Source organism: Cupriavidus laharis (assembly GCF_914271435.1).
GTDB lineage: Bacteria > Pseudomonadota > Gammaproteobacteria > Burkholderiales > Burkholderiaceae > Cupriavidus > Cupriavidus laharis.
This window is the reverse complement of sequence record NZ_CAJZAI010000014.1, coordinates 56,857-107,734: the sequence shown is the minus strand read 5'-3', so window position 1 is coordinate 107,734 and position 50,878 is coordinate 56,857. Positions and strand designations below refer to the sequence as shown.

Here is a 50,878-nt window from a genome sequence, read left to right as displayed (position 1 = left end):
GGCCCGACCGGCGCTTTGCCGTCAAACACCCAAGGTAGGAGCCCGGTGCCCGAATCGGGCACGCCGGGATCTGTGCGGGGGGTGCCCAGCAATGGGCATTCCTACCGCGATCCGGATCGCCACGGCAAGGCCAAGACAAGACAAAAGGCCGCGTCCCCGGGGACGCGGCCTTTTGCTTCGCGGCGAGCAACAGCCTCAGTTCGCGCGTTCCACCGGCGGCGGCATCCAGGTGCCGTCGAGCAGTGCCTGCTCCGGCCAGTACGCACGCAAGGTCATGTTAAGCGCATCGGGCGGGGCCGGCAGCCAGTTGGCCACCTTGCCGCGCGCCGGGCGCTCATGCTGGATGTAGATATCGAGCGAGCCGTCGCGGTTGTAGCGCAGGTGGTCGCGGCTGCCAATGGAATAGCGGCCGATCGGATTCTCGACAAAAGCCTGGCGCTGGTTGTACAGCGACAGCGACCAGAACGCCTTGGCAGGCGGGAGCTGGTCCTTGGCGAAATGCAGGACGTAGCTGGAATTGCCTTGCAGCGCCTTGCCGGAGGCATCGGTCCCGGTCGAGGCATAGATCGCGTCTTCCGGCAGGTTGGCGCCGAGTCCCACCATGGCCGTGACCGCGCGGCGCGCGTAGTTGGTACCGTAGTTGCCGAGGTCGCGGTGCATGACCCAGCCATTGCCGGCATCGGCGTTACCCTTGCGGGCCATCTCCGCGATCGCCTGCAAGGCAGCCGTGGCGCCTTCCTGCACGGCGCGCGCGGTGGACGGCTCGAGCACCGTGGTCTTGAACGGCACGCCCGGCTCCAGTCCCATGCGGCGCATCTTCTCCACCATGGCGGCATCGGCAGCGGCGGGCGGGTTGGCCGGCAGCAGGCTCGCAAAGCGGCTGAAGAAAGCCTGCGCATCCATGGCCGCCACCTGCTCGACCGGGGGTGACTGCGTGTCCAGCGTCGGCGAACGCGGCGCGGGCTTCTCCGGCGCCGCGCGTATGCCCATCTTCCAGGCGGACAGCGGCGTCAGGCGGTACTGGTCCTGCAGGCGGTGCACGGCCGGGAAATCCTTCTTGCCGTTGGCCTGGGTCCGCCCCAACAGCCAGACCATGGCCGTGGGTGATTTGATCTGCGTCATGCCCTTGGGCAGCGGCCCTTCCCAGCCCGGACCGGTGATGACGAAGTTGCCGCGCTGCGTGCCGGTGGTGCGCTTGCCCGGCGAGGCAAAGACGTTGGTCCACGCATCCATCATCGGCATCAGGTAATAGCGGCCCCGGGTATCCGGCACGGACAGCACCACGGGTTCCTTAGACAGGTCCAGCCAGGCCGACGAATAGAGCGTGTCGGCATTGGGGGTGACCACTTCGGTGAAGCTCGCATCCGGGAAGGTGCGCTTGTGGCTGAAGGTGTTGGGCGGCGTGCGCAGGCTCATCAGCTCGCGCGTCACGTCCATCAGCACCAGCGGGTAGGCGTAGGTGAAGACTTCGGCGGACAGCGCCTTCATGGCCTGGTTCGACGGCGGCTGCACGGCGGCAACCGGCGCCGTGACCGGTTCAGGCGTGGTGGAGCAGGCGCTGAGCACGATAGCGAGCGCCGCAACGCCCGCCAGTTGACGGATGGAAGGTTTCATGACCCCGTTTCCCAGATTTGTTCTTGCAGCCTTCTTGCGGGGTCGGTACGTGGCATGGCGCCAAGTTGCCCCGGAGGCGCATCTATTCCGTCCGAATCATGTCCGCCCGTCCTGTGAGTGTCAATTCCTCTGGCGCAGGGATGCGAGGGGAAGCGAACCAAGCGGCGCCCGGGAAGGCCCCTGCGCCGGCCAACTGTCTGCCTGCTGCAACAGCTGGCAGACGGCTACGCCGTGGCGCCGAAAGCCGCTTGGTAGCTGACGTGGCCGGCGCGCCGCAGCGCGGCGACGATGAATGCCTCCGTGTGCTGTGAATGCGGCGCGTCCAGGAACGCGGCTTCGGTCAGCCGTGCGATCGCGTCGGCATCCTGGGGCGTTTCCGGGCGGATGGTCAGTGGCACGGCGTGCGGCGCCTCAGTAGCGCAACTGCACATCGTCCACCCGGGCGGTGCGCCCGTTATAGAGACAGGTGTAGCGGAATCCGATCGAGGCCTGGCTGTTGTCAGGCTCGAATGTGCCCTCGCCCGTGACCGCGGCAATGCCGCCGGGCCGTGGACTGACCTGCTCGCGGTCCTCCAGCAGGAAGATGCTTCCGGGTTCGGGGTGCCCCTTCCTGACATTGGCGGTAACCGCCTGTTCGCAGGCGTCGGCTGCCACTCTTGGCACGATCCTGGGCTCTGCCGCCGGGCGCGAGGCGGGCCTGCTCGTCTGCTGCGGCGGCGTCTCGCACGCTGTCAGCAGCAACACGAAGGACAGGCAAAGGTACGAGGCTCGGGACAAAACGGGCATCCTCCCTTCGTAAAGTGCAGTACAGCAATCAGAGTAGGTCGTTCAGCGGGAAATGCCAAAGGCACAGTTCCGCACCAGCGCGGAGCATGCGGAAATCCCCGGAGCAGAGCGAACCGGCCATCGCCGCTACACTATGGCCCTGCATGCGAAAAAACGTCGCACGAACGAAGCACCGGCGCCAGACCGGTCCAGCCACATACAGCCGCGCGGCCCGGTCCGCGCGCCGACACAATGACAACGACAGAGACAACCCAGACCCGAGCTGCCAATCCGTCCACCTTGTTGCGCGCCGCAGCCAGCCTGCTGGTGGTACGCGACGGCCCGCAGGGCATGGAGGTCCTGCTGGTACGCCGCGTGGAGCGCGCCAACGACCGCAGCAGCGGTGCCTTCGTGTTCCCCGGCGGCACGCTCGATCCGCAGGACAAGGCTCTGCACGTTCACGCTGCCGGCCTGGACGATGCCGCGGCCAGCGAGCGCCTGAACCTGCCGGCCAACGGCCTGGACTTCTACCTGGCTGCCGTGCGCGAATGCTTCGAAGAAGCCGGATTGCTGCTGGCCTATCATCGCGACGGCGACCTGCTGGTCCCGGGCCACCTCGATGCCGCGAAGCACGATTTCCTGCGCCAGGCGGTGCAGCGCGGCGGCCCCGGGCTGGCGCACGCGTGCGTGGAGCTGGGCCTGCGCCTGGCGCCGGACCGCCTGGCCTACCACAGCTACTGGCTCACGCCGCCGGGGCTGCCCAAGCGCTTCGACACGCGCTTTTTCGTGGCGATCGCGCCCGCAGGCCAGATTGCCGCCCATGACGGCATGGAGGTTGTCGAGCACCGCTGGATCCGCCCCGGCGACGCCGCCGACCCGGCCAGCGGCCTGCCAATGATGCATGTCACGCGCCGTACGCTGCAGTCCATCGCCCACTTCGAGACAGCGCAGGACTGCTTTGCCAGCACCTCGCAGCTGCGCAACATTGCCTGCATCATGCCCAGGCTGGCCAAAGGCGCGGCGGGCGTGCGCCCGGTCATGCCCAACGAGTCGAGCTATGCCGAGATCGGCCGCATCGACCCGGACGGCAAGGCCCACGCACGCTACGAGCTCGCTCCGGGGGAGCCCGTGCAGCTTTCAGAGCGGCTCCGGCGCGTCACCGCCAATAACGGCAATGTCATGACCGGCCCGGGCACCAACACCTACCTGGTTGGCGGCGGGGCGCGCAATGAGTGGGCCGTGATCGATCCCGGCCCCGATGATGCCGCCCACGTGCAGGCCGTGCTCGCTGCCGCACCGGGCCCGATCCGCTGGATCCTCGTCACGCACACCCACATGGACCATTCGCCCGCGGCGCCCGCGCTGCAGGTCGCCACGGGCGCCACGGTGCTCGGCCGCGCCGCGCCGGCCACGCAATGGCAGGACACCGGCTTTGCCCCCGCGCGCGATCTGCAGCACGGCGAGCGCATCGCCATTGGCGACGACTGCACGCTGCGCGTGATCCATACGCCGGGCCATGCCTCCAACCACCTTTGCTACCTGCTGGAAGAAGAGAAGACGCTCTTCACCGGCGACCACGTCATGCAGGGTTCCACGGTCGTCATCGCTCCGCCCGACGGCGATATGCGCGCCTACCTGGAGTCGCTAGCAGCGTTGCAGGACGAAGACCTGGAATGGCTGGCACCCGGCCACGGCTTCCTGATCGCCCGCCCGCAGGAGGCCATCCGCCTGCTCGTGCGCCACCGCCTGCACCGCGAAGCCAAGGTGCTCAACGCGCTGCGCGATCTCGGGCCGGCCCCGATCGAGGCGTTGCTGCCGCGTGTCTACGACGATGTGCCGGAGCGCATGCACCCGGTGGCCCAGCGCTCGCTGCTGGCACACCTGCTCAAGCTGGTCGCGGACGGCAGGGCCGTCGAAGCGGAAGGCCGCTGGCAGACCGCGTAACGCCAACAGCCTGCCCGCGCGCCGCTATCGCTGCGTGGCAGGAGCACTCGCCTGCCAGGCCCGGCGCAGCGCATGCAGGTCATCGGCGGAGGCATCGGTGATGGCCAGGAACCGCATGCCGTCGGCGTCCCAGCTCTCGAGCTGGTAGCCCTGCCGCGATCCCGACACCTTCGGCGGCAGTTCGCCCGTACCTTCGGGGAAGACGAACACGTCGACGGGATGCCGGTTGCGGCGGTAGACCACCACGGCCACCGGGCGGCCGTCGACGTAATCCAGCCTGCCGCCGGCCAGCACGAAACCCTGCTCTGCCAGGTCGCGCACGACCGGCGCATAGTCCAGCCGCCCGTTGAACCAGGGCTTGACCGTATGCTGGTCCAGCGACGCCACGTCGAGCGGCCGGCCCGAGAGCAGTGCCCGCACGTGGCTGGCCACCATCTCGCGGGCCACGGCGTCCGCATCGTACCGGTACCTGGCCAGTTGCCCGATGCCGAGCGCCACGGCGGCTACCACGGCCAGCGCAAGGCCCGCGCGTGCGGGGTGGCTCCAGGCGAGCCACTTGCCCAGGCTGCCCCATTTGCCCCATCTCGGACTGGACCCTTCCTGCAACGGCGCCGGCAGGCTTGCCATCAGGCGGGCACGCAGCTCGCCGTCAGCGCGGTGGTAGGTGGCGCCTTCACGCACTGCGTCGCGCAGCGCGCGGATACGGGCAATCTCCGCGGCACAGGCCGGACAGGACGCCAGATGCGGATCCAGCCGCGCCAGGTCGGCCGGGCCGAGTTCCCCGTCCGCGCCGGCATGCAGCAGCCGCCGAGCCTCATTGCAGTCCATTGCCCACCTCCCCGGCCGGCCCCGCCAGGCCATCCAGCCGCGCCGGCCCCTCCGCCGGCAGTCCGGCCCGTTCCACGCGCAGTGCCGCCACTGCGACGGCCAGCGCATGCCGCGCACGGGCGAGCCGCGACATGACCGTGCCAAGCGGGATGGCGGCAACCTGCGCGATATCGCGGTAGCACAAGTCCTCCAGTTCGCGTAGGACGATCACCTCCCGCAGCGTGGCGGGCAAGCGCGCCAGTGCCTCGTGCACCAGGCGAACGTCCTCGGCGCGCAGCAGGCAGCACAGCGGCTCGCGCTCGCTGGCGTCCTGCCAGCCGGGCCAGGCCTGCGCAACGTCGACGCCGTCTTCGTATGGCGCGGCGTCGCGGGCTGGCCGGTCACGGTCCCACGTGGAAAACCAGGTATTGCGCACGATGGCCAGCAGCCATGGCCGCGGCCGGTCGCCGTGGTAGCTGCCGAAGTAGGTGTAGGCACGCAGCAGCGCCTCCTGCACCACGTCCTCCGCCTCGGCTGCGCCACCGCTCAGCCACCGTGCAAGGTTGTAGGCCGCATTAAGATGCGGCAGGACCAGCTCGGCAAACCGGCGGCGTTCGTCAGTGGCGTTCACGGCGCTCCTTTGGCCTGACCTTGCGGAGCCCGCGCTATAGCCTCCGCCCGCCGTGTTTACCGGCGTCGATACCAGTTTATTCCGCTGCCGGGCCCCGCCTGCGCGCCGTCAGCGGCCTGGGAATAGAAGCGCGCCTTGCGCGGTATGACAGGCATCCGGCCTCATGCCGGGCTCCACAGGAGAACACCATGCCCGACAATCCCGCTCCTGACCGGCGCGATTTCCTGCGCCTTGCCGCCGCTGCAGGCGGCGCCGTCCTGGCATCCGCGCTGCCCGGCTGGGCCGCTGCGCCGGGCAAGGACTTCTACTTCGTGCAGCTTTCCGACCTGCACTGGGGCTTCCAGGGCCCGCCGAATCCGGATGCGCGCGGAACGCTGCCCAAGGCCATCGCGGCGGTCAATGCCTTGCCGGCCCCACCGGATTTCATCGTCTTCACGGGTGACCTGACCCACACGACCGACGATCCCGACGAGCGGCGCAAGCGCATGCGCGAAGTGAAAGCGCAGATCGACGCACTCCAGGTCAAAACCCGCTACCTGATGCCCGGCGAGCACGATGCCAGCCTGGATCGCGGCGAAGCCTTCCAGGAATTCTTTGGCCCCACGCACTACACCTTCGATCACCAGGGCGTTCACTTCATCGTCCTCGACAATGTGTCCGACCCAGCCGGGCGCGTCGGCGCGGCCCAGCTCGACTGGCTGGCCTCGGACCTGGCCCGCCTGCCGCGCGAAGCGCCGATCGTCGTGTTCACCCACAGGCCGCTGTTCGACCTTTATCCGCAGTGGGACTGGGCCACGCGCGACGGCGCCGAGGTACTGCAGCGCCTGGATCCGTACAGCCACGTCACCGTCTTCTACGGCCACATCCACCAGGAACACCACCACCGGACCGGCCACATCGCCCACCATGCCGCGCGGTCGCTGATGTTCCCGCTGCCGCCCCCCGCGTCGCAACCGCTGCGCCAGCCAGTGGCGTGGGATGCCGGACACCCCTATCGCGGGTTGGGGTGGCGCCAGGTCATGACCCGGCAGGCGCCGCTGCGCCTGGCACTCGAAGAACGACCGGTAGCCGCCTGACCGCTGCCCCCATGGAGAATGACGATGATCGAGCAAACGCCCTTCCGTCCGTCGCGCAGGCGCAGCCTGGCCTGGCTGGCGGCGCTGGCTGCCTCGGTACCGTTCTGGACGGCGTCGGCCGCCATGCCGCGGCGCATCGCCGTCACCGCGCGGCGCTTTGTCTTCACACCGGACCGCATTGCCCTGCACAAGAACGAATCCGTGATTCTCGAACTGACGGCGCTCGACGTGGTGATGGGCTTCAGTGTGCCGGACCTTGGCATCCGCACGGACCTGCCGCCCGGCAAGAAGATGGAGGTTCCCATCCACGCCGCCGCAGCCGGGTCGCACCTGTTCCTCTGCGATATCTTCTGCGGGTCAGGGCATGAGTCGATGAATGGTCTGATCGAGGTCAGTTGAACCCGAGCGCCGCGGCCTGGACACCCCGGAGCCATCGCTGTTGCCGCGAACCGCCTAGCATGGAAGCAATCAGGCGGGCCTTCACCGCCTGGCCGGCACCGGGGGACAATCATGCAATTGCCCGACAGCGACAAGGCCTTCACGGGTGCGATTCCCGAACTGTACGAGCAGTATCTCGTGCCAATGATCTTTGCCCCGTATGCAGCGGACCTCGCCCGCCGGGCGGCCGCGCTGCGGCCGGCCAGGGTGCTGGAACTGGCGGCCGGCACGGGCGCCCTGACGCGCGAACTGGCCCGATCGCTGCCGCCGCAGGCAGCCATTGTTGCGACCGACCTGAATCCGCCGATGCTGGAACGGGCGCAGGTTGTCGGCACCAGCCGCCCGATAGCCTGGCAGGTGGCAGATGCCATGCGGTTGCCGTTCGATGATGGCAGTTTCGATCTCGTTGCCTGCCAGTTCGGTGTCATGTTCTTCCCCGACAAGGCCGCCGCGTTCGCCGAGGCACGACGCGTGCTGGCCCCGGGTGGCACCCTGCTGTTCAACGTGTGGGACCGCATCGAGGACAACCACTTCACGCATACCGTCTGCCAGGCGCTGGCACAACTGTTCCCGGACGCCCCGCCGGATTTCATGATGCGTACGCCACATGGCTATTACCGGCAGGCCGAGATCGCCGCGCATCTGCGACAGGGCGGCTTCCTGGCGGCGCCTGCTGTGGAAACGTTGCCCTCGACCAGCGTTGCCGCGTCGCCGCGTATTGCGGCAATGGCCTTATGCCAGGGCACGCCGCTGCGAGCGGACCTGGAAGCCCGGGGGACCGATGCCTTGCAGCACGCCACGGATTGCTGCGAGCAGGCACTGGCGCAGGCATTCGGCACGGGTTCCATCAAGGGTCGGATGCAGGCGCACGTGGTCACCGTCCCCGCCTGACCGGCATCCTCCCTCGCAGCCACCGCCGCCGGCTGGCGGCTTGCCCCTACCCTCGTGGGGATAGCCCCCAAACAGGTGATGTGGGGTAGGCACTGTTTTTCCTACTCTTCTCCCCACCGGTCACAGAGCCGGGATTCAGAAGGGGTCAGACATGGAATACGTCACTTCGCTGGGCGCCTATATGGTCGCCCTCCTTGTCGCATTGCTGGTCGCCGCGCGCTGGTTGCTCAAGCACGACCCGGCCCTGCGGATCGAGCCCGCGCCGGACGTGGACCATACCGCGCCACCCGGCGCCGGAGACTGAAGTGCCGGCATCCGCCAAGGCCTCCTGACGCCTTCGGCGTGCCGTTTCCGGTGGGGTATCGACGTACGCGGTAGTGCGTCAGGGCAACGTCCGGCCAGGTTCGGCCCGGACACCGTATCATTACGGTTTTGTCCAACTGGCGGCCACCCGCCCCCAGGATTTTCCACCGATGTCCCTCCCAACCGCGCTGCTGGTCATCACGGCGGCGCTGAGCGCCATGATGCTGGCCATTGTCTGGTCGCTGCGCCGCTGCGGGCTGCCGGGCGTGCGGGACTGGTGCAACGCCAACCTCATGGTCACCGTCGCGCTGGTGCTGTTCGCACTGCGTGGCAACATCAGCGACATCCTCTCCGTAGTGGCGGCCAATACCGCCCTGGGCTGGGCAGTGGCGCTGTTCTATGCGGGCTGCGTCCGCTTCTGCGGTGGCCAGCCGCGCTGGGGACGGCTCGCCGCCGGCACGCTGGCGACCATGGCCGTGGTGACGATTTGGCGCTACGTCTACGATGTTTACACCACGCGCGTGGTGGCCGTCTCCGTCCTCCACGCGGTGCTGTGTGCGCTGACCGGCATCACGCTGATCCGCCGGCGGCCGCGCGGGCGTGCCGGCAACCACCACCTGACCACGGCCGGCTTTGCGCTCTTCTTCGCCACCGGGCACGCCGTGCGTGGCCTGCTGTCGGCGTTTTCGCTGTTGGGCAACCCCTACGTCCTGCAGTCGATGGGCCTGAACAGCCTGTTCCTGACGCTGGGCGCGCTGGTGATGCCGGCCCTGAGCATGGGCGCCGTGCTGATGATCCACGACACCATGGTGCGCAGGCTGCAGGCCATCGCCAACACCGACGGCCTGACCGGTGTCCTGTCGCGCAAGGCCTGGGAAGACGTGGCGCAGCGCGAGATCGCCCAGGCCGCGCGCGGCAAGCCTGCGCCCGCGCTGCTCATCATCGACATCGACCGCTTCAAGACCGTCAATGACACCTACGGCCACGCCGCCGGCGATGCCGTGCTGCAGGCCTTCGCCGGCCTTGCCGGCACACTGGTGCGCGCCACCGACGGCGTGGGGCGCCTGGGCGGAGAAGAGTTCGCGGTGCTGCTGCCGGCCACCACCGCGGCCGAGGCGCAGCAGCTGGCCGAGCGCATCCGCGCCGGCGCCGAGCAGCATCCGGTTCCGCTGGCACACAGCGGCGCCACGGTGCGCTACACCATCAGCGGCGGCGTTGCCTGCCTGCGCCCCGGCGAGTCGCTGGCCCAGCTCAGCGTACGCGCCGATGCCGCGCTGTACCGCGCCAAGCTGGAAGGCCGCAACCGCATCCTGGCGCACGACGACGGGCAGCCGGATACCGCCGCCGCGCCACGCGAAGTGCTGCCGGCCTGAACTCAGCCTTCCGCAGCCGTGCCCCGATAGGCGCCGGGCCGCGACCCGGTCCAGCGCCGGAACGCACGATGAAAAGCGCCAGGCTCGGCAAAGCCCAGCTCCGCCGCAATGTCTGCCACGGGCTTGCCGGTACGGCTGAGCGCGTCGATCGCCAGGTCGCGCCGGAGCTGGTCCTTGAGTTCCTGGTAGCTTGCGCCCTCGTCCATCAGGCGGCGGCGCAGCGATGACGCCGACAGGTTCAGGCTAAGCGCCAGCGCCTCGAACGTCGGCCACTGCTCGGGCCGCTGGTTGCGCAACTGGCGTCGCACGCGCGCGGCCACGCTGCTGCGGTCCGAATACTTCACCACCACGTTGTGCGGCGCATCGCGCAGGAATGACTTCAGGCTGCGTTCATCCTGCCGCACGGGCTGGTCAAGCAGGCCGGCGTCGAACACCAGCGCCGTGGCTGGCTGTCCGAATGCCGTCTGGCGCGAGTACATGATCCGGTATTCCGCCCCGTATGGCGGCTCGGGGTAGGCAAAGGACGCCAGCAGGATCGGCACGCGACGGTGGAGCAGCCAGCTCATCAGGCCCTGCAGCATGATCAGCATGGTTTCCTGCGCGAACACGCCGGGCAGCCGCCCTTGCGCCGCGGACGGCGCGGTCAGCGCCAGCGCCGCACGGTCGCCATGCCGCTCGAGCCGGACGCCGATGTCGTCGAGCAGCAGCCCGAAATAACGTGCGACGCGCTCCAGTGCCTGGGCGAAAGTGCGGCTGCCCGCCACCGCATGGCACAGCATGGCAAAGCTGCCGCACTTCATGCTGCGGGAATCCTGTCCGAAGAATTCATCGTCGAGCGCGGCGGCCACGGCCATCCACAAGTCGCTGTAGCTCGCCGTGGAGACGCGCGCCTGCGGCACCGCCAGCAGCGCCGGCGCAATGCCGGCACTGCGCAGGACCGGCTCAGGATCCAGCCCGCGGGCCATGAGCCCCGAGATGGCGTGGTGAACAAAGCAAATCGCGACGCTGCCTTTTTCCATGATGCGGCCACGCTCCGGGCGGCCGCAGGACGCCGGGCAGATGGCAAACGAGTTCACAAAGAATGGCGGATTTTGGCATAGGAGGCACGGCGGGCGCTTCCTACACTGCGCCTGTTCGATCTGAATACCGCCGAAGACCACCTCAATCGCGCCTGCCGCGCCCCTGCCATGCACAGCGACTACACCGAAGAGCAAACCATGATCCGCGACAGCGCGCGCACCTTTGCCAGCGAACGCCTCGCTGCCGGCGCCGCCGAGTGGGACCGCGCCGGCCGGCTGCCCGAGGACGTAGTCGCCGACATGGGTGCGCTGGGCCTGCTGGGCATGATCGTGCCGGAGGAATGGGGCGGCACCTATACCGACTACGTGGCCTATGCCCTGGCCATCGAGGAAATCGCCGCCGGCTGCGCCGCTTGCGCCACGCTCATGAGCGTGCACAACTCGGTCGGCTGCGGGCCGATCCTCCACTACGGCACCGATAGCCAGAAGCAGCGCTACCTGCCGCGCCTGGCCAGCGGCGAGGTGATCGGCGCCTTCTGCCTGACTGAGCCACAGGCGGGCTCCGAAGCCCACAACCTGCGCACGCGCGCCCAGCCCACCGAGCGCGGCTGGGTGCTGAACGGCAGCAAGCAGTTCGTCACCAACGGCCAGCGCGCCGGCGTGGCGGTGGTGTTCGCCGCCACCGAGCCGGAACGCGGCAAGAAGGGCATCTCCGCTTTCCTGGTGCCGACGGACACGCCGGGCTTCATCGTCCACGCGCCCGAAAAGAAGCTGGGCATCCGCGCCTCAGACACGTGCGCCATCACGCTCGAGGAATGCGAGGTGCCGCATGACGCGCTGCTGGGCGAGCCCGGCGAGGGCCTGCGCATCGCCCTGTCCAACCTGGAAGGCGGGCGCATCGGCATTGCCGCGCAGGCCATCGGCATCGCGCGCTCGGCGTTCGAGGCCGCGTGCCGTTATGCGTCCGAGCGCGTGCAGTTCGGCCGGCCGCTGCGCGAACATCCGCCCATCGCCAACATGCTGGCCGACATGGCCACCGAACTCAACGCCGCGCGGCTGCTCGTGCATCGCGCCGCGCGCATGCGCACGCAGGGGCTGCCATGCCTGTCGGAAGCATCGCAGGCCAAGCTCTATGCATCGGAGCTGGCCGAGCGCGTCTGCTCCAAGGCACTGCAGATCCACGGCGGCTATGGCTACCTGGAGGACTACCCCGTCGAGCGCCACTACCGCGATGCACGCATCACCCAGATCTACGAAGGCACCAGCGAGATCCAGCGCATGCTGATCGCGCGCAGCCTTTAGCACCCGCCTGCCCTATCGAACCCGCCTGACCTGCATCCCAATCCAGAACCTACCGGAGACATCATGAGTGCACTGCCCCAGACCGCCAACGCCGTTCCGACCGTCCCGCTGCTGATCAACGGCGAATGGGTGGAGTCGTCCGCCACGGAATTCCGCCACGTGGTCAACCCTGCCACCCAGGAAGTGCTGGCGCGCGTGCCGCTGGCCACCGCCAGCGAAGTCGCCGCGGCCGTGGATTCCGCGCAGCGCGCCTTTGCCACCTGGCGCCATACGCCCATCGGCGCGCGCCTGCGCATCATGCTGCGCTACCAGGCACTCATCCGCGAACACAGCAAGCGCATCGCGGCCATCCTCACGGCCGAACAGGGCAAGACGCTGGCCGATGCGGAAGGCGACATCTTCCGCGGCCTGGAAGTGGTCGAGCATGCGTGCTCGATCGGCACGCTGCAGCAAGGCGGCTTTGCCGAGAACGTGGCGGCCACGGTCGATACCTATACGCTGCAGCAGCCGATCGGCGTGTGCGCGGGCATCACGCCGTTCAACTTCCCGGCCATGATTCCGCTGTGGATGTTCCCGATGGCCATCGTCTGCGGCAATACCTTCGTGCTCAAACCGTCAGAGCAGGATCCGCTGTCGACCATGGAGCTGGTGAAGCTGGCCGTGGAAGCCGGCGTGCCGCCGGGCGTCCTGAACGTGGTGCAAGGCGCGAAGGACGTGGTCGATGCGCTGTGCACGCACCCCGATATCAAGGCGGTGTCCTTCGTCGGCTCGACCGCGGTCGGCACCCACGTCTACAACCTGGCCAGCGCGCACGGCAAGCGTGTGCAGTCGATGATGGGCGCCAAGAACCACGCCGTGGTGCTGCCCGACGCGCACAAGGAGCAGACCCTGAACGCGCTGGCGGGCGCGGGCTTCGGCGCCGCCGGCCAGCGCTGCATGGCCACGTCTGTGGTCGTGCTGGTGGGCGCCGCGCGCGAATGGGTGCCTGAACTCGTGGCCAAGGCGAAGACGCTCAAGGTCGGTGCCGGCGCCGAGCCGGGCACCGATGTCGGGCCGGTGGTTTCGGTTGCCGCCAAGGAGCGCGTCCTCGGCCTGATCGCCTCCGGCGAGAAGGAAGGTGCCACGCTGGTGCTCGACGGCCGCAATGTCGAGGTGCCGGGCTATCCGCAAGGCAATTTCATTGGCCCGACCATCTTCACGGACGTGAAGACCGACATGTCTGTCTACACCAACGAAATCTTCGGGCCGGTGCTGGTGGTGATTGGCGTGGATACGCTGGACGAGGCCATCGCGCTGGTCAACCGCAACCCGTTCGGCAATGGCACCGGCGTGTTCACGCAGAGCGGTGCGGCGGCACGCAAGTTCCAGAGCGAGATCGATGTCGGCCAGGTTGGCATCAACATCCCGATTCCGGTGCCCGTGCCCTACTTCAGCTTCACCGGCTCGCGCGGCTCCAAGCTGGGCGACCTGGGCCCGTACGGCAAGCAGGTGGTGCAGTTCTACACCCAGACCAAGACGGTGACGGCGCGGTGGTTCGACGACGCCACGGTGAATGATGGCGTGAACACGACCATCAGCCTGAAGTAAGCACGCCACGCACCGACCCGCCACACAATATCCAGGAGACCCGACATGCATATCGCCTTCATCGGCCTCGGCAACATGGGCGCCCCCATGGCGCGCAACCTGCTCAAGGCCGGCCACACGCTGACCGTGTTCGACCTCAACGCGGCTGCCGTGGCATCGCTGTGCGCCGAAGGCGCGGCCTCGGCCGACTCCGCGCGCAAGGCGGTGGCGGAGGCCGACTTCGTCATCACCATGCTGCCCGCGGCTGCGCATGTCCGGACGGCCTATCTCGGTGAGGAAGGCGTGCTGGCGGGCGTGCGCTCCGGCGTGCCGCTGGTCGATTCCAGCACCATCGACCCGGCCACCGTGCGCGAACTGGCCGCTGCCGCCGCAGCGCACGGCAACGCGCTGGCCGATGCGCCGGTGTCGGGCGGCACCGGCGGCGCGCAGGCCGGCACGCTGACCTTCATGGTCGGCGCCACGCCGGCGCTGTTCGAGCAGGTCAAGCCCGTGCTCGCCAATATGGGCCGCAACCTGGTCCATTGCGGCAACACCGGCACCGGCCAGGTTGCCAAGATCTGCAACAACCTGATCCTGGGGATTTCGATGATCGGCGTGTCCGAGGCCATGGCGCTCGGCGTGCGGCTGGGCATCGACGCCAATGTGCTGGCGGGCATTGTCAATACGTCCACGGGCCGCTGCTGGTCGTCTGACACCTACAACCCCTATCCCGGCGTGATCGAGACCGCGCCGTCGTCGCGCGGCTATACAGGCGGCTTCGGCGCCGAACTGATGCTCAAGGACCTGGGCCTGGCGGCCGATGCCGCGCGCAGCGTCAAGCAGCCGCTGTTCCTCGGCGCGCTGGCCCAGCAGCTCTACCAGGCCATGAGCCAGGCTGGCGACGGACAGCTCGATTTCTCCGGAGTGATCCGGCAGTACCTGCCCAAGACCGGGCCTGACGGAGGCCAGCCATGATCGAATTTGCCCTGGACGGGCACATTGCCCGTCTCACGCTCAGCCGCCCGCCGGCCAATGCCTTCACGGCCGAAGGCCTGCAGCAACTGCAGGACCTTGTTGCGAGGATCAATGCCGATCCACAGGTACGCGCCGTGGTGATCACCGGCGCCGGAGACCGCTTCTTCAGTGCCGGCGCTGACCTCAACGGCTTCGCCGAAGGCGACCGTGCCCATGCACGCGTGATGGCGCAGCGCTTCGGCGCGGCCTTCGAAGCGCTGCAGAACGCGCGGCCGCTCGTGATCGCCGCGATCAACGGCTACGCCATGGGTGGCGGGCTCGAATGCGCGCTCGCTTGCGATGTCCGCATTGCCGAGGAACAGGCACAGATGGCGCTGCCCGAAGCCGGGGTCGGCCTGTTGCCGTGCGGCTGCGGCACGCAGACGCTGCCCTGGCTGGTCGGCGAAGGCTGGGCCAAGCGCATGATCCTGACCAATGAACGCGTGGATGCCGCCACGGCGCTGCGCATCGGCCTGGTGGAGGAGGTCGTGCCGCGCGGCAAGGCGCTGGAAGCAGCGCTGGCCATAGCTGGACGCGCCTGCACCGTGAGCCCGCGCGCGGCGGCCTACAGCAAGCAGCTCGTGCATCTGGCACGCCAGGGTGTGCCGCGCCAGGCCGCACTGGCGCTTGAACGCGAGCGCTTTGTCGACCTGTTCGACGGCGAGGACCAGCGCGAAGGCGTCAATGCCTTCCTGCAGAAGCGCGCGCCGCAGTGGCGCAATGGCTAGGAACCGATCATGAGACTGACACCGGAAAGCACCCCTGCCAGCCCGCCCGCCGGGACCGAGCCCGAAGTCCTGTTTCAGGTCATCAACCACGTCGGCCTGGTCACGCTGAACCGGCCGCGCCAGCTCAATGCGCTGTCTTACCCGATGATCGTGGCACTGTCCGCGCAGCTCGAAGACTGGGCCGGACAGGATGATATCCACGCCGTGGTGTTGCGCGGCGCCGGGCCCAAGGCCTTCTGCGCCGGCGGCGATATCCGCGCGCTGTACGACAGCCATCGCGACGGGACGCCGCTGCAGCGGCAGTTCTTTATCGACGAATACCAGCTCGACTACCGCCTGCACCGCTATTCCAAGCCGGTGGTGGCGCTGATGGATGGCATCGTCATGGGCGGCGGCATGGGCCTGTCGCAGGCCGCGCACCTGCGCATCGTTACCGAGCGCTCGCGCGTGGCCATGCCGGAGACCGGCATCGGGCTCGTTCCCGACGTGGGCGCAAGCCATTTCCTGTCGAAGATGCCGGTCCAGCTGGCGCTCTATCTGGGCCTGACCGGGGTGACGATTGGCGCCGAGGATGCCCTGCTGTGCGGGCTGGCAGATGACGCGGTGAACAGCGTTACGCTGGACGGCCTCGACGACACGCTTGCCGCCATCCGCTGGAGCGGCCAGCCCATGGAGGACCTGCGCCGTGCGCTGGTACGCGAGCCGATCTGCAGCGCAGCGGATGCACCGCTGCTCGAAGTCCTGCCGGCCCTGCTGCGGCACTTCCCGGCCAATACGAGACTTCCCGAAATCATCGCCGGCCTGGCCTGCCAGGACGACCCGCGCTACGCCGAATGGGCCGCGCGCACGGCGGATACCTTGCGCAAGCGCTCGCCGCTGGCTGCCTGCGCCACGCGTGAATTGCTGCTGCGCGGCCGCCGCCTCGACCTCGCCGACTGCTTCCGCATGGAGCTGGCCGTGGTGGTGCAATCGTTCACGCGTGGGGATTTTATCGAGGGCGTGCGCGCGCTGATCGTCGACAAGGACAACGCGCCGCGCTGGCGTATCGGCAGCTACGACGCGGTGGATGCCGCCGCGGTAGAGGCGTTGTTCGCGCGCTGGTGGCAGCCGGGCGACGATCCACTGCACATGCTGCTGTAGGTGTTGCGCCCCGCTTCCTCAGAGGGGCGCAACCGACGGCCGCGCTCAGGCCTTGCCCTTGCCGTGCCCGTCCGCATGCTCGGCTACGGGCACCTTGACGAGGCCGTCCGCGCGGAACATCGCCTTGATGCCGCGCACGGCCTGGCGGATTCGCGCTTCGTTCTCGATCAGCGCAAAACGCACGTACTCATCGCCGTAGTCGCCAAAGCCAATGCCGGGCGAGACGGAAACTTTCGCCTTGGCCAGCAGTTGCTTGGAAAACTCCAGCGAGCCCAGCGCGCGGTAAGGCTCGGGAATGCGCGCCCAGATGTACATCGACGCCTTCGGGATATCCACCTGCCAGCCCGATTCGATCAGGCCCTTTGCGAGCACGTCGCGGCGCGACTGGTAGTGCGCCGCGATCTCCTTCACGCATGACTGGTCGCCTTCGAGCGCGGCAATGGCCGCCACCTGCAACGGCGTGAAGGTGCCGTAGTCGTGATAGCTCTTGATGCGCGTGAGTGCGGCCACGAGGTCGGGGTTGCCCACCATGAAGCCGATACGCCAGCCCGCCATGTTGTAGCTCTTGGACAGCGTGAAGAACTCCACCGCGATGTCCTTGGCGCCGGGCACCTGCATGATCGATGGCGCCTTCCAGCCGTCGAAGACTATGTCGGCATAGGCCAGGTCGTGCACCACGAAGATATCGTGCTTGCGCGCCAGCGCGATCACGCGCTCGAAGAAGTCCAGCTCCACGCATTGGGCGGTCGGGTTCGACGGGAATCCCAGCACGATCATCTTCGGTTTCGGATAGCTGCCGCGAATGGTGCGCTCCAGCTCCGCGAAGAAATCGACACCCGGCACCAGCGGCACCGAACGGATATCCGCCCCGGCAATCACCGCGCCATAGATGTGGATCGGATAGCTCGGGTCGGGCACCAGCACCGTATCGCCGCGATCAAGCGTGGCCAGCATCAGGTGCGCCAGGCCCTCCTTGGAGCCGATAGTGACGATGGCCTCGGTATCCGGATCGATCTCCACGCCATAGCGCTCGCGGTACCAGTGCGAGATCGCGCGGCGCAGCCGCGGAATGCCCTTGGACGCGGAATAGCCATGCGTATCGGGACGCTGCGCGGCTTCCACCAGCTTGGCAACGATATGCGGCGGCGTGGCGCCGTCCGGGTTGCCCATGCTCATGTCGATGATGTCCTCGCCACGGCGGCGGGCGGCCATCTTCAACTCGGCGGTGATATTGAAAACGTACGGGGGAAGGCGATCGATGCGCGCGAAGCGGCGCTTGCCAGAGCTGGCAGTCATGAAGGAGTCCTTTACGTAAGCGCCCGGAACCGTCCGAGCGACGTCGGCAACCGCTGTCTCGGCTGCCGGGGACTCATGTTAGCGGGGATGGGAGGATTGCACAACGGGCGGATGGTGTTGCCGCTTGCGCTACCAGATAGTCCTGACGTGTTTGTAGGCCCGTATCCTCTCGTCCTTGCTGACCAGCGGAACAGCGAGCTTGCGCGCTGTAGCGACGATCATGCGGTCCGCCGGATCCTTGTGGAATTCACCAGGCAGATGGACCGATTTGATCGACACATCGACATCAACGGGGTAGAAGGTCACTGCTTCTATTTGTGCGACGGTGTCAAGCCAACTCCCGACGTCCATCGACAGCACCAGCTTTTCCCGCTCCACCAGCATGGCAATTTCCCATGCCGAGATGGCTGAAACCACAATCTGCCCTTCTCTGGATTCGCGTTCGATAGCAGCTTTCGCTGTAGCACTCAGTTCGTCGCTTCCACTCGCCCACCAGACCAGGGCATGCGTGTCCAGTACGATCACTGGCCAGCCCCCCATTCCACGTCAATGGGCTCTGTGGGGTCTTCATAGCGGACGACCGTGCCAGCCAGGACCTGGAGCGGGTCACGGTCAAGGCTCCGAAAAGGCCGGACTTCCAGCGTGGGCCGGCCGTGGTCCGTCACGATCAGGTGCTCGCCGGAGGCCTCCACCTGCCTGAAATATTCGAGCGCCTTAGCCTTGAATTCGGTTTTGGATACCTGATTGCCTGGCATCGTAAGTCCTGTGCAGAGGGGGTACACACCATCCTGACACTCAAAAATGACCATGTCAAATGGTCATTTTAGGATTCCCCAATGCTTGTTTTCATAACAATTTTCCACCCACCGGACTGCTCGGCCGATCCGCCGGCAAGTGCTGAATGATGCAGTCCAGCGCACGCGTGTCCGCCTTGCCGCCACCCAGCGCTGCGCCGACCGAGGTACGGTATTGCGCCGGGCTGATCCGCCTGTAGTAAAGGCGAGACGTCTGATCCAGCCAGTAGACGTAGTCATCGTCCCCGGTGCTGGCGCTGCTGCGCAGCCATTCACTGATGTTGTTGGTGCCGACGATCATATTGGGACAGGCCGTCTTCAGCGAATCCAGATAGGCGTTGAAACCCTTGGCCTCGATATTCCGGACCGAGTCCGGTGCGCAGGCGGCCAGTGTCATGGCAACGCCCGCCGCCGCGGCAGCTTGAAACCTCGTCCAGCCTGTAATGGTGTCCGGCACGGCAGCCTCCTTGCGGGTTATGCTGCCGCCATATTAGGGCATCGCTGCCCCGAGCAGTCTTCGAGCGTTTCGTGCACTGCTGCCGCGCCGCGCTTCCAGTAGCTCGAAGCACGGATGCGAGCAGATGCGGGTGCTATTTCATGCGGTACCAGTAGAACCCGTCCGGCCCCGTTTCGCGGATTGCCTCGCCCCTGTGCATCAGGTAGTTCAGGTGCGCGACGCTCTCTCCGGTTGCCATGCCAAGCAGGCCGGGACTATCGATGGGCCGGGAAAACAGCTGCGTGAACACATCGACGGCGCGCCGCGGCTCCGCCAGTGCATCGCGCAGGCGGTCCAGGGCCTGGTGCTGGCTGCGCGACAGGTAGTCGAGCCGGGCGTGCAGGCCGCGGAATGGCTCGTTGTGGGCCGGCAGCACGAGTACATCGTCCGGCACCTCGCGCCGGACCTTGTCGAGCGAGGCGAGCCAGTCGCCCATGGGGTCGGCTTCCGGTTCGGTCGGGAATACCGAGACGTTGGAGGAGATGCGCGGCAGTACCTGGTCGCCGGAAATCAGTACCTTGAGCGCCGGGCAGTACAGGCAGGCATGCTCGGGCGAATGCCCCGTGCCGACGATCACGCGCCACTCGTGCTCGCCGATGTGCAATACATCGCCATCCGTCAGGCGCTGAAAGCTCTCCGGCAGCGCATGCACGTACTTGCCGAAGCCCCCGAACCGCGCCCGGTAGACTTCGATGTCGTCCTCGGTCCAGCCGGCCTGCCGGTAGAAATCCACACCTTCCTGCGGCGCGGCCCGGCCGGTATCGGCGGCCAGTACGCGGCACATCAGGTATTCCGTCGATGTCATCCAGAGCCGGCAGCCGAACTTGCGCGTCAGCCAGCCGGCCATGCCGACGTGGTCCGGATGCATGTGGGTGACGAACAGCCGCGTCAGGCCGCCGCCGGCCAGCGCGCCGCCTTCGGCGAACAGCGTGCGCCAGGCTGCCGCGGTTTCGGGCGTCTGCAGCCCGGAATCCACGGCCGCCCAGCCCGCACCGTCGCGGATGGCCCAGAGATTGATGTGGTTCAGGCCCAGCGGCATCGGCATGCGCAGCCAACGCACGCCGGGCGCAACCTCATGCGCCTGGCCAGGCGCGGGCGCGTCGCCGCAGGGATAGTCGAGAGTGGGTTTTTCGAGAGGAGACTGCGTGGTGGGGGCTTGCTGGCTCATGCTTTCTCGGCCTTGTCAGTGTAGGGCTGTCCGCCCGGATGCCCGCCGATGCGGCCAGCCCCGGGTCTTGTCCAGCAGACACCTTAGCCGAGTTGGGTCAGTTGTGTCACGCGCCGATTGGGGCGCCACCGCCCTGCGTCGGCAGGACCTTGCCCGGATTGAGCAGGTTGCGCGGGTCCAGCGCCTGCTTCACCTGCCACATCAGTTCGATCTCCACTGGGGACTTGAACTGTGCAAGGTCATCGCGCTTGACCACGCCGATGCCGTGTTCAGCCGATATCGAACCGTTCTCGGCATGTGCCATTGCATCCACCAGGCCAGAAATGCGCGCATACCACTGCGCGAGGAATTCTTTCGCTGGCTGGTCCTTGGGGCGCAATGGATTGAAGTGAACGTTGCCGTCGCCCATATGCCCGTAGATGACCATGCGGGCAGCCGGCTCCAGCGCAAGCACCTGCGCCGAAGCGTCTTCGACGAAGGCAGCGATGCGCGACAGCGGCACCGAGACGTCGCACTTGATGCTGCCGCCTGTACGGGTCTGCGCGTCGGAGATCTCCTCCCGGATGCGCCAGAAGTTCTGCGCATCGGACAGGCTGGCGGCCACTGCGGCATCCAGCACCAGCCCCTGCCCGAAGCCGGACTCCAGGATCTCCATCAGCGTGGCATTGAGGCTATCCGCATCGGTGCCCGACGTCAGCTCGATCAGCACCATCCATTCGTGCATCTCGGGCAGCGGCGATGGGACATTGCCCAGGTACTCGAGCACCAGTTCCAGCGCCGGGCGCGAGATCAGCTCGAATGCGGTCACGGCCTGCCCCGACAGGCGCTTGGCTTCGCCGAGCAGTTGCACCGCCGCGGAAGGACTCTGCACCGCGACGAACGCCACTGCCGTGCTGCGCGGCTGCGGCATCAGCTTGAGCACCGCGCCGGTGATGATGCCCAGCGTGCCCTCGGCGCCGATGAACAGGTGCTTCAGGTCATAGCCGGTATTGTCCTTGCGCAGTCCGCGCAGGGACGAGTAGATGCGCCCGTCCGGCAGCACAGCCTCGATGCCCAGCTCCAGGTCGCGCATGTTGCCATAGCGCAGTACCGCGGTGCCGCCGGCGTTGGTGGACAGGTTGCCGCCGATCTGGCACGAGCCCTCTGAGCCGATGCGCAGCGGGAACAGGCGTTGCTCTCCTTCCGCCGCACTGCGTGCCGCACTCAGCGTGACGCCGGCCTGCACGGTCATGGTGTCGTTGACCGTATCGATGGCCAGTACACGGTTCATGCGGCGCAGGTTGATGACCACGGCCGCGCCCGTGCCGTCGGGCACCGCACCGCCCATCAGCGACGTATTGCCGCCTTGCGGCACCACCGGCACGTGATTGGCGTAGCACCACTGCATGACCTGGCTGACCTCCTCCGTCGAAGATGGCAGCACCACCACCTGCGCCTTGCCTTGGTAGATGCCGCGGTAGTCGGTGACAAAGGGCTGCATGTCGGCGTCGCCGCTCAGGCAGGCGTGGTTGCCGACAATGGCCTGCATCGCGCGCAGGGTAGCTTCCGGATTCGGGGCTCGGGCTTCGGATTGCATGTTGCGATCGGGAATTCGGGGTTCTGTTCAGTACGCGGCGGAAGGTGCGCCGCCTGGGTTGCCGGCCAGTTGCGGCTTGAATTCGGCTGCCAGGCGCCGCGCCGCCTTGGCGTACATTGTCACGTCGACGCCGGTGGCCACGAACGTGCAGCCAAGCTCCAGGTAGCGGCGCGCCAGCGCCGGGTCGGAGGTCAGCGTGCCGGCTGCCTTGCCGCTGGCGACAATGGTCCGCATCGCGCCTTCGATGGCCGCCTGCACGTCCGGATGCCCCGGCTTGCCGCGATGGCCCATCGACGCGGCCAGGTCCGCCGGGCCGATGAACACGCCGTGGACGCCATCCACCGCGCAGATCGCCTCCAGGTTCTTCAGCGCCGTGACGGTTTCCGCCTGGACCAGCAGGCAGACCTCGTCATTCGCCACGTCGAGGTAGTCGGCGCGGCCGCTCCACAGCGAAGCACGCGCCGCCGCGCTGCCCACGCCGCGGATGCCCTGCGGCGGGTAGCGCGTGGCGCTCACCAGCGTGCGTGCCTGCTCCGCGGTGTCAACCATCGGCACCAGCAGGTTCTTCGCGCCGATATCGAGCAGCTGCTTGATCAGCGCGACTTCGCCCGCCACCGCGCGCACTACGGGCTGCGACAGATAAGGTGCCACAGCCTGCAGCGCCTGCAGGGTCGTGCGCACGTCGTTCGGCGAGTGCTCGCCGTCAATCAGCAGCCAGTCGAAGCCGGCAGTGGCCGACACTTCGGCCAGGTAGGGGGTTGCCATCGAGAGCCAGAGGCCGATCTGCGCCTGGCGGGCCGCCAGGGCGGCCTTGAACGGGTTGTGTGCTGGCATGGTGTTTGGTATCCGGGGGGACTCGAAGTTGCCGCTCAGCCGAGCTGGCCCTGGCAAAGGTACTTGGTATGCAGGTAGTCGTCCAGTCCGTGGCGGGAACCCTCTCGCCCGTAGCCGGATTCCTTGACGCCGCCGAATGGCGCCACCTCTGCGGCGATAGCGCCTTCATTGATACCTACCATGCCGGTTTCCAGCGCCTGCGCCACGCGCCAGATGCGGCGCACGTCGTTCGAATAGAAATACGCGGCCAGCCCGAACGGCGTGTCATTTGCATCACGGATCACCTCGGCTTCGTCGCGGAAGCGGAAAACCGGCGCCACCGGCCCGAACGTTTCCTCGCAGGACAGCGCCATGGAAGGCGATGCGTCGATCAGCACGGTTGGCGCGTAGTAGTGTGGGCCGTCTGCCGTGCGCACACGCCGTCCGCCTGTCACCACGCGGGCGCCCTTGGCAACGGCGTCCTCGACGTGCCGCTCAATCTTGTCGACGGCGCGCGCATTGATCATCGGCCCGATCTGTGCGTTCTCGTCCGTGGCGGGGCCCACATGCAGCAGGCCTACGCGGCGCGCCAGCCGCTGGACAAAGTCGTCATGGACAGCCTCATGCACGTAGACCCGGTTCGGGCACACGCAGGTCTGTCCGCCGTTGCGGAACTTGGCCGCCATCAGGCCATCGACCGCTGCGTCCAGGTCCGCATCCTCGAACACGATGAACGGCGCATTGCCGCCCAGCTCCAGCGACAGCTTCTTGAGCGTGCCGGCGGATTCCCGCGCAAGGTGCTTGCCGACCGGCGTAGAGCCGGTGAACGTGATCTTGCGTACACGGCTGTCAGCCAGCCAGGCATCGACCACGTTCGGCGTGCTTCCGCGCGACGCCGTGACGATATTGAGCACACCCGCCGGCAGGCCCGCCTGTTCCGCCAGCCAGACCAGCGCGAGCGCGGTCAGCGGCGTGTCCTCGGCGGGCTTGGCCACCACCGTGCAGCCAGCAGCCAGCGCGGGTGCGATCTTGCGGGCAATCATTGCGAGCGGGAAATTCCACGGCGTGATGGCCGCCACCACGCCCACCGGCTCCTTCAGCACCAGCAGCTTGCGGCCGGGCACCGCCTCCGCCACGATGTCGCCGCAGATGCGCGTGGCCTCTTCGGCAAACCACTCGACATAGGAGGCGCCGTACAGTACCTCCCCGCGCGCTTCGGTCAGCGGCTTGCCCTGCTCGGCCGAGATGATCCGCGCCAGGTCTTCCTGGTTCGCGAGGATCCGTGCATGCCAGCGCTTGATCAGTTGCGCACGCTCGCGCGCCGGCCGGGCACTCCAGGCGGGAAACGCTTCGGCGGCAGCGTCCGCTGCGCGCCCTGCGTCGTCATCGTCGCTGTCTGGCACATGGGCAAACACTTCGCCCGTGGCCGGATTGGTGACGGCGAAGCGGCGGCCTTGGCCGGCACTGCACCATTGCTGGTTGATGAAATTCTGGCTGCGCAACAGCGCGGCATTGGCAAGAGTCAGGGACATAAGACGTGCATAAAGAGTGCGGATACAGCGGTCAGCTGACGATGCCCAGGTGCCAGGGCACGAATTCGTTGTCGCCCAGGCCCAGCAGTTCGCTCTTGGTCGGCTGGCCAGACGCGGCCTGCAGGATGTGTTCGAAGATGCGCTGCCCCATCTGCTCGATCGTCAGCACACCATCCACCACGAGCCCGCAGTTGATATCCATATCGTCCTGCAGGCGAGCGTACATGGGGGAATTCGACGCGAGCTTGATGGTCGGTGCCGGCTTGGAACCGAACATCGAACCACGGCCCGTCGTGAAGCAGATCAGGTTGGCGCCGCTGGCAATCTGGCCGGTGACCGCCACGGGGTCATAGCCCGGCGAGTCCATGAAAACGAAGCCCGCCTTGTCGATCGGCTCGGCATATTCATACACCGCCTGCAGCGGCGTGGTGCCCCCCTTCATGGCCGACCCCAGCGACTTCTCGAAGATGTTCGCGAGACCACCCTGCTGGTTGCCATGGCCGACCACGCCGTTGAACTGCGCGTTGTGGCCGGCGGTGTAGCGTTCCCACCAGGCAAGGCGGTCGAGCAGCTTCTGGCCGACTTCCGGCGTGACCGCTCGGCGCGTCAGCATGAATTCCACGCCGTGGATCTCCGGGGTTTCCGACAGGATCGCGGTGCCCCCATGGCGCACCAGGATATCCATGGCCGCGCCCAGCGCAGGGTTCGCGCTGATGCCGGAAAACCCGTCCGAGCCGCCGCACTCGAGCCCGATCTTCAGATGGCTGGCAGACACACGCTGGCGGACCACCCGGTTCGCGTCCGGCAGCATCGATTCCACGGCACGGATGCCTGCCTGGATGGTCTCGCGCGTGCCGCCGGTGTCCTGCATGACCAGCGTCTGCATGGCAGCGCCCGGTTCCAGTCCTTGCGATTCGACCAGCCCGGCCACCTGGTTGCGCTCGCAGCCCAGGCCCACGATCAGCACGCCCGCCAGGTTCGGATGACGCGCATAGCCGGCCAGCGTACGGCGCAGCACGTCGAAGTGCTCGCTTGGCGACGACATGCCGCAGCCGCTGGTCTGCGCGAAGGCCACCACACCGTCGATGTTCGGATAGGCGGCCAGCCGTTCCGGCGTGAAATGCGCGGCAATCTGCCGGATCACCGTCGACGAGCAGTTCACCGACGACAGGATGCCGATGAAGTTGCGCGTGCCGACGCGGCCATCCGGACGTACAAAGCCCATGAACGTCGCCCGCTCCGCGTCCGGGACGTAGTCGACCGCGCGCACGTCCTGGCAGAAGGCCGGATCGCGATAGAAGTCCACCAGCTTCAGGTTGTGCGAATGCACGTGCTCGCCGGGGGCGATATCGCGCGCCGCGATGCCGATCACGGTGTCGTACTTGCGTACCGGCGTACCTCCGGCAATGGCGCAGGCAGCAATCTTGTGGCCGGCCGAGACCTGCGCGCGCACGCGTAGCGCCGGGTCGGACAACTGCAGCCCGAGCGCCAGGTCGCTCCTGGCGATCAGGATATTGTCGTTCGCATGCAGCCGGATGACGGGGTTCGTTTTCACTTCGCAATCAACCTTGCTGGAGCAATTCCTTGAGCCTCAGCTTCTGGATCAGCTGGGTTTCCTGGTCGTAGACCGTCGCCACATACTTCTTGTAGTCGGGGCCGTCGAGGTACATCACGGGCGCGTCAAGCCGCGCCGCTACCTGGTGGAACTCGCTGCTCGCCACCGCGGCACGGAAGGCGTCGCGCAGCTTCTTTTCCACGGCCGCGGGCAGCCCCTTGGGCGCGCCGATACCGTTGGGCGCTTCGACCACCACGTTGTAGCCAAGCTCCTTCAATGTAGGCGTGTCCTTGAAGCGTGTGGCGCGCTGCTCGCCCCATGTCGACAGCAGGCGCAGCTTGCCGGCTTCGACATGCGGGGCCCACGAACTCGAATCAGCCAGCAGGTCCACCTGTCCGGCCAGCACATCCTGCAGGGCAGCGGCGCCGCCCTTGTAGGCGATGGCGTTGAACTTCACACCCGCGGCCAACGCGAACTGCTCCATGCCGACATGCGTGGCGCCGCCGACGCCCGCATGGCCGTACGTGATCCGGCCCGGGCTGGCCTTGGCCGCGGCCACCACATCCTGCAGTGTCTTGAAGCGCGAATTGACGGGTACGGCAATGCCGAAGGTCTGGCCGGAGGTACGTGCCAGGTAGGTCAGCTCGGTACGCGGGTCCAGTTGCAGCATGCCGAGCTGCGAAAAGCGGGTGACCGAGATCGGAATCTGGCCGATCGTGTAGCCGTCAGGATTAGCCCGCGCCAGCGCCCTGGTGCCGATCATGCCGGACGCGCCGGCACGGTTCTCGACCACGATCGATTGCTTCAGGATGCCGGACGCCACCTGGCACAGGGCGCGCATCGACTGGTCGGCGGTTCCGCCCACCGGCCACGGGCAGATGAACGTGATGGGACGCTCGGGGTACTCCGCCGCAGCGCGGCCCACACCAGGCAGAACGATGCCGGCAGTACCCGCGGCAGCGGCCGCTGCGCCGCCGATGAGCAACTTGCGACGCTTCGGATTGAAGGGGAGTCCTTGAGTCATGTGGAGTGTCTCCGTTGTTATGAGACGGACAGGCCGTCCTGGCTGTGTCAGTATTGTGTGTCCGTCAAACATAACAATCCAATCACAAACTGATATTGCTTCATAACACCATCATTATGTAGACTCCGCGCATGGCCAGTATCGACCGCGCGTTGCGCTCCAACATCAAGCTGCGTCACCTGCAACTGCTGGTGGCGCTGGATGAATTCCGGCACCTCGGCCGCACGGCCGAGTTCCTGTCCGTCAGCCAGCCCGCCGTCTCGCGCGTGCTGACCGAAGTCGAGAAGATGCTGGGCCTGACGCTGTTCACACGCTCCACGCGGGGCACCGAACCCACTGCGGCCGGAGAATCGCTGGTGCGCTTCGCGCGCTCGGTGCTGGCGCAATACGAGCAGACACGCGACGAAATTGCAGCGGTGGAAAGCGGCGCGTCCGGGCGCATCCGCATCGGCTCGATGGGCGCGGTGCTGCCGGCATTGCTCGCGCGCGCGGTCGGCCTGCTCAAGGACCGTTCGCCGCGCGCCACCGTGCTGGTCGAGGAAGGCGACCTGACCCACCTGCTGCCCAAGCTGCGCCTGAGCGAACTGGACCTGATCGTCGGCCGGCTGGAACCCGGCTACGCTGCACCCGACCTGCTGGCCGACCCCTTATACGACGATCCCATGGTGGTCGTGGTCCGGCGCGGGCACCGCCTCGCGCGCAAGGCCAGCCCCGGCTGGCACGACCTGTCGGAAATGCCATGCGTGCTGCCGCCGCCATGGGCCTCGCTGCGGGTCAAGATCGAACAGGCCTTCTACCAGCACGGTTTGCACCCGCCGCAGGACGTGATCGAATCGTCGTCGTACCTGGCGCTGGCCACCTTTGCCACCGAACGCGACGCCGCGGGCTTCATGGCCCGTTCCGCAGCTCGGGCGCTGGAGGCCGAAGGCCGCCTGCGGATCCTCGCCATGGATGTGCCCGTCGAACTGCCGCCGGTAGGCGTCATGACCTTGCGCGAACGGCCGTTGACCAGCAGCGCCGTGCAGATGGTCGACTACCTCCGGCGCGCATCCGCCGAGCTGAAGGCGCGCTGAAGTATCTGCCAACGCGATTTCTCCAACGCTGCTACGATCACAACCCGACACGACAGCACGGAGACAGCCATGCCGGAGAAGAAAGCCATCCTCGTGGTCGGCGCAGGCGACGCCACGGGCGGCGCCATTGCGCGGCGCTTTGCGCGCGAGGGTTATATCGCCTGTGTCACGCGGCGCAGCGCGGAAAAGCTGGCGCCGCTGGTAGAACAGATTCGTGCGGAGGGCGGCGAAGCCCACGCCTTCGGCAGCGATGCGCGCAAGGAAGACGAAACCGTCGAGCTGATCTCCCGCATCGAGCGCGACGTTGCACCGCTGGAAGTCGCGGTATTCAATATCGGCGCCAACGTGCAGTTCCCGATCGTCGAGACCACATCCCGCGTGTACTACAAGGTCTGGGAGATGGCCTGCTTCGGCGGTTTCCTGATGGGCCGCGAAGCCGCACGCGTGATGCTGCCGCGCCAGCGCGGCTCGATCTTCTTCACCGGCGCCACCGCCAGCCTGCGCGGACGCGAGAACATGGCCGCCTTTGCCGGTGCCAAGCATGCGCTGCGCGCACTGGCGCAAAGCATGGCGCGCGAACTCGGGCCGAAGAATATCCACGTCGCGCACCTGGTCATCGACGCCGCCATCGACACCGAATGGATCCGCGAGAATTTCCCCGAACGCTACGCGGCCAAGGCACAGGACGGCATCGTCAACCCTGACCATATCGCCGACACCTACTGGATGCTGCACCGGCAGCCGCGCGATGCGTGGACGCACGAACTCGACATCCGCCCCTGGATCGAGCGCTGGTAAGCGCGCCCCATCCCTCACGAAACCCCACGACAGAACACCAAGGAGACACACCGTGACCAAGCAGGTGGAATTCTTCTTCGACTTCGGCAGCCCCTATTCCTACCTTGCCTACAAGGAACTGCCGCGCGTGGCGCAACGCACCGGCGCGACCATCGTCTGGCGCCCCATCCTGCTCGGCGGCGTGTTCAAGGCAACGGGCAACCACAGCCCTGCGGAGGTGCCCGCCAAGGGCAGCTGGTCGCGTACGGACACCCAGCGCTGGGCGCGGCGCTACGGCGTGCCGTTTATGCAGAACCCATATTTCCCGGTCAACACCCTGATGCTGATGCGCGGCGCCATCGGCTTCCAGCGCCAGGACGAGGCGGCGTTCCACCGCTATCTGGATGCCATGTTCAGCGCCATGTGGGAGCAAGGCAGGAACCTCAACGACCCGGGGGAAATCGGCGCCGTGCTGGTGCGCGCAGGCTTCGACCCGCAGGCGGCGCTGGCCATGGTCGATGACGCCGGTGTCAAGCAAGCCCTCAAGAGCGCCACCGAGGAAGCTGTGGCGCGCGGCATTTTCGGCGCGCCGAGCTTCATCGTCGATGGCGAGCTGTTCTGGGGCAATGACCGCTTGCTGTTCGTGGAGGAAGTGCTTGGCACGCCTGCCGCATGAACAGCCTGCGGCGAACGCTGGCGGCGTTTCGCCAGCTTCAGGCAACCGCGTTGCAGCGTGTTGTAATTTCGTTGTCCTACGTCAAATGCCGTCTGCACCGCCCCGGTAAGCTGCTACGCCATAGCCAATCAGCAAGGAATGTCGATGAACACGACCCATACCCCCTTCCTGTTCGACGCCAGGGGCATTTCGAAGCGCTTCCGCCATGCCGCCATCTTCGGCGCGCTGGAATCCCTGGGTGACGGGGAATCGATGCGCTTCGTCAATGACCATGACCCGCAGCCGCTGCTGGCGCAACTGCGCGAGCGCTATCGCGAACAGGTTCAGATCCACTACGTCCAGCGTGACCCCGAGGCCGTGGTGATTGACTTCGTCGTCCGTCCTTTCAAGGCCGAGCAAGCAGCTGGCGGCGCCTGCGGCGGTGGAGGCGGTGGCTGCGGCTGCAGCGGAGGCTGACGCCAGCGGCGCCTCAGCGACCACGGAACTGCCCACAGGTCTGCTGCACTTGCCCCTTTGGTGGCCGTCCAGCTTACGGCTATCGGCCGCCAGGCATAAGGGGCTACCATACCGGTTTGCCCCAGTTCATCCAGATCAAGAGCAAACCATGCACGACCCGCAGTCCTCCACCTACAGCATGGGCGAAGGCTGGCCAAGGTCCTCGGACCGCACCAGCGTATCCGACGACGCCCGCGTCGACGACATCATCCCGCTGCCTCCGCCCGAACACCTGATCCGCTTCTTCCCCATCAGCGGTACGCCGGTCGAATCGCTGGTGACGACGACGCGGCAGCGCATTTCCCGCATCCTGCACGGCCAGGACGACCGCTTGCTCGTCATCATCGGACCGTGCTCCATCCATGACCCGCACGCCGCGCTCGACTACGCGCAGCGGCTGATGGCGCAGCGTGTGCGCCACGCCGCGACGCTCGAAATCGTGATGCGCGTGTATTTTGAAAAGCCCCGCACCACCGTGGGCTGGAAGGGCCTGATCAACGACCCGTACCTCGACGAAAGCTACCGTATCGATGAGGGGCTGCGGATGGCACGCCATCTGCTGGTCGACATCAATCGCCTCGGGCTGCCGGCGGCCGGGGAGTTCCTGGACGTCATCTCGCCCCAGTACATCGGTGACCTGATCAGTTGGGGCGCCATCGGCGCCCGCACCACGGAAAGCCAGGTGCACCGGGAACTGGCGTCGGGCACTTCGGCGCCGATCGGCTTCAAGAATGGCACCGACGGCAATATCAAGATCGCCATCGACGCCATCCAGGCCGCTTCGCGTCCGCACCACTTCCTTGGCGTGCACAAGAACGGACAGGTCGCGACGGTACACACGAGGGGCAATCCGGACTGCCACGTCATTCTGCGTGGCGGGAAGACCCCGAACTATGATGCCGATTCCGTGGCCGCCGCCTGCAAGGAACTCGAAGCGGCCGGACTTGGCCGGCGGCTGATGGTGGATTGCAGCCACGCCAACAGCAGCAAGCAGCACCTGCGCCAGATCGACGTTGCTCGCGACGTGGCGCAACAACTCAGCGGCGGCAGCCGGTCGGTCTTTGGCGTGATGGTCGAGAGCCACCTGCTTGCCGGTGCGCAGAAATTCACGCCGGGCCAGCACAGCCCGGCGGAGCTGACATACGGGCAGAGCATTACCGACGCCTGTATCGGATGGGAAGATTCGGTCGCCATGCTGGACATGCTTGCCGAGGCGGTCACGGCACGACAGCAGAAGACTGCCGTGTGATCCGTCGTCCTGGTGTCCCGATGCGCCTGGGATGAAGTGCGTCGGCCGGGCTGGCGTGCCAGCCTCTGGGCGCCGACGCCGCTGCCGAGGGCCTTTGCACCTGCAATCGGCCCCAATCGCCTGATGCTGCACCGCACCATGGAGTTACACTTCATGTCTAGCCGGGGCGGGATGGAGACAGGCGTATATTTCGCCACTTTCCACACTGCATCCCGGGACTACCTTGCATGCATTGCATCGGAAATCTGGAATCCCTATCCGAAGACGAAGAGACACAGAAACATGAGCGCTGACAACCAATTGCAGTTCACCGTGGAACGTCACCCCAACCCCACGCCGGCCGACAAGATCACGGCCGCGCTGGTCGACCCCGCCTTCGGACGCGTATTCACCGACCACATGGTCACGATCCGCTGGACCGAAGGCCGCGGCTGGCATGACGCCAAGGTCGAAGCGCGCCGCCCGTTCCAGATCGATCCGGCCTGTGCCGTCCTGCACTATGCGCAGGAAATCTTTGAAGGCATGAAGGCGTACCGCGGCGCCGACGGCAAGATCTCGCTGTTCCGCCCCCAGGAGAACGCCAAGCGCTTCCGCGCCTCGGCCGCCCGCATGTCGATGGCCGACCTGCCGGAAGCCGACTTCCTCCGCGCCGTCGAGGCCCTCGTCGATATCGACCGCGACTGGATCCCGGGCGGCGACGGCAGCCTGTACCTGCGCCCGTTCATGTTTGCCACGGAGAACTTCCTGGGCGTGCGCGCCGCCGCCGAGTATGTATTCTGCGTGATTGCCTGCCCGGTCGGTCCGTACTTCAAGGGCGGCAAGTCGGCGGTCACGGTGTGGGTGTCGGACCAGTACACGCGCGCGGCGCCCGGCGGCACCGGCGCGGCGAAGTGCGGCGGCAACTATGCGGCCAGCCTGATCGCGCAGACCGAGGCATCGCAGAAAGGCTGCGACCAGGTGGTCTTCCTTGACGCCGCGGAACACCGCTGGATCGAGGAACTCGGCGGTATGAACGTGTTCTTCGTCATGGACGACGGTTCGCTGCTGACGCCGCCGCTGTCGGGCACGATCCTGCCGGGCATCACGCGCGCTTCCATCATCGAACTGGCCCGCCGCGAAGGCATCAAGGTATCGGAAACCCCGTACGCGTTCGACGCATGGCAGGCGGATGCCGCGAGCGGCCGCGTCAAGGAAACGTTCGCCTGCGGCACTGCCGCCGTGGTGACTGCCATCGGCAACGTGCGCCATGCCGGCGGCGAATTCACGATCGGCAACGGCGGCGAAGGCGAAGTCACGCGCCGCCTCCGCACGCTGCTGACCGGCATCCAGCGCGGTAAGGAGCCGGACACCTTCGGCTGGGTCCACCACATCGCCTGAGCCTGGCGGCCATGACCCTGCCCGGCCGGGTCATGGCCGGGCAGGCAGCCCCGTACGCGCGCGCCAGGCAGCGGCCGACCAGCATCGCAGGGACCACCACCCTGCGGCCCGTTGTCCGGCGTACTGATCAGTTTGTCGGCCCCAACGGCAGCGGCACCATCACCACGCCAAATGACGTCGGGGCTGACCGCGGTACAACGTTCACGCTCAGCGTGTCAAAGCGCTCATTCTGTACGGCAAGCGCTGCCGAAGCCGGAGAAGAACACCACCGCATGACCATATTTCAAGGGATCGGGACTCTCTTTACCCTCGTGGCCATTTTCGGGGTCATCAACTATCGCTTCATCAAGCTTCCCGACACCCTCGGTATCACAGCCGTGGGCCTGGTGACCTGCCTGGGCTTGTCCATCCTGGGCTTCTACCACCCAGGGTTGGTTACCCAAGCCCGCAAGCTGGTGGCTCAGATCGACTTTGCCGACGTGGTCTTCCATGGCTTGCTGAGCCTCCTGTTATTTGCCAGCGCGCTTCACGTCGACCTCTCGCGCATGCAGCGTCAACGCATGGCCGTCGTCTTGCTGGCCACGGTGGGGGTGGTGATATCCACTGCTGCCGTAGGGGGCGGCTTCTACTATGTGGCGCAGTGGCTGGGCCACCCCATCAGCCTGCTGTGGTGCCTGGTATTTGGTGCGCTCATTTCGCCCACCGACCCGATCGCGGTGCTAAGCGTTCTCAAGAACGCTGGCGCGCCGGAGAGCCTCGAAACCAAGATCGCAGGCGAGTCGCTGTTCAACGACGGGACTGCAGTGGTCGCTTTCCTGACCCTTCTTGGACTTGCCACGGGCGCCACCGAATTCTCGGCCTCGCATGTGGTGCTCGCGCTGGGACGGGAAGTGCTCGGCGCCCTGATACTCGGCGCCGCGCTTGGCTATGGGGCCACGCTGCTGTTACGCAGCATCGACAGTTACCCGGTCGAGATCCTGATCACGCTGGCGCTGGCAACCGGCGGCTATAGCCTGGCCGAGATCGTACACGTATCCGCGCCGCTTTCGGTCGTCATCATGGGCCTGGTCATTGGCAACCACGGCACAATCAGCATGTCGGAAAAGACCCGTGAACACCTGTTCAATTTTTGGGGCTTGCTCGACGAGCTGCTCAACTTGGTGCTGTTCGGCCTGATCGGCCTGGAGGTCATCGCCTTGTCGCTGCAGCGGCATATCGTGTGGCTCGGGCTGGCCGCGATTCCCGTTGTCCTGGCAGCGCGAGGCATCAGCGTGGCCATGCCCCTGCTAGCCTTGCAGAACTTCCGCCGGCTCAATCCGCATTCCGCCACGATCCTGACCTGGGGTGGCCTGCGCGGAGGCATCTCATTGGCGCTGGCGCTATCGCTGCCGGAATTCCATGGCCGCGAGATGCTGATTGGCGTGACCTACCTGGTCGTGGTGTTCAGCCTGCTGATTCAGGCAACCACCCTGGGCAGGCTCGTCAGGCATCTGAATGCCAAGCAGGCATGATCCGTTGATCTTGCGATCACTTTCCGCACTGCCCGGATGCTGATGCGACCGCTCCTGAAGAAAAGCGTTTCGTTCCAATCCGGCAGGCGCTCCGGGACCGCCTTTGGTGGTGTCGTCGGAAGGATCTTCTGGACGATTCTGCCACGCTTCGATCAAGCGTCAGGGGATAGTGCAGGTTCATCCGCGATCTGATACGGCCTTTTGCTCTCTTTCTGATTCTGTTCTTCACCACGGTCCGCCATTAGCATCAAACCGTGCGGCAAAGGCCCGAAACCAGCCCTGCCCACTGCGACGATATGCCGCCGCAGCATCTTCCGCCTTTGCCGGCACATGGCGGCGCGTGCCGCGTACACTACGCTTACCGCACGCGCCAACGGCCCGCGCCCCTGGCGCGCCTGCCGGCAAGCCTGTCATGCCCCCCGGCATGGCGGCGCCGTCAACGGCGTGCGAAGGGCCAGCGCCACGGAGAACAAGACATGTTTGGCTTCACCGCGCTAGAACTCGCCCGTATCCAATTCGGCTTCACTGTTTCCTTCCACATACTTTTTCCCGCCATCACCATCGGGCTGGCTGCGTACCTGGCGGTGCTCGAAGGCTGCTGGCTGCGCACGCAGCAACCGGTCTACCGGGACCTGTACCACTTCTGGTCGAAGATCTTCGCGGTCAATTTCGGCATGGGCGTGGTGTCGGGCCTGGTCATGGCGTACCAGTTCGGCACGAACTGGAGCTTCTTCTCCGAGTTCGCGGGCAGCATCACCGGCCCGCTGCTGACCTATGAGGTGCTGACGGCCTTCTTTCTGGAGGCGGGCTTCCTTGGCGTCATGCTGTTCGGCTGGAACCGCGTCGGACCCGGGCTGCATTTCTTCGCCACGGTCATGGTGGCACTGGGCACGCTGATCTCCGCGACGTGGATCCTGGCCTCCAATAGCTGGATGCAGACACCGCAGGGCTACGAGATCCTTAACGGCCGCGTCGTGCCGACGGACTGGTTCCAGGTCATCTTCAACCCGTCGTTCCCCTACCGCCTGGTGCATATGAGCGTGGCCGCGTTCCTGGCCACTGCGCTGTTCGTCGGCGCATCGGCTGCCTGGCATCTGCTGCGCGGCCGCGACAACCCGGCCATCCGCAAGATGCTGTCGATGGCCATGTGGATGCTGCTGATCGTCGCGCCAATCCAGGCCGTGATCGGCGACATGCACGGGCTGAACACGCTGAAGCACCAGCCGGCCAAGATCGCCGCCATGGAAGGGCACTGGGAAAGCCACGGCGAACAGGGCTTTCCGCTGCTGCTGTTCGGCTGGCCCGACATGAAACGTGAGGAAACACGCTACGCCATTGGCATTCCGCGCCTGGGCAGCCTTGTCCTTACACACAGCCTCGATGGCCAGATCAAAGGCCTGAAGGAATTTGCGCCGCAGGACAGGCCCAATGCCGCCATCCTGTTCTGGTCGTTCCGCGTGATGGTCGGGCTCGGTGTGCTGATGATCCTGCTGGGCCTGTGGAGCCTGTGGCTCAGGCGCGGCGAGCGGTTGTTCCAGTCGCGCCTCTTCCTGCGCTTGGCGCTGTGGATGGGGCCAACCGGCCTGATCGCGCTGCTGGCCGGCTGGTTCACCACCGAGATCGGGCGGCAGCCCTGGGTAGTCTACGGGCTGCAGCGCACCGCCGACGCGGTCACGCCGCACGACGTCCCCGAACTCGCACTGACCCTGGGCCTGTTCGTCGTGGCCTACTTCTTCGTGTTCGGCGTAGGTATCGCGTACATGCTGCGGCTGGTGCGCAAGGGCCCGGTGATCGATGAGGGCAAGCACGAACCGCAGGGCGGCCCCGGCCGCGGCCATACTCCCGCACGCCCGCTTTCCGCCATTGAGGACGATGAAGTGATGGCGCCCAACCAACCCGCTCGCAGCAGGAGCTGACACCATGGGCATCGACCTTTCCCTTCTCTGGATTCTCATCATCTTCTTCGGCGTGATGATGTACGTCGTCATGGACGGCTTCGACCTCGGCATTGGCATGCTGTTTCCGTTCGTGCCGGACCGCCATGACCGCGACGTGATGATGAACACGGTAGCGCCCGTCTGGGACGGCAACGAGACCTGGCTGGTGCTTGGCGGTGCTGCGCTGCTGGCGGCGTTCCCGCTCGCCTACTCGGTGGTGCTGAGCGCGCTCTACCTGCCGCTCATGCTGATGCTGCTGGGCCTGATCTTCCGCGGCGTGGCGTTCGAGTTCCGCTTCAAGGCCAATGACCGCGAGCGCCCGGTATGGGATGCGGCCTTCATCGGCGGCTCGCTCACGGCATCGTTCTTCCAGGGCGTGGCGCTGGGCGCGTATATCGATGGCATCCGCATGGAAGGCCACCGCTTTGCAGGCGGGCCGCTGGACTGGCTGGCACCCTTCCCGCTGTTCTGCGGCGTGGGCGTTGTGGTGGCCTACACGGTGCTCGGCAGCACATGGCTGATCATGAAGACCGAGGGCGGCCTGCAACAGCGCATGGTGCGGCTGACCGGCACGCTCGGCTGGCTGCTGCTGGCCGTCATTGCGGCGATCAGCGTGTGGACGCCGCTCACGCACCCGGAAATCGCCGAGCGCTGGTTCCGCCTGCCGAACCTGGTGTGGTTCTCGCCGGTGCCGCTTCTGGTCGTGCTGTGCGTGCTGGGGCTGATGCGCTCCCTGCGGCAATCGCCCGACATGGCGCCGTTCCTGTACGCGCTGGGCCTGGTGTTCCTGGGCTATACGGGGCTGGCCATCAGCGTCTGGCCCAACATCATCCCGCCCGGCATCTCGATCTGGGATGCCGCCGCGCCGCCGCAGAGCCAGGGCTTTGCACTGGTGGGCGCGCTGTTCATCATCCCGTTCATCCTGATGTACACGGTGTGGGCCTACTACGTGTTCCGCGGCAAGGTGCGCCACGGCGAGGGGTACCACTGATGGCCACGCAACCCGGCAAGATGCCGCTTTGGTTGCGGCGCGTCGGCTGGCTGGTGCTGATCTGGGCCGCCAGCGTGGCCGCCCTGGGCGCGGCGGCCTGGCTGCTGCGCCTGCTGATGGCCGGAGCCGGCTTCCACCGCTGACCCGCAGCGGCAGCACAGCCGGCGCCTTCACCCCCGGCCTTGTCTGCAATGCCTGCAAGAATCCGAATGCTGCCATCAGGATTCGTTGCCTGCCTGTCACTGCCGTGACAGCCGCGAGGCCATCTACGAAGCGATCCGCCAGAACCTGGGCGCCCGCGTCGTGCCCGCGGGCGAGGTGCCGCGCGACCCGGCGCTGCGCATCGTGCCGTTCGCGCAGCGTCCACCAGTCCTGCACGAATACCTGTATTGCCTGGAAAGCCGGCGGCATACGCGCCTGGTGGGCGCCTTCCTCGAATGCGTGGAAGCGCTGGCGCCTGACCAGCAGGCACAGGCCGCCTGAGTGATGCAGGGCGTGCCCTGCCTGGCCGCCGCATGGCCGCCACGCCGCCGCCCAGCGCCTATATTGGTGCCATGAGCGAGCGCACCGCTTTTGCCGAATACGAACAGTTGCTGGGCCTGCTGGACGCGGGCAGCCGCATGCTGGATACGCGCGCGGTGTGCGAAACGTCGGTACGCGGTCATCGCTTTTCCGTCTATGCCGCCACCGTGGGGGCGACGGCGGCGGATGCCCCGGCGATCGGCATATTCGGCGGCATCCACGGCCTGGAGCGTATCGGCACGCAACTCGTGCTGGACTACCTGCGCTCGTTGCTCTGCCGGCTGGAGTGGGACGAACTGCTGCACGAGGAACTGCAGGCGGTACGGCTGGTGTTCATGCCCATCGTCAACCCGGGCGGCATGTGGGCCGCCACCCGCGCCAACCCGAACGGCGTCGACCTGATGCGCAACGCCCCCCAGGACGCCGATGCGCGCGTGCCGTTCCTGGCCGGCGGCCAGCGCATCGGGGCCTGGCTGCCATGGTTCCGCGGCCCGGCCGGCCACCCCATGGAGGCGGAAAGCCAGGCCTTGCTGAGCGTGGTCCAAGGCGAACTGCTGTCGCGCCCGCTCAGCTTCGCGGTGGACTGCCACTCCGGCTACGGCTGGCGCGACAGCATCTGGTTTCCGTACGCGCGCACGCACTGTCCCATGCCGCACCTGCCGGAGATGTACCTGCTCAAGACCATGTTCGAACAGGCCCACCCGCACCATGGCTACGCCTTTGAGCCGCAGAGCCACCAGTACCTGCTGCACGGCGACCTGTGGGACTACGCATACGACCTGGCGCCGCCCCAGAACCTGTTCCTGCCGATGACGCTGGAGCTCGGCTCCTGGCTGTGGATCAAGAAGAATCCGCGGCAGCTTTTCTCGCGCGACGGCATCTTCAACCCGATCAAGGCACACCGCACCGCGCGGGTACTGCGCCGCCATGTGAGCCTGTTCGATTTCCTTGGCCGCATCGCCTTCGCGCCGCAGCGCTGGCTGCCGACGGGCGAACGCCGCGCGCAGTTGCAGGAACAGGCGCAGGCGCACTGGCGACAGCGCCCCAAGCCATGACGGACTGGGTATTCCTGCGCGGCCTCACGCGGGAAAGCCGGCACTGGGGCACGCTGGCCCAACGCTGGCAGGCGGCGGGCCTGGGCACGCCGCTGGCGCTGGACCTTCCCGGCAATGGCAGCCTTTGCCAGGAGGCGTCACCCGCGAGCGTGCCGGACCTCGTCGCATCAGTGCGGCACAGTCTGCGACGGGTGGGGCGGCAGCGGCCCTGCCGGGTACTGGCGATGTCGCTGGGCGCCATGGTGGCGGCGGAATGGGCACGGCAGCATCCCGACGAGGTGGCGGCGCTGGCCCTGATCAACACCAGCATGCGGCCCTTCAGCACCATGACCCAACGCTTGCGGCCCGCCAACTGGCCTGACTTGCTACGCATGACCGCCGCATGGGACAACCGGGACTATTGCGAGCGCACCATTCACCGGCTTACCTGCGCGAGGACAGATACTCGGGAGGCCGACATTCAGGCATGGAAAGAGATCGCGGCGACCGCGCCGGTCAGCCGGCACTCGGCGCTGCGGCAACTGCTGGCGGCGGCGCGTTACCGGGCCGGACACCGGGCGCCCTGCCCGGCCACATTGCTGATCGCCTCGGATGCAGACCGTCTGGTCGACCCGGTCTGTTCGGTGCAACTCGCGCACGCATGGGGCGCGCCGCTGCTGCGCCACCCATGGGCCGGCCACGACCTGCCGCACGATGACCCGGAGTGGCTATGCGACATGGTGGCCCGCCAGATCACGATTGCGGCATGACCCCGGCCAGCACGGCCGCGGCCGCGTCCAGCCGCTCATGCGTACCGGATAGCCGCGCAGCCATCAGGCCGCTCTGAAGCGCGCCGTACACCACTTGGGCCAGTTGCGCGGGCGGTACGGGGTACGGTGTGTCGCGCAACGGCTGCGCTCGCTCGAACAAGCCGGTCAGCCATTGTTCATGCATGCGGACATAGTCGCGCATGGTGGCGCGCACCGGTTCGGAGAGTGACAGCACATCGGCCGACAGCATCCCCACCAGGCAGACCTGGTCGGTGCCGGAGCCCGTGCGGATTGGTTCCAGGTACTGCCGCACCTGTTCCGCAGGAGGCAGGCTGGTATCGATCGCGCGGATGCGTTCGTGCGTGCGGGCGCTGTATTCGCGCACGGCTTCAAGCACGAGGTCGTCCTTGGACGGGAAATAGTAGTGAATGCTCGAGGTCTTGACGCCGACCAGCTCGGCCAGGTCGCGATAGCTGAAACCGTTGAACCCCCGGCGACGGATCAGCACCAGCGTGTGCTCGATCAGTTGTTCGCGTACGGATAGTGTTTTCATGGCTTCAGACCCTCTGCAATGTCTGCCGGTCAGGCCGGCAGCGTTTGCGCGACCAGCGTGATGAGCGAACCGCTGACGAGGCAGAGCCCCACCCATCCGACCAGTATCAGTGCGCTGTCACGCAGATTCATGATGTTCCCCTTGGAACCGGGCACAGTACCACCCGCTGTGGATGTCGGCCGGCCGGCCATTGGCCGGCCGCTTCTCTCAGGCAAGCGCGCCGTCGGTGTACGGGTCGAACTTGCCGACCTTGGCACCGTCCGTGTACGGATCGACGCTGCGAGCCGGCGATGCCGACACGCCACGGGTATCCAGACCGGCTACGGTGCGGGCACCATCGGTGTACGGATCCACCTTGCCGATCTTCGCGCCGTCGGTGTACGGATCCACGCTGCGCGCCGGCGATGCCGAGACGCTACGGGTGTCCAGACCGGCCACGATGCGGGCACCATCGGTGTAGGGGTCAACCTTGCCGATCTTCGCGCCGTCGGTGTACGGATCAGCCTTGCCAACGCGGGTGCCATCGGTGTACGGGTCGAACTTGCCGACCTTGGCGCCGTCGGTGAAGGTATCGGCCTTGCCGACACGGAAGCTGTAGCCGTACTTGTCACCGGCAAAGCTGCTGTCACGCGGACCCGCGGCTTGGGCGAGGCCGCTGGCGAGCGCGGCGGCAAGGGTGGCTGCAGTGATAACAGTCTTGGCGAACTTGGCATTCATGATGGGCTCCTTGGCTGGCGACCTCCCGGGGGCGTCGCCTGGTTCGGTTCAATCTCAGGTCTCTCTTCGATTCCGCATCTACTGGTAGATAGATAAGCGGGTCTAAAAAAAGACCGTTTTCACGGTATTGCGATGGTCCCGTTGCCGAACCGGCTTCTTTTTTTCCGGTGGAGCAGCGCTTCCACGGGTTGAATACTATCTACTACTAGGTAGATAGTCAAGGAAAAACATTTCTATCGTGTTGATAGACAATGGCTCTTTTGAGCGCAACCTGTTGATAGATAAAGGAATCGCACATCCTCTTGGCCTCTTTTGGGTCAAGAGGCATCTATGATGCGACGCCAAAAGCAAAGCCGCCATGCAGCATTCGCCACATGACGGCTTTGCGCCAGACGTTGCGCGGAGAGCGTCAACCGGCCACGGCAGCCATCAGGGTATCGGCAGCAGCCTCGACACGGTCAGCCGTCCCGAAAAGGCGAGCCGAAATCAGCCCGCTCTGCAGCGAGCCGAACACAACTTGTGCCAGGCGTGGAGGCGGCACTGGGAACGGCGTGCTGCGTTGCTGCTGGGCGCGCTCCAGCAAGCCGGTCAGCCACTGCTCATTCATCAGGAAGAAGCTCTGCAGCAGCTTGTGGACCGACTCCGGCAGGCACAGGGTCTCGGCCGAGAGCATGCCGCACAGGCAGATCTGGTCGGAACCGCAGCTCGCGCGGAACGGAGCCAGGTAGATAGCTGCCTGCTCGGTCACGGGCAGCGTCGTATCGATTGAGCGAAGGCGTTCGGACATCATCGCGCTGTATGTCTTCACGGCCTCCAGGACGAGATCGTCCTTGGTCGGAAAGTAATAGTGGATGCTCGACGTCTTGACGCCGACGAGTTCGGCCAGGTCCCGGTAGCTGAACCCATTGAAGCCTCGACGCCGGATCAGGACCAGCGTGTGCTCGAGCAGTTGCTCACGGACGGTTTGCGTTTTCATGAGGCCAGTTTATCTACATGAAGATAGACGCTCAAGCGAGAACGCCCCGAGGCGCGGGTAATCCCTTAGGGCGCATTCACATAGGGGATAGAAGCCATAGGGCCTGTTCGCGCCTCGATGGAAACAGCCCCGGGACAACCGGAGCCAGGATTGGCTAACCAGGCAGGACCTGCGCGGCGAAGGTGATCATCGAGCCACTCGTCACGCAAACCAGCAGCCATCCGCCAAGCAGCAGGATACTGTTACGCAAGTTCATGATGGACTCCATTGCGGCCAGCCAGGCCCTGGGCGGGCCTGGCTGCCGTAGTAGAAATGCCGCCGGCCTGTCGGGCCGGCAGGCAATCAGGCGAGCGCGCCGTCGGTGTACGGGTCGAACTTGCCGACCTTGGCACCGTCCGTGTACGGATCGACGCTGCGGGCCGGCGATGCCGAAACGCTGCGCGTGTCCAGGCCGGCAACCGTACGGGCACCATCGGTGTACGGGTCGAATTTGCCAACCTTGGCACCATCGGTGTACGGATCCACGGCGCGGGCCGGCGATGCCGAAACGCTACGGGTGTCCAGACCGGCCACGATGCGGGCACCATCGGTGTAGGGGTCAACCTTGCCGATCTTCGCGCCGTCGGTGTACGGATCAGCCTTGCCAACGCGGGTGCCATCGGTGTACGGGTCGAACTTGCCGGTCTTCGCGCCATCGGTGAAGGCATCGGTCTTGCCGACGCGCAACGCATAGCCATACTTGTCACCGGCAACGCTGCTGTCACTGGGGCCAGCCGCCTGGACCAGCCCGCTGGCGAGCGCGGCGGCAAGGGTGGCTGCGGTAATCACGGTCTTGGCGAACTTGGCATTCATGATGGGCTCCTTGGCTGGCGACCTCCCGGGGGCGTCGCGGATTCGGTTCGTTGCTGGGGTCTCTTTCCGATCTCACATCTACTAGTAGATAGATGCGCTGACTTAAAAAAAGACCGTCTCACGGTATTGCGATGGCCCCGCTGCAGAACCAGCTTGCTTCCTCTTGCTGGTGGAGCAACGCTTCCATGACCGGAATACTATCTACTACTAGGTAGATAGTCAAGAAAAAACTTTTCTATTACCCTGATAGGTACGGTCGAGGCAAGCGCAATTCACTGATTTATAAGGATAAATCACTCGATCCAAGGTTGGCGCAATCGAGCGGGAACGAGTATTCCCTCCGGCCCCAGCCGTTGCAGTGCCTGTGCCAATCTCACCGCACCTGCTAGCCTTGACGGGCAACCTGCGCCCGAGCACCATGCTGCCCATTCCTGATCGCCCGATTCCCCGCTGGCTGGCCAGCACGGCTGGCATCGCCGTACTGGCGGGGCTTGCTCGCCATCTGCTCTTCCGCGCGCTCGAACGCGAGGCCTTTGTCACCCCCACCAACCCGCCGCCGGCCCCTGATCAGCCGGAAGCGACGCTGCATCACAGTACATTCCGGAGCGGCAACCGCCTGCTCCATGCCGCCTACGCGCCCGCGGCGCAAGCGCAGGCGCCTGCGCTGATGGTGTGCCACGGCGACGACGAATGCCTGTCCGACTGGGCGCCCGTGCAGGCCATGCTGTCGCATTCCGGCATCAGCACCTTCGTGTTCGACTACAGCGGCTACGGTGCAAGCAGCGGGCGACCAACTGTCCGGCACCTACGTGAAGACGCGCACGCGGCCTACAGGATGTTCCTGGCGGCTACGCCGGATGCAACCCAGCGCTACGTTCTGGGGCACTCGCTCGGATCAGGCGTGCTGCTGGATGTCGCGCATGGACTCAGGCCGGCCCCGGACGGTGTAATCATCGCCTCGGGCTTCAGCTCCGCGCGCGCGGCGGCGGTCCAGACTGGCCGCGTACCGCGGCAGCTGGCGTGGCTCCTGCCGGATCCGTGGAACAACGTGGCGCGCGCGCGCCGGCTGGAATTACCGCTGCTGGTCGTGCACAGCCGCGCCGATAATGTCCTGCCGCTGGCCCATGCGGAACGCCTCGCTCAAGCGGCATCGCACCTTCACGAGCTGGTGCTGTTTGATGGCATGCCGCATGATGCGGCCATCCTGCCGGACTACATGGAAGCATTCTGGGCGCCCGTCATCGCGTTCATGCATGCCTCGCGTGCACAAGGCATCCGACAGCGCGCGATAGCGTGATTCCCGACTCGGCCGCGGGAAACACGTTGACTTTGCGTTGACCGCAGGCATTGCCAGGCCGGAATACCAGTATGCGCGGATGGCATGAAACGCCGATGCCGCGATCGGGACCGGACAATCTAACCGAGTCTCCGCACCGCGGCAATCATCCTTGTGGGCTAGGCGCGACGAATGCGCAGGTTGAGATGCTTTTGCCGATTTCTTGTCTATATTGGTTCCCATGGCAAAAACATCGATTCTTCGCTGTTGATCAGCATTGGAGGTACTGCCATGCGTTGGCTCGCAAACTTGTTCAGTCCGCCGACCCCGGAAAAGATTGCCGAAAGGGAACTGCAAGACATGAGGCTGACGTTGTTCCAGGCCGAACGGCGCCTGCTCGAGGCGCAAATGCAGGTCGCCTACTATCGCGACATGGTCGCGTTCCTTGAAGACGTGGCAAAGAAAGGCGTCGAGGACGTGGTGGACAAGCGCCGCGCCGCTGCGCCTGCCGCCAGCGAGACGTCCTCGTCCGCGCAAGCACCGCGCGTAGCGCCCGGACTGACCACCGTACCGATCGTGCCGTCTGCCGCCTAGCCAGACGGCAAGCGATCGTACATCCCCTGGCTATCAGCGTTCTCTGGTGGCCAGGTGTAGCGCCGCGCAACGCGCACGACCCTGCTTTGGCGCCGACCACCGGTAATTGCCAGCCGCTGCGAGCACGCGCGCATTGGCACGCGTTCCATGGTGACCCGCAAGCGCTTTCCTAGCATGAGCGCTTGCGGACCCGCTCATTCTCCTTACCTGGCACGCCGCCGGCCAATCCGCATGGGGCGGAGGCGAAGCGGAACCTCCGTCGACCTGTGCGATACTCGCGCTGCCCACGCGCAAGCTGGCGCCCGGCTTATCAGACAGGAGTGCCCCCATGAACGAACTGCTGCCCGCGATCGAAATCGAGACCGCGCCGAATCCCGCTTTTACCGTCATCTGGATGCACGGCCTGGGCGCGGATGGCAACGATTTCGTGCCGGTGGTGCCAGAGCTTGGGCTGGCTGCCTCGCCCGGCGTGCGCTTCGTCTTCCCTCATGCGCCCGCCATGCCCGTCACATGCAACGGCGGCTATGTCATGCCAGCCTGGTATGACATCTACTCGCTCGACGAAGCCGGCCGGCGTGCCGACGAAAACGGCATCCGCATTTCGTGCGAACGCATCCGGGGGCTGATCGCGCGCGAAAACGCGCGTGGTATCGCCGCCGACCACATTGTGCTTGCCGGTTTTTCGCAGGGCGGCGCAATCGCCTACACCACCGCCCTTACCCACCCGGATGCACTGGCAGGCATCGTCGCCCTGTCCACCTATGTTCCCGCACCGGACACGCTGGCAGCCGAAGCCACGTCCGCCAATGCCGCCATCCCTGTGTTCGCCGCGCATGGCACGCAGGACGACGTCGTGCCGTTGCGGCTCGGCGAGCAGGCTCGCGACTTCCTGCTGGCTCGCCGGATTCCTGTGACATGGCACACCTATGCCATGCCGCATTCGGTCTGCCTGGAAGAGATCGCGGCCATCGGCGCGTGGCTCAATGCCGCGTTCGCCCGCATCACGCAGCAAACGGCGCAAGGTTGAGCATCGCCACAGTCATCACCACGAATATGAAAGCCGCCCCGCTCCCGAAGATCGATTTCAATACCCGCAAGGCGCTGTTGTTCGCATTGACCGCCGAGCGGCTGTCAGCCTACTACGAACACGGCAAATGGCTGACCGACGCGCAGGGCGCGACGCTGGCGGGCGAATGGCTGTCACGCTCCAGGCTGCAGCTCGCCCTGTCAGAGCGCCGCCTTCTGTCGGAACTGAGCGACCAGTTCGCACGCCAGCTTGCGGACACGCTCTCACGCGAAGCTGGACTGTATGCCTCGCACGAAATGATGGAAGCGCTCGACCCCAACTACCAGTCCGCGTTCGCGCACGACATGCTTGACGAATGCGAGCGACTGCTGCATGAAAATGGCATCAGCGACTAGTCGCGACTAGTTCAAGGGGCTTGATTGCGCGCCCATCTCCTAAGCTAGAGGTACCACTGCCATCAGGAGGCCGCCCATGCCACACCCGTCCCCCCACATCGGCCACTCCCTGCGCCGTGGCCTGGCCGAGGGCACCGTCATCGTTCTGCTGACCGCGGCCCTGATGGGATGCGAGGGAGTTCCGCGGGATACTACGGCAACACCTCCACCGCCCCGGCAGCCGATTGCGACCGGCGACGACGTGTACCCGGCACCAACCTCCGTGCGTGATACGCGGCCTCCGGCGCGCACGCCGTAGCGGGATCGCCGCAGGCCGGCCCTGGCGCAACGATTGCCGCCTCATTATCGGCGAAGCCCTGGGCAAGCCCGAACTGCGCGCCAAGCTGAAGGCCGAAGGCCGTACCGTTGCACAGCCGATCGACAGCCAGCTGCAGGCGAACCAGTTCTTCGATCAGTACCAGCTGCGTGTCACGCAGTTGATCCGAGGCGTGGGGTGGAAGACTAATGCGGCCTGAGTACGGGAGGCTCAAGGCGTGCGCGCAGAAACCGACGCCGCACGCCGCCCCTTCCCTAGTTCCCCGACATCCAGCCGCCGGAACACCAGCGCCGACAGCAGCGTGATCATGCTGACCACGACAACGGCGAGCCGGAAAGCTGGCCCCGCTTCCCCGATCCGCGCGGTGAACAGCGTCACCAGCCCGCCGCCGACCGTCACGCCAAGGCCGATGGCCAGCATCTGCACCATCGACAGATGCTTTCATAAGGCAGGCGATCCAACCAGCGCACATTCACCGAGCCTGTCGCTGGTACCCAACACAATGCAAATGATTGTGACATTTAGGGTACCGCCTATTCCTGGCGCAAGCCCCAGACCCGATAGTCCGAAATCGGATAGCTATTGAGCTTTCCCTATTTCGCGACAACATCAAAATGACCATCGTCATTCCCGCGTAGGCGGGAATCCAGCGTCTTTGAAGTCCCCCGAAGGGAGACAAAAAGTCACTGGGTCCCCGCCTGCGCGGGGACGACGAATATTTGGCGTTGTCGTGAATGATGGAAACCTCTCAAGGAAAGCCTGGAATTCAAATAATTTTAATTCTGATTTTATGAAATATAAATCAGGTAATTCCGAGCACAATTTCGAACTTATTCGATTCTAATTCGGAGCTGAGTCCGCTATTTTCCGTCTAGCTTAGGCGCAGTCCAGCCTCGCGCAGGTCTATCCACGCCTACCCGTTTCTCCTCGACAACAACGAAATGAATAAGAACACCCATCGCCTGGTCTTCAACGCCGTGCGAGGCATGCTGGTAGCAGTCCAGGAAAATGCGGTCGGACGCGGCAAGGGGCGCCAGGGCTGTGCCGAACGCCAGGGACAAGGCACGACGTTCCATCCCGTGCTGTGGCTGACGGTCATCGCGGCATCGATGATGGGCTTGCCCGTGATCCTGGCGCAAACCGCGCAGGCTCAGACCCTGCCGATCCAGGTGGACAAGAACGCGCCGGGGGCGCGTCCGGTGATGGGGGTGGCTGCCAATGGCGTCCCCATCGTCAATATCGCCGCTCCCAACCGCAATGGCGGGACCAGCGTTAACAACTTCATCCAGTACAACGTGGGGCCTTCCGGCGTCGTGCTGAACAACAGCGGCCAGAACTCACAGACTCAGATTGCAGGTTGGGTCCAGGGAAATTTGCAACTAGGCAACAATAGCGCCGGTGTGATCGTCAACCAGGTGACAGCTCCCAATCCCTCCCAGCTGATGGGCATGCAGGAGGTGGCTGGCAATCGCGCGACGGTAATTTTGGCCAATCCGGCGGGCATTAGCTGCTCGGGCTGCGGCGTGATCAACGCAGATCGCTTTACCCTCTCGACGGGCCGCGCGCTGTATGGGCCGGATGGCAGCCTCTCCGGCTTTGACGTGCGGGATGGACATATTGCCATCGATGGCCAGGGCTTGTCGAGCCCGCAAGCGCAAGTGGACCTGCTGGCGCGCTCGATTTCGATCAACGCGGAACTGTGGGCCAAGCACATCAATGCCATTGCCGGTGCAAACCAGGTGGACTACCAGAACCTGAACGCCACCGCCCAAGCGGGCAATGGCGCAGCGCCGCAGTTCGCGCTGGATGCCTCCGCGCTCGGCTCGATGTACGCGAACGGTGCCATCCGCCTGATCGGCACGGAGAAGGGCGTGGGTTTCAACCTGGGCGGCATTGCCGACGCGCGCGGCGGCGATATCACCGTGGACAACAACGGTGATGTGCGCGTGCTGGCGAGCGGTCGCCTGCAGTCGCAAGGCAACGCAAGCATTACTGGCACCAACCTCGACAACGCCGGGACCATCACCACGCGCGGCGCGATCACCGCCACGACGCCCGGCCAGTTGACCAACACTGGTACCGTGGCCGCCGGCTCCGACCTGCTGGCCCAGGCCGACCGCATCGCCAACGCCGGCACCCTCGGCGCCGGAGTCGATGCCAACGCCAATGTCACCGGCGCCGGGACCGCCAACATCGCGGCACGCACGGCGCTCCAGACTAGCGGCGCCATCGTCGCGGGCTCGGACGCCAACCTCTCCGCGCCGACGCTTGACCTGACCAACGGCTCGGTCGTCTCGCACAACACGGCCAACCTATCGGCCTCGGGCGACATCGTCAACCGCAATGCCCGCGTGGAAGGCACGGCCCTTCGCGTCGCGGCCGGCGGCAACGTGGATAACCAGGGCAGCACGCTGGTGGCCGGCGTCAATGGCGGTACGGTCCAGGCCACCAACCTGCTGAACCAGGGCGGTGCCGTCACCAGTGGCGGCACGCTCGATGTCGCCGCCTCGCAAGCCGTGGAGAACACCAGCGGCACAATTGCCGGGACCGGCGCTACCACCGTGGTGGCAGCCAGCACGATCAACCGGGGCGGCACCCTCGGCGCCGTGCAAGACAAGCTACTTGTTAGTGGCGCCCTCGACAACACGGGCGGCAAGGCCATGGCCGCTGGCGACCTCAAGGTGGCCGGTGGTGCCATCATCAACGACCAGGGCCAGATCTCCGGGCAGACCGTCAGTCTCGACACCCCGGGCCTGGGCCTGAGCAATACCCAGGGCACGATCCAGGGCGCCAGCAACACCCACATCGCCGCGAGCAGTCTGCAGAACCAAGACGGCACCATCACCAGCGGCGGTACGCTGGACGTCCAGTCGGCAGGCCAGATCGGCAACCAGCGCGGCACCATTGCCGCCGATGGCAGTGCCACCATCGCCGCAAGCCAGACCGACAACCGGGGCGGCACGCTGGGCTCCGTCAATGACAAGCTACTTGTTACCGGCGCCCTGGATAACACGGGCGGCAGGGCCTTGGCGGGCACGGATATGTCGCTGTCCGGCGGCACCATCGTCAACGACCACGGACAACTCTCGGCGGGCGGCAACCTCAAGGCGGATACCAACGGCCAGGCGCTGACCAATCGCGCAGGCGTGATCTCCGGCGGAACGGTCCAGACCGACACCGGCGCCTTCCAGAACCAGGGCGGCGTGCTGGCGTCCCAGGGCACCCTGCAGAGCGACACTCACGGCCAGGACTTCGACAACAGCGCGGGCGGCCAGGTCATCGCCGGTGGCCCGCTCGCCCTGAACACGGCTGCCCTGAACAACCAGGGCGGCACGATCTCGGGCCAGCAAGCCGTGACGGTCAACGGCACCGCGCTGGACAACACCAGCGGCAAGATGCTGGCCGGGGGGCCGCTAGCCGTGACCGGCGACAGCCTCGCCAATGGCGGAGGCCAGGTCGCTAGCAACGCTGACGCCACGCTACGGATTGCCAACACGCTTGAAAATTCCGCTGGCTTTGTGCATGCCAGTGGCACCCTGGACGCGCAGGCCGGGACGATCCTGAACCGCAATACCCTTGGCGGCACCGATGCCAATCCGCTTGGCCTGGAGGGTGGCACGGTCAAGCTGGCCGCCACCACCATCGACAACAACCAGGGCGCGCTGCGGGCGGACACCGCGCTGGAGGCCACGGCGGCCTCGCTGGACAACACGCAAGGCGAGGTCACATCGGGCGGTACCGCGCAGCTCAACGTAGGGGCCACCACCAACACCCAGGGCCTGCTGGCCGCCAACCAGAAGCTGGGCCTGACCGGTACCAGCCTCACCGGCGACGGCAAGGTGCAGTCCCAGGGCGACATCGACCTCAAGCTGGCGAGCGACTTCCGCAACACCGGGGAGATTGCTGCAGGCCGCAACCTGGCGCTGGACACGACCGGTGACGTGGACAACCTGGGCACGATGAAGGCCGGCGCCGCGCTGGACCTGCATGGCCGCAATGTCTCCAATGCGGGCGAGCTGTATGGCGCTGTGGCTAGCACCATCCGCGCCGACCAGTCGGTGACCAATACGGGCCTGATCGATGGCGGCGCGGTGCGCATCGAGGCCGGCACCACGGTGACCAACGTGGACCGGATCTTCGGGGATTCGGTGGCCATCGGCGCCGGGCAGCAGATCGTCAACGATGTGAATCCGGTGACAGGAAACGGCGGCGTGATCGCTTCCCGTTCTGGTGACGTGGACCTGGGCGCGCCCGAGATCATCAACCGCGAGCACAGCCTGATCTACGCGTCGCAGGACCTCAACGTCGGCGGCACGCTCGATGCCAACGGCAAGGCCACGGGCCAGGCGAACTCGCTGCTGAACGCCTCGGCCACCATCGACGTGGTGCGCGATGCCAATTTCAATGTTGCCGCCGTCACCAACCGCAACGACCACTTCAGCACCGAGCGGATCGACACCGGCACCGTGCACAGCCAGGGGTACCGGCTCAATGGCTCCGATCAGGAATTCAAGCCCGAAGACGTGATCCTCTACCAAGTCGACAACGGCACCTGGGCACCGGGGACCGATCCGGCTTTCCTTGGTGACGACGACAAGAAGGTCCTCGTGCTGCCTTCGGCGCAGTACCCCTTCGCGCAGTTCGGCCCGCCGTTTGACTGGTCGCGAAACGTGACGGGCGGCGGCGGCAAGCCGGTCGGCGCGGCCTACGTTCCGCCGTCGTACGACTTCTACAACGACACCATGAATCCGGAGGTGTTCGTCTATCAACCCGGCGATGCGATCTGGAGCAAGCTCGGCGTCCAGGCGCCCACGGCTGCCCCGCCCCTACCGGTCTCGTGCGGCGACACGCCCACGTCCGCCTGCCAGGCGAAGTACGACGCCGATACGGCCACC

At 66.2% G+C, this 50,878-nt stretch carries 48 protein-coding genes and 3 pseudogenes (1 of these 51 cut by a window edge); 30 read left to right on the top strand and 21 right to left on the bottom strand.

Features of this window, described 5'->3' with window-relative positions:
• Positions 1–195: 195 nt before the first annotated feature.
• The 3 genes from LDO29_RS22700 to LDO29_RS22690 all read right to left on the bottom strand — a co-directional run bounded on the left by LDO29_RS22700 (position 196) and on the right by LDO29_RS22690 (position 2,268).
• Positions 196–1,614 carry a DUF1254 domain-containing protein gene (locus LDO29_RS22700; RefSeq protein ID WP_224081985.1) on the bottom strand — a complete coding sequence of 473 codons (1,419 nt, stop codon included), beginning with the start codon at positions 1,612–1,614 and terminating at the stop codon, positions 196–198.
• Between the two features lie 224 nt (positions 1,615–1,838).
• Positions 1,839–2,012, bottom strand: a complete 174-nt coding sequence (locus LDO29_RS22695; RefSeq protein ID WP_224081984.1) for a hypothetical protein — start codon at positions 2,010–2,012, stop codon at positions 1,839–1,841.
• A 13-nt stretch (positions 2,013–2,025) separates the two neighbouring features.
• Positions 2,026–2,268, bottom strand: a complete 243-nt coding sequence (locus LDO29_RS22690; RefSeq protein ID WP_224081983.1) for a hypothetical protein — start codon at positions 2,266–2,268, stop codon at positions 2,026–2,028.
• Positions 2,269–2,631: 363 nt separating this feature from the next.
• On the opposite strand from LDO29_RS22690, the gene LDO29_RS22685 reads away from it, so the two are divergent.
• On the top strand, positions 2,632–4,323 hold the full coding sequence (locus tag LDO29_RS22685) for an MBL fold metallo-hydrolase (protein WP_224081982.1): 1,692 nt from the start codon (positions 2,632–2,634) through the stop codon (positions 4,321–4,323).
• A gap of 24 nt (positions 4,324–4,347) precedes the next feature.
• Here the strand turns inward: LDO29_RS22685 and LDO29_RS22680 are convergent, their stop codons facing one another.
• Positions 4,348–5,151: an anti-sigma factor family protein gene (locus LDO29_RS22680; protein WP_224081981.1), complete on the bottom strand. Its 804-nt coding sequence runs from the start codon at positions 5,149–5,151 to the stop codon at positions 4,348–4,350.
• Positions 5,138–5,836, bottom strand: a complete 699-nt coding sequence (locus tag LDO29_RS22675) for an RNA polymerase sigma factor (RefSeq protein ID WP_224081994.1) — start codon at positions 5,834–5,836, stop codon at positions 5,138–5,140. The genes LDO29_RS22680 and LDO29_RS22675 overlap by 14 nt, the downstream gene beginning before the upstream one ends.
• Before the next feature lie 113 nt (positions 5,837–5,949).
• On the opposite strand from LDO29_RS22675, the gene LDO29_RS22670 reads away from it, so the two are divergent.
• From LDO29_RS22670 to LDO29_RS22650, 5 genes are all read left to right on the top strand, one after another.
• Positions 5,950–6,837 carry a metallophosphoesterase family protein gene (locus LDO29_RS22670; protein WP_224081980.1) on the top strand — a complete coding sequence of 296 codons (888 nt, stop codon included), beginning with the start codon at positions 5,950–5,952 and terminating at the stop codon, positions 6,835–6,837.
• 24 nt (positions 6,838–6,861) lie between these two features.
• Positions 6,862–7,236 (top strand): cupredoxin domain-containing protein, encoded by a 375-nt coding sequence (locus LDO29_RS22665; RefSeq protein WP_224081979.1) that lies wholly within the window; start codon positions 6,862–6,864, stop codon positions 7,234–7,236.
• 111 nt (positions 7,237–7,347) lie between these two features.
• Entirely contained in the window at positions 7,348–8,166 is an 819-nt protein-coding gene (locus LDO29_RS22660) for a class I SAM-dependent methyltransferase (RefSeq protein WP_224081978.1), read from the top strand.
• Positions 8,167–8,317: 151 nt separating this feature from the next.
• Positions 8,318–8,470 carry a hypothetical protein gene (locus LDO29_RS22655; protein WP_224081977.1) on the top strand — a complete coding sequence of 51 codons (153 nt, stop codon included), beginning with the start codon at positions 8,318–8,320 and terminating at the stop codon, positions 8,468–8,470.
• Between the two features lie 169 nt (positions 8,471–8,639).
• Complete coding sequence (locus LDO29_RS22650; protein ID WP_224081976.1) at positions 8,640–9,842, top strand: GGDEF domain-containing protein; 1,203 nt, start codon at positions 8,640–8,642, stop codon at positions 9,840–9,842.
• Positions 9,843–9,844: 2 nt separating this feature from the next.
• On the opposite strand, the gene LDO29_RS22645 is transcribed toward LDO29_RS22650, so the two are convergent.
• Positions 9,845–10,861, bottom strand: coding sequence for an AraC family transcriptional regulator (locus LDO29_RS22645; RefSeq protein WP_224081975.1), 1,017 nt, complete (start codon positions 10,859–10,861; stop codon positions 9,845–9,847).
• 168 nt (positions 10,862–11,029) lie between these two features.
• Between LDO29_RS22645 and LDO29_RS22640 the strand changes: the two genes are divergently transcribed.
• The 5 genes from LDO29_RS22640 to LDO29_RS22620 all read left to right on the top strand — a co-directional run bounded on the left by LDO29_RS22640 (position 11,030) and on the right by LDO29_RS22620 (position 16,611).
• Entirely contained in the window at positions 11,030–12,163 is a 1,134-nt protein-coding gene (locus LDO29_RS22640) for an acyl-CoA dehydrogenase family protein (RefSeq protein WP_224081974.1), read from the top strand.
• A gap of 63 nt (positions 12,164–12,226) precedes the next feature.
• The gene (locus LDO29_RS22635) at positions 12,227–13,750 is read left to right on the top strand and encodes a CoA-acylating methylmalonate-semialdehyde dehydrogenase (RefSeq protein WP_224081973.1); all 1,524 of its coding nucleotides are present in this window, start codon (positions 12,227–12,229) and stop codon (positions 13,748–13,750) included.
• Between the two features lie 45 nt (positions 13,751–13,795).
• On the top strand, positions 13,796–14,704 hold the full coding sequence (gene mmsB, locus LDO29_RS22630) for a 3-hydroxyisobutyrate dehydrogenase (protein WP_224081972.1): 909 nt from the start codon (positions 13,796–13,798) through the stop codon (positions 14,702–14,704).
• The gene (locus LDO29_RS22625) at positions 14,701–15,471 is read left to right on the top strand and encodes an enoyl-CoA hydratase (RefSeq protein WP_224081971.1); all 771 of its coding nucleotides are present in this window, start codon (positions 14,701–14,703) and stop codon (positions 15,469–15,471) included. Before mmsB ends, LDO29_RS22625 begins: the two co-directional genes overlap by 4 nt.
• A gap of 9 nt (positions 15,472–15,480) precedes the next feature.
• On the top strand, positions 15,481–16,611 hold the full coding sequence (locus LDO29_RS22620; RefSeq protein WP_224081970.1) for an enoyl-CoA hydratase/isomerase family protein: 1,131 nt from the start codon (positions 15,481–15,483) through the stop codon (positions 16,609–16,611).
• A 45-nt stretch (positions 16,612–16,656) separates the two neighbouring features.
• Here the strand turns inward: LDO29_RS22620 and alaC are convergent, their stop codons facing one another.
• The 10 genes from alaC to LDO29_RS22570 form a co-directional block, all read right to left on the bottom strand.
• Positions 16,657–17,907: an alanine transaminase gene (alaC, locus tag LDO29_RS22615; RefSeq protein ID WP_224081969.1), complete on the bottom strand. Its 1,251-nt coding sequence runs from the start codon at positions 17,905–17,907 to the stop codon at positions 16,657–16,659.
• 129 nt (positions 17,908–18,036) lie between these two features.
• Positions 18,037–18,432, bottom strand: coding sequence for a type II toxin-antitoxin system VapC family toxin (locus LDO29_RS22610; protein WP_224081968.1), 396 nt, complete (start codon positions 18,430–18,432; stop codon positions 18,037–18,039).
• Positions 18,429–18,662 carry a type II toxin-antitoxin system Phd/YefM family antitoxin gene (locus tag LDO29_RS22605; protein ID WP_224081967.1) on the bottom strand — a complete coding sequence of 78 codons (234 nt, stop codon included), beginning with the start codon at positions 18,660–18,662 and terminating at the stop codon, positions 18,429–18,431. Before LDO29_RS22605 ends, LDO29_RS22610 begins: the two co-directional genes overlap by 4 nt.
• Positions 18,663–18,753: 91 nt before the next feature.
• Positions 18,754–19,098 (bottom strand): hypothetical protein, encoded by a 345-nt coding sequence (locus LDO29_RS22600; RefSeq protein ID WP_224081993.1) that lies wholly within the window; start codon positions 19,096–19,098, stop codon positions 18,754–18,756.
• Between the two features lie 193 nt (positions 19,099–19,291).
• Positions 19,292–20,365: an MBL fold metallo-hydrolase gene (locus tag LDO29_RS22595; protein ID WP_224081966.1), complete on the bottom strand. Its 1,074-nt coding sequence runs from the start codon at positions 20,363–20,365 to the stop codon at positions 19,292–19,294.
• A gap of 106 nt (positions 20,366–20,471) precedes the next feature.
• Positions 20,472–21,893, bottom strand: coding sequence for an FAD-binding oxidoreductase (locus LDO29_RS22590; RefSeq protein WP_224081992.1), 1,422 nt, complete (start codon positions 21,891–21,893; stop codon positions 20,472–20,474).
• A 75-nt stretch (positions 21,894–21,968) separates the two neighbouring features.
• Positions 21,969–22,775 carry a 4-hydroxy-2-oxoheptanedioate aldolase gene (gene hpaI / locus LDO29_RS22585; RefSeq protein ID WP_224081965.1) on the bottom strand — a complete coding sequence of 269 codons (807 nt, stop codon included), beginning with the start codon at positions 22,773–22,775 and terminating at the stop codon, positions 21,969–21,971.
• Positions 22,776–22,810: 35 nt separating this feature from the next.
• On the bottom strand, positions 22,811–24,286 hold the full coding sequence (locus tag LDO29_RS22580) for an NAD-dependent succinate-semialdehyde dehydrogenase (RefSeq protein WP_224081964.1): 1,476 nt from the start codon (positions 24,284–24,286) through the stop codon (positions 22,811–22,813).
• A gap of 31 nt (positions 24,287–24,317) precedes the next feature.
• The gene (locus LDO29_RS22575) at positions 24,318–25,841 is read right to left on the bottom strand and encodes a UxaA family hydrolase (RefSeq protein WP_224081963.1); all 1,524 of its coding nucleotides are present in this window, start codon (positions 25,839–25,841) and stop codon (positions 24,318–24,320) included.
• Between the two features lie 7 nt (positions 25,842–25,848).
• Positions 25,849–26,865 (bottom strand): tripartite tricarboxylate transporter substrate binding protein, encoded by a 1,017-nt coding sequence (locus tag LDO29_RS22570; protein WP_224081962.1) that lies wholly within the window; start codon positions 26,863–26,865, stop codon positions 25,849–25,851.
• 131 nt (positions 26,866–26,996) lie between these two features.
• Here LDO29_RS22570 and LDO29_RS22565 point away from each other — a divergent pair, with 131 nt between their 5' ends.
• The 13 genes and pseudogenes from LDO29_RS22565 (at position 26,997) to LDO29_RS22505 (ending at position 39,277) form a co-directional block, all read left to right on the top strand.
• The gene (locus LDO29_RS22565; RefSeq protein ID WP_224081961.1) at positions 26,997–27,938 is read left to right on the top strand and encodes a LysR substrate-binding domain-containing protein; all 942 of its coding nucleotides are present in this window, start codon (positions 26,997–26,999) and stop codon (positions 27,936–27,938) included.
• 69 nt (positions 27,939–28,007) lie between these two features.
• A complete protein-coding gene (locus LDO29_RS22560; RefSeq protein WP_224081960.1) occupies positions 28,008–28,736 on the top strand; it encodes an SDR family oxidoreductase in 729 nt (242 codons plus the stop codon).
• A gap of 52 nt (positions 28,737–28,788) precedes the next feature.
• Positions 28,789–29,391: a 2-hydroxychromene-2-carboxylate isomerase gene (locus LDO29_RS22555; protein WP_224081959.1), complete on the top strand. Its 603-nt coding sequence runs from the start codon at positions 28,789–28,791 to the stop codon at positions 29,389–29,391.
• Between the two features lie 138 nt (positions 29,392–29,529).
• Positions 29,530–29,772 (top strand): annotated as a pseudogene (locus LDO29_RS22550) (DUF2249 domain-containing protein); the annotation flags it as partial.
• Positions 29,773–29,995: 223 nt separating this feature from the next.
• Positions 29,996–31,135, top strand: a complete 1,140-nt coding sequence (locus LDO29_RS22545; RefSeq protein WP_290369615.1) for a 3-deoxy-7-phosphoheptulonate synthase — start codon at positions 29,996–29,998, stop codon at positions 31,133–31,135.
• A gap of 282 nt (positions 31,136–31,417) precedes the next feature.
• Positions 31,418–32,512, top strand: coding sequence for a branched-chain amino acid aminotransferase (locus tag LDO29_RS22540; RefSeq protein ID WP_224081957.1), 1,095 nt, complete (start codon positions 31,418–31,420; stop codon positions 32,510–32,512).
• 272 nt (positions 32,513–32,784) lie between these two features.
• Positions 32,785–34,023: a cation:proton antiporter gene (locus tag LDO29_RS22535; protein WP_224081956.1), complete on the top strand. Its 1,239-nt coding sequence runs from the start codon at positions 32,785–32,787 to the stop codon at positions 34,021–34,023.
• A 476-nt stretch (positions 34,024–34,499) separates the two neighbouring features.
• Positions 34,500–35,939 carry a cytochrome ubiquinol oxidase subunit I gene (locus LDO29_RS22530; RefSeq protein ID WP_224081955.1) on the top strand — a complete coding sequence of 480 codons (1,440 nt, stop codon included), beginning with the start codon at positions 34,500–34,502 and terminating at the stop codon, positions 35,937–35,939.
• 4 nt (positions 35,940–35,943) lie between these two features.
• On the top strand, positions 35,944–36,951 hold the full coding sequence (gene cydB / locus LDO29_RS22525; protein WP_224081954.1) for a cytochrome d ubiquinol oxidase subunit II: 1,008 nt from the start codon (positions 35,944–35,946) through the stop codon (positions 36,949–36,951).
• On the top strand, positions 36,951–37,094 hold the full coding sequence (locus LDO29_RS22520) for a DUF2474 family protein (RefSeq protein WP_224081953.1): 144 nt from the start codon (positions 36,951–36,953) through the stop codon (positions 37,092–37,094). Before cydB ends, LDO29_RS22520 begins: the two co-directional genes overlap by 1 nt.
• Positions 37,095–37,200: 106 nt before the next feature.
• A pseudogene (locus LDO29_RS22515) lies at positions 37,201–37,434 on the top strand (LysR substrate-binding domain-containing protein); the annotation flags it as partial.
• A gap of 71 nt (positions 37,435–37,505) precedes the next feature.
• Positions 37,506–38,528: a M14 family zinc carboxypeptidase gene (locus LDO29_RS22510; protein ID WP_224081990.1), complete on the top strand. Its 1,023-nt coding sequence runs from the start codon at positions 37,506–37,508 to the stop codon at positions 38,526–38,528.
• Entirely contained in the window at positions 38,525–39,277 is a 753-nt protein-coding gene (locus LDO29_RS22505; protein ID WP_224081952.1) for an alpha/beta fold hydrolase, read from the top strand. Before LDO29_RS22510 ends, LDO29_RS22505 begins: the two co-directional genes overlap by 4 nt.
• Here LDO29_RS22505 and LDO29_RS22500 read toward each other — a convergent pair.
• The 4 genes from LDO29_RS22500 to LDO29_RS22485 all read right to left on the bottom strand — a co-directional run bounded on the left by LDO29_RS22500 (position 39,261) and on the right by LDO29_RS22485 (position 42,375).
• On the bottom strand, positions 39,261–39,830 hold the full coding sequence (locus LDO29_RS22500) for a TetR/AcrR family transcriptional regulator (protein ID WP_224081951.1): 570 nt from the start codon (positions 39,828–39,830) through the stop codon (positions 39,261–39,263). The genes LDO29_RS22505 and LDO29_RS22500 overlap by 17 nt on opposite strands.
• Positions 39,831–40,037: 207 nt before the next feature.
• Positions 40,038–40,547 carry a copper resistance protein CopQ gene (locus LDO29_RS22495; RefSeq protein WP_224081950.1) on the bottom strand — a complete coding sequence of 170 codons (510 nt, stop codon included), beginning with the start codon at positions 40,545–40,547 and terminating at the stop codon, positions 40,038–40,040.
• A 409-nt stretch (positions 40,548–40,956) separates the two neighbouring features.
• The gene (locus LDO29_RS22490) at positions 40,957–41,523 is read right to left on the bottom strand and encodes a TetR/AcrR family transcriptional regulator (protein ID WP_224081949.1); all 567 of its coding nucleotides are present in this window, start codon (positions 41,521–41,523) and stop codon (positions 40,957–40,959) included.
• Between the two features lie 342 nt (positions 41,524–41,865).
• The gene (locus tag LDO29_RS22485) at positions 41,866–42,375 is read right to left on the bottom strand and encodes a copper resistance protein CopQ (protein ID WP_224081948.1); all 510 of its coding nucleotides are present in this window, start codon (positions 42,373–42,375) and stop codon (positions 41,866–41,868) included.
• Positions 42,376–42,793: 418 nt separating this feature from the next.
• Between LDO29_RS22485 and LDO29_RS22480 the strand changes: the two genes are divergently transcribed.
• The 5 genes from LDO29_RS22480 to LDO29_RS22460 all read left to right on the top strand — a co-directional run bounded on the left by LDO29_RS22480 (position 42,794) and on the right by LDO29_RS22460 (position 46,182).
• Positions 42,794–43,672 carry an alpha/beta hydrolase gene (locus LDO29_RS22480; RefSeq protein WP_224081947.1) on the top strand — a complete coding sequence of 293 codons (879 nt, stop codon included), beginning with the start codon at positions 42,794–42,796 and terminating at the stop codon, positions 43,670–43,672.
• Positions 43,673–43,942: 270 nt separating this feature from the next.
• Positions 43,943–44,245, top strand: coding sequence for a hypothetical protein (locus LDO29_RS22475; RefSeq protein ID WP_224081946.1), 303 nt, complete (start codon positions 43,943–43,945; stop codon positions 44,243–44,245).
• A 328-nt stretch (positions 44,246–44,573) separates the two neighbouring features.
• Positions 44,574–45,272: an alpha/beta hydrolase gene (locus LDO29_RS22470; RefSeq protein WP_224081945.1), complete on the top strand. Its 699-nt coding sequence runs from the start codon at positions 44,574–44,576 to the stop codon at positions 45,270–45,272.
• A 26-nt stretch (positions 45,273–45,298) separates the two neighbouring features.
• Positions 45,299–45,667 (top strand): hypothetical protein, encoded by a 369-nt coding sequence (locus LDO29_RS22465; protein ID WP_224081989.1) that lies wholly within the window; start codon positions 45,299–45,301, stop codon positions 45,665–45,667.
• A gap of 266 nt (positions 45,668–45,933) precedes the next feature.
• Positions 45,934–46,182 (top strand): hypothetical protein, encoded by a 249-nt coding sequence (locus tag LDO29_RS22460; RefSeq protein WP_224081944.1) that lies wholly within the window; start codon positions 45,934–45,936, stop codon positions 46,180–46,182.
• An 11-nt stretch (positions 46,183–46,193) separates the two neighbouring features.
• Here LDO29_RS22460 and LDO29_RS22455 read toward each other — a convergent pair.
• Positions 46,194–46,415: pseudogene (locus LDO29_RS22455) on the bottom strand (MFS transporter); the annotation flags it as partial.
• 509 nt (positions 46,416–46,924) lie between these two features.
• Here LDO29_RS22455 and LDO29_RS22450 point away from each other — a divergent pair.
• A protein-coding gene (locus LDO29_RS22450; RefSeq protein WP_224081943.1) for a hemagglutinin repeat-containing protein crosses the window boundary here: on the top strand, positions 46,925–50,878 show its beginning. Its footprint extends 5,166 nt past the window's final position; only the first 3,954 of its 9,120 coding nucleotides appear in the window; it begins with the start codon at positions 46,925–46,927; the stop codon falls past the right edge of the window.

Bases quoted from the DNA above. Each gene is read 5' to 3' on its own strand.
- LDO29_RS22700 (WP_224081985.1), bottom strand. From the start codon at position 1,614: ATGAAACCTTCCATCCGTCAACTGGCGGGCGTTGCGGCGCTCGCTATC.
- LDO29_RS22685 (WP_224081982.1), top strand. From the start codon at position 2,632: ATGACAACGACAGAGACAACCCAGACCCGAGCTGCCAATCCGTCCACC.
- LDO29_RS22680 (WP_224081981.1), bottom strand. From the start codon at position 5,151: ATGGACTGCAATGAGGCTCGGCGGCTGCTGCATGCCGGCGCGGACGGG.
- LDO29_RS22670 (WP_224081980.1), top strand. From the start codon at position 5,950: ATGCCCGACAATCCCGCTCCTGACCGGCGCGATTTCCTGCGCCTTGCC.
- LDO29_RS22665 (WP_224081979.1), top strand. From the start codon at position 6,862: ATGATCGAGCAAACGCCCTTCCGTCCGTCGCGCAGGCGCAGCCTGGCC.
- LDO29_RS22660 (WP_224081978.1), top strand. From the start codon at position 7,348: ATGCAATTGCCCGACAGCGACAAGGCCTTCACGGGTGCGATTCCCGAA.
- LDO29_RS22655 (WP_224081977.1), top strand. From the start codon at position 8,318: ATGGAATACGTCACTTCGCTGGGCGCCTATATGGTCGCCCTCCTTGTC.
- LDO29_RS22650 (WP_224081976.1), top strand. From the start codon at position 8,640: ATGTCCCTCCCAACCGCGCTGCTGGTCATCACGGCGGCGCTGAGCGCC.
- LDO29_RS22645 (WP_224081975.1), bottom strand. From the start codon at position 10,861: ATGGAAAAAGGCAGCGTCGCGATTTGCTTTGTTCACCACGCCATCTCG.
- LDO29_RS22640 (WP_224081974.1), top strand. From the start codon at position 11,030: ATGCACAGCGACTACACCGAAGAGCAAACCATGATCCGCGACAGCGCG.
- LDO29_RS22635 (WP_224081973.1), top strand. From the start codon at position 12,227: ATGAGTGCACTGCCCCAGACCGCCAACGCCGTTCCGACCGTCCCGCTG.
- mmsB (WP_224081972.1), top strand. From the start codon at position 13,796: ATGCATATCGCCTTCATCGGCCTCGGCAACATGGGCGCCCCCATGGCG.
- LDO29_RS22625 (WP_224081971.1), top strand. From the start codon at position 14,701: ATGATCGAATTTGCCCTGGACGGGCACATTGCCCGTCTCACGCTCAGC.
- LDO29_RS22620 (WP_224081970.1), top strand. From the start codon at position 15,481: ATGAGACTGACACCGGAAAGCACCCCTGCCAGCCCGCCCGCCGGGACC.
- alaC (WP_224081969.1), bottom strand. From the start codon at position 17,907: ATGACTGCCAGCTCTGGCAAGCGCCGCTTCGCGCGCATCGATCGCCTT.
- LDO29_RS22605 (WP_224081967.1), bottom strand. From the start codon at position 18,662: ATGCCAGGCAATCAGGTATCCAAAACCGAATTCAAGGCTAAGGCGCTC.
- LDO29_RS22600 (WP_224081993.1), bottom strand. From the start codon at position 19,098: ATGACACTGGCCGCCTGCGCACCGGACTCGGTCCGGAATATCGAGGCC.
- LDO29_RS22595 (WP_224081966.1), bottom strand. From the start codon at position 20,365: ATGAGCCAGCAAGCCCCCACCACGCAGTCTCCTCTCGAAAAACCCACT.
- LDO29_RS22590 (WP_224081992.1), bottom strand. From the start codon at position 21,893: ATGCAGGCCATTGTCGGCAACCACGCCTGCCTGAGCGGCGACGCCGAC.
- hpaI (WP_224081965.1), bottom strand. From the start codon at position 22,775: ATGCCAGCACACAACCCGTTCAAGGCCGCCCTGGCGGCCCGCCAGGCG.
- LDO29_RS22580 (WP_224081964.1), bottom strand. From the start codon at position 24,286: ATGTCCCTGACTCTTGCCAATGCCGCGCTGTTGCGCAGCCAGAATTTC.
- LDO29_RS22570 (WP_224081962.1), bottom strand. From the start codon at position 26,865: ATGACTCAAGGACTCCCCTTCAATCCGAAGCGTCGCAAGTTGCTCATC.
- LDO29_RS22565 (WP_224081961.1), top strand. From the start codon at position 26,997: ATGGCCAGTATCGACCGCGCGTTGCGCTCCAACATCAAGCTGCGTCAC.
- LDO29_RS22560 (WP_224081960.1), top strand. From the start codon at position 28,008: ATGCCGGAGAAGAAAGCCATCCTCGTGGTCGGCGCAGGCGACGCCACG.
- LDO29_RS22545 (WP_290369615.1), top strand. From the start codon at position 29,996: ATGCACGACCCGCAGTCCTCCACCTACAGCATGGGCGAAGGCTGGCCA.
- LDO29_RS22540 (WP_224081957.1), top strand. From the start codon at position 31,418: ATGAGCGCTGACAACCAATTGCAGTTCACCGTGGAACGTCACCCCAAC.
- LDO29_RS22535 (WP_224081956.1), top strand. From the start codon at position 32,785: ATGACCATATTTCAAGGGATCGGGACTCTCTTTACCCTCGTGGCCATT.
- LDO29_RS22530 (WP_224081955.1), top strand. From the start codon at position 34,500: ATGTTTGGCTTCACCGCGCTAGAACTCGCCCGTATCCAATTCGGCTTC.
- cydB (WP_224081954.1), top strand. From the start codon at position 35,944: ATGGGCATCGACCTTTCCCTTCTCTGGATTCTCATCATCTTCTTCGGC.
- LDO29_RS22520 (WP_224081953.1), top strand. From the start codon at position 36,951: ATGGCCACGCAACCCGGCAAGATGCCGCTTTGGTTGCGGCGCGTCGGC.
- LDO29_RS22510 (WP_224081990.1), top strand. From the start codon at position 37,506: ATGAGCGAGCGCACCGCTTTTGCCGAATACGAACAGTTGCTGGGCCTG.
- LDO29_RS22505 (WP_224081952.1), top strand. From the start codon at position 38,525: ATGACGGACTGGGTATTCCTGCGCGGCCTCACGCGGGAAAGCCGGCAC.
- LDO29_RS22500 (WP_224081951.1), bottom strand. From the start codon at position 39,830: ATGAAAACACTATCCGTACGCGAACAACTGATCGAGCACACGCTGGTG.
- LDO29_RS22495 (WP_224081950.1), bottom strand. From the start codon at position 40,547: ATGAATGCCAAGTTCGCCAAGACTGTTATCACTGCAGCCACCCTTGCC.
- LDO29_RS22490 (WP_224081949.1), bottom strand. From the start codon at position 41,523: ATGAAAACGCAAACCGTCCGTGAGCAACTGCTCGAGCACACGCTGGTC.
- LDO29_RS22485 (WP_224081948.1), bottom strand. From the start codon at position 42,375: ATGAATGCCAAGTTCGCCAAGACCGTGATTACCGCAGCCACCCTTGCC.
- LDO29_RS22480 (WP_224081947.1), top strand. From the start codon at position 42,794: ATGCTGCCCATTCCTGATCGCCCGATTCCCCGCTGGCTGGCCAGCACG.
- LDO29_RS22475 (WP_224081946.1), top strand. From the start codon at position 43,943: ATGCGTTGGCTCGCAAACTTGTTCAGTCCGCCGACCCCGGAAAAGATT.
- LDO29_RS22470 (WP_224081945.1), top strand. From the start codon at position 44,574: ATGAACGAACTGCTGCCCGCGATCGAAATCGAGACCGCGCCGAATCCC.
- LDO29_RS22465 (WP_224081989.1), top strand. From the start codon at position 45,299: ATGAAAGCCGCCCCGCTCCCGAAGATCGATTTCAATACCCGCAAGGCG.